Source organism: Pseudomonas sp. TMW 2.1634, assembly GCF_001703595.1.
GTDB classification, from domain to species: Bacteria; Pseudomonadota; Gammaproteobacteria; order Pseudomonadales; family Pseudomonadaceae; genus Aquipseudomonas; species Aquipseudomonas fragi.
The window spans coordinates 3,546,545-3,603,969 of sequence record NZ_CP016849.1 but is presented as its reverse complement, the minus strand read 5'-3'; the positions used below and the strand labels follow the sequence as shown (position 1 = coordinate 3,603,969).

The 57,425-nt window shown below is 60.3% G+C and carries 54 protein-coding genes (1 of these 54 cut by a window edge); 29 read left to right on the top strand and 25 right to left on the bottom strand.

Going from position 1 to position 57,425, the window contains the following annotated elements:
* From BFC21_RS16990 to BFC21_RS16980, 3 genes are all read left to right on the top strand, one after another.
* Positions 1-121: the 3' portion of a class 1 fructose-bisphosphatase gene (locus BFC21_RS16990; protein WP_088378453.1), read on the top strand. It extends 890 nt beyond the left edge of the window; only the last 121 of its 1,011 coding nucleotides appear in the window; the start codon falls outside the window, past its left edge; the stop codon is at positions 119-121.
* A 205-nt stretch (positions 122-326) separates the two neighbouring features.
* Positions 327-581, top strand: coding sequence for an outer membrane protein assembly factor BamE (gene bamE / locus BFC21_RS16985; protein WP_088378452.1), 255 nt, complete (start codon positions 327-329; stop codon positions 579-581).
* A 21-nt stretch (positions 582-602) separates the two neighbouring features.
* Entirely contained in the window at positions 603-1,172 is a 570-nt protein-coding gene (locus BFC21_RS16980; protein ID WP_088378451.1) for a lipocalin family protein, read from the top strand.
* A gap of 46 nt (positions 1,173-1,218) precedes the next feature.
* Here the strand turns inward: BFC21_RS16980 and BFC21_RS16975 are convergent, their stop codons facing one another.
* Positions 1,219-2,607: an inorganic triphosphatase gene (locus BFC21_RS16975; RefSeq protein WP_088378450.1), complete on the bottom strand. Its 1,389-nt coding sequence runs from the start codon at positions 2,605-2,607 to the stop codon at positions 1,219-1,221.
* A 156-nt stretch (positions 2,608-2,763) separates the two neighbouring features.
* On the opposite strand from BFC21_RS16975, the gene argE reads away from it, so the two are divergent.
* Together argE and argA are read left to right on the top strand one after the other, a co-directional pair.
* A complete protein-coding gene (argE, locus tag BFC21_RS16970) occupies positions 2,764-3,906 on the top strand; it encodes an acetylornithine deacetylase (protein WP_095004356.1) in 1,143 nt (380 codons plus the stop codon).
* 113 nt (positions 3,907-4,019) lie between these two features.
* Positions 4,020-5,318, top strand: a complete 1,299-nt coding sequence (argA, locus tag BFC21_RS16965; RefSeq protein WP_016783133.1) for an amino-acid N-acetyltransferase — start codon at positions 4,020-4,022, stop codon at positions 5,316-5,318.
* Positions 5,319-5,546: 228 nt separating this feature from the next.
* Here argA and BFC21_RS16960 read toward each other — a convergent pair whose 3' ends face one another.
* The 4 genes from BFC21_RS16960 to BFC21_RS16945 form a co-directional block, all read right to left on the bottom strand.
* Positions 5,547-5,810, bottom strand: coding sequence for a DUF3077 domain-containing protein (locus tag BFC21_RS16960; protein ID WP_120266735.1), 264 nt, complete (start codon positions 5,808-5,810; stop codon positions 5,547-5,549).
* A gap of 214 nt (positions 5,811-6,024) precedes the next feature.
* Positions 6,025-7,608: a glutamate--cysteine ligase gene (gene gshA, locus BFC21_RS16955; RefSeq protein WP_088378448.1), complete on the bottom strand. Its 1,584-nt coding sequence runs from the start codon at positions 7,606-7,608 to the stop codon at positions 6,025-6,027.
* A gap of 198 nt (positions 7,609-7,806) precedes the next feature.
* Positions 7,807-8,190, bottom strand: a complete 384-nt coding sequence (locus BFC21_RS16950; RefSeq protein WP_088378447.1) for a PaaI family thioesterase — start codon at positions 8,188-8,190, stop codon at positions 7,807-7,809.
* Positions 8,190-10,511, bottom strand: a complete 2,322-nt coding sequence (locus BFC21_RS16945; RefSeq protein ID WP_088378446.1) for a Tex family protein — start codon at positions 10,509-10,511, stop codon at positions 8,190-8,192. Before BFC21_RS16945 ends, BFC21_RS16950 begins: the two co-directional genes overlap by 1 nt.
* A gap of 359 nt (positions 10,512-10,870) precedes the next feature.
* On the opposite strand from BFC21_RS16945, the gene ompR reads away from it, so the two are divergent.
* Complete coding sequence (gene ompR, locus BFC21_RS16940) at positions 10,871-11,611, top strand: two-component system response regulator OmpR (protein ID WP_016783138.1); 741 nt, start codon at positions 10,871-10,873, stop codon at positions 11,609-11,611.
* Positions 11,612-11,706: 95 nt separating this feature from the next.
* Positions 11,707-13,020 carry an ATP-binding protein gene (locus BFC21_RS16935; protein WP_016783139.1) on the top strand — a complete coding sequence of 438 codons (1,314 nt, stop codon included), beginning with the start codon at positions 11,707-11,709 and terminating at the stop codon, positions 13,018-13,020.
* A gap of 131 nt (positions 13,021-13,151) precedes the next feature.
* Here BFC21_RS16935 and rimK read toward each other — a convergent pair whose 3' ends face one another.
* On the bottom strand, positions 13,152-14,057 hold the full coding sequence (rimK, locus tag BFC21_RS16930; RefSeq protein ID WP_016783140.1) for a 30S ribosomal protein S6--L-glutamate ligase: 906 nt from the start codon (positions 14,055-14,057) through the stop codon (positions 13,152-13,154).
* On the bottom strand, positions 14,054-14,503 hold the full coding sequence (locus BFC21_RS16925; protein ID WP_176464606.1) for an ATP-dependent zinc protease: 450 nt from the start codon (positions 14,501-14,503) through the stop codon (positions 14,054-14,056). The genes rimK and BFC21_RS16925 overlap by 4 nt, the downstream gene beginning before the upstream one ends.
* A gap of 268 nt (positions 14,504-14,771) precedes the next feature.
* On the opposite strand from BFC21_RS16925, the gene BFC21_RS16920 reads away from it, so the two are divergent.
* From BFC21_RS16920 to BFC21_RS16910, 3 genes are all read left to right on the top strand, one after another.
* A complete protein-coding gene (locus tag BFC21_RS16920; protein WP_016783142.1) occupies positions 14,772-15,179 on the top strand; it encodes an RNA-binding S4 domain-containing protein in 408 nt (135 codons plus the stop codon).
* Between the two features lie 145 nt (positions 15,180-15,324).
* On the top strand, positions 15,325-16,227 hold the full coding sequence (hslO, locus tag BFC21_RS16915; RefSeq protein WP_016783143.1) for an Hsp33 family molecular chaperone HslO: 903 nt from the start codon (positions 15,325-15,327) through the stop codon (positions 16,225-16,227).
* 179 nt (positions 16,228-16,406) lie between these two features.
* Positions 16,407-17,948 (top strand): phosphoenolpyruvate carboxykinase, encoded by a 1,542-nt coding sequence (locus BFC21_RS16910; protein WP_095004353.1) that lies wholly within the window; start codon positions 16,407-16,409, stop codon positions 17,946-17,948.
* Positions 17,949-18,148: 200 nt separating this feature from the next.
* Here BFC21_RS16910 and BFC21_RS16905 read toward each other — a convergent pair whose 3' ends face one another.
* Entirely contained in the window at positions 18,149-18,499 is a 351-nt protein-coding gene (locus BFC21_RS16905) for a DUF1493 family protein (RefSeq protein WP_088378443.1), read from the bottom strand.
* 153 nt (positions 18,500-18,652) lie between these two features.
* On the opposite strand from BFC21_RS16905, the gene BFC21_RS16900 reads away from it, so the two are divergent.
* The 3 genes from BFC21_RS16900 (at position 18,653) to BFC21_RS16890 (ending at position 21,293) form a co-directional block, all read left to right on the top strand.
* A complete protein-coding gene (locus BFC21_RS16900; protein ID WP_177342594.1) occupies positions 18,653-18,922 on the top strand; it encodes a type II toxin-antitoxin system Phd/YefM family antitoxin in 270 nt (89 codons plus the stop codon).
* Complete coding sequence (locus BFC21_RS16895) at positions 18,891-19,229, top strand: type II toxin-antitoxin system RelE/ParE family toxin (RefSeq protein WP_120266389.1); 339 nt, start codon at positions 18,891-18,893, stop codon at positions 19,227-19,229. Before BFC21_RS16900 ends, BFC21_RS16895 begins: the two co-directional genes overlap by 32 nt.
* 126 nt (positions 19,230-19,355) lie before the next feature.
* Positions 19,356-21,293, top strand: coding sequence for an ATP-dependent DNA helicase RecQ (locus BFC21_RS16890; protein WP_120266388.1), 1,938 nt, complete (start codon positions 19,356-19,358; stop codon positions 21,291-21,293).
* A 119-nt stretch (positions 21,294-21,412) separates the two neighbouring features.
* On the opposite strand, the gene BFC21_RS16885 is transcribed toward BFC21_RS16890, so the two are convergent.
* Positions 21,413-22,777 (bottom strand): formimidoylglutamate deiminase, encoded by a 1,365-nt coding sequence (locus BFC21_RS16885; RefSeq protein ID WP_120266387.1) that lies wholly within the window; start codon positions 22,775-22,777, stop codon positions 21,413-21,415.
* Between the two features lie 145 nt (positions 22,778-22,922).
* Here BFC21_RS16885 and hutC point away from each other — a divergent pair, with 145 nt between their 5' ends.
* The 14 genes from hutC (at position 22,923) to BFC21_RS16810 (ending at position 40,489) form a co-directional block, all read left to right on the top strand.
* Positions 22,923-23,633 carry a histidine utilization repressor gene (gene hutC, locus BFC21_RS16880; RefSeq protein WP_169846197.1) on the top strand — a complete coding sequence of 237 codons (711 nt, stop codon included), beginning with the start codon at positions 22,923-22,925 and terminating at the stop codon, positions 23,631-23,633.
* A complete protein-coding gene (locus BFC21_RS16875; protein WP_088378440.1) occupies positions 23,630-24,205 on the top strand; it encodes a HutD family protein in 576 nt (191 codons plus the stop codon). Before hutC ends, BFC21_RS16875 begins: the two co-directional genes overlap by 4 nt.
* A 358-nt stretch (positions 24,206-24,563) precedes the next feature.
* Entirely contained in the window at positions 24,564-26,261 is a 1,698-nt protein-coding gene (hutU, locus tag BFC21_RS16870) for a urocanate hydratase (protein ID WP_016783151.1), read from the top strand.
* Between the two features lie 157 nt (positions 26,262-26,418).
* Complete coding sequence (gene hutH, locus BFC21_RS16865) at positions 26,419-27,951, top strand: histidine ammonia-lyase (protein ID WP_088378439.1); 1,533 nt, start codon at positions 26,419-26,421, stop codon at positions 27,949-27,951.
* Positions 27,952-28,024: 73 nt separating this feature from the next.
* Entirely contained in the window at positions 28,025-29,428 is a 1,404-nt protein-coding gene (locus tag BFC21_RS16860; protein ID WP_095004348.1) for an amino acid permease, read from the top strand.
* A 27-nt stretch (positions 29,429-29,455) separates the two neighbouring features.
* The gene (hutI, locus tag BFC21_RS16855; RefSeq protein WP_088378438.1) at positions 29,456-30,661 is read left to right on the top strand and encodes an imidazolonepropionase; all 1,206 of its coding nucleotides are present in this window, start codon (positions 29,456-29,458) and stop codon (positions 30,659-30,661) included.
* Between the two features lie 10 nt (positions 30,662-30,671).
* On the top strand, positions 30,672-31,472 hold the full coding sequence (gene hutG, locus BFC21_RS16850; RefSeq protein WP_088378437.1) for an N-formylglutamate deformylase: 801 nt from the start codon (positions 30,672-30,674) through the stop codon (positions 31,470-31,472).
* Between the two features lie 220 nt (positions 31,473-31,692).
* The gene (gene pip, locus BFC21_RS16845) at positions 31,693-32,664 is read left to right on the top strand and encodes a prolyl aminopeptidase (protein WP_083369678.1); all 972 of its coding nucleotides are present in this window, start codon (positions 31,693-31,695) and stop codon (positions 32,662-32,664) included.
* Positions 32,661-33,098: a D-aminoacyl-tRNA deacylase gene (dtd, locus tag BFC21_RS16840; RefSeq protein ID WP_088378436.1), complete on the top strand. Its 438-nt coding sequence runs from the start codon at positions 32,661-32,663 to the stop codon at positions 33,096-33,098. The genes pip and dtd overlap by 4 nt, the downstream gene beginning before the upstream one ends.
* Positions 33,099-33,329: 231 nt before the next feature.
* Positions 33,330-35,060 carry a glucan biosynthesis protein G gene (locus BFC21_RS16835; RefSeq protein WP_120266734.1) on the top strand — a complete coding sequence of 577 codons (1,731 nt, stop codon included), beginning with the start codon at positions 33,330-33,332 and terminating at the stop codon, positions 35,058-35,060.
* Positions 35,053-37,605, top strand: a complete 2,553-nt coding sequence (mdoH, locus tag BFC21_RS16830) for a glucans biosynthesis glucosyltransferase MdoH (RefSeq protein ID WP_095004345.1) — start codon at positions 35,053-35,055, stop codon at positions 37,603-37,605. Before BFC21_RS16835 ends, mdoH begins: the two co-directional genes overlap by 8 nt.
* A gap of 292 nt (positions 37,606-37,897) precedes the next feature.
* The gene (locus BFC21_RS16820; protein WP_088379544.1) at positions 37,898-38,695 is read left to right on the top strand and encodes a transporter substrate-binding domain-containing protein; all 798 of its coding nucleotides are present in this window, start codon (positions 37,898-37,900) and stop codon (positions 38,693-38,695) included.
* Positions 38,696-38,802: 107 nt separating this feature from the next.
* A complete protein-coding gene (locus BFC21_RS16815) occupies positions 38,803-39,762 on the top strand; it encodes an amino acid ABC transporter permease (RefSeq protein WP_371914964.1) in 960 nt (319 codons plus the stop codon).
* Positions 39,755-40,489 carry an amino acid ABC transporter ATP-binding protein gene (locus BFC21_RS16810; protein WP_086799267.1) on the top strand — a complete coding sequence of 245 codons (735 nt, stop codon included), beginning with the start codon at positions 39,755-39,757 and terminating at the stop codon, positions 40,487-40,489. The genes BFC21_RS16815 and BFC21_RS16810 overlap by 8 nt, the downstream gene beginning before the upstream one ends.
* 118 nt (positions 40,490-40,607) lie before the next feature.
* On the opposite strand, the gene BFC21_RS16805 is transcribed toward BFC21_RS16810, so the two are convergent.
* From BFC21_RS16805 to ubiE, 10 genes are all read right to left on the bottom strand, one after another.
* A complete protein-coding gene (locus BFC21_RS16805; RefSeq protein ID WP_088378433.1) occupies positions 40,608-42,176 on the bottom strand; it encodes a methyl-accepting chemotaxis protein in 1,569 nt (522 codons plus the stop codon).
* A gap of 152 nt (positions 42,177-42,328) precedes the next feature.
* Positions 42,329-43,039 (bottom strand): 16S rRNA (uracil(1498)-N(3))-methyltransferase, encoded by a 711-nt coding sequence (locus BFC21_RS16800; RefSeq protein WP_088378432.1) that lies wholly within the window; start codon positions 43,037-43,039, stop codon positions 42,329-42,331.
* The gene (gene tatC / locus BFC21_RS16795) at positions 43,036-43,833 is read right to left on the bottom strand and encodes a twin-arginine translocase subunit TatC (RefSeq protein WP_088378431.1); all 798 of its coding nucleotides are present in this window, start codon (positions 43,831-43,833) and stop codon (positions 43,036-43,038) included. The genes BFC21_RS16800 and tatC overlap by 4 nt, the downstream gene beginning before the upstream one ends.
* Before the next feature lie 4 nt (positions 43,834-43,837).
* Entirely contained in the window at positions 43,838-44,236 is a 399-nt protein-coding gene (gene tatB / locus BFC21_RS16790; RefSeq protein WP_016783166.1) for a Sec-independent protein translocase protein TatB, read from the bottom strand.
* Between the two features lie 10 nt (positions 44,237-44,246).
* The gene (locus BFC21_RS16785) at positions 44,247-44,525 is read right to left on the bottom strand and encodes a twin-arginine translocase TatA/TatE family subunit (protein ID WP_019825245.1); all 279 of its coding nucleotides are present in this window, start codon (positions 44,523-44,525) and stop codon (positions 44,247-44,249) included.
* A 24-nt stretch (positions 44,526-44,549) separates the two neighbouring features.
* Positions 44,550-44,882 carry a phosphoribosyl-ATP diphosphatase gene (locus BFC21_RS16780; protein ID WP_016783168.1) on the bottom strand — a complete coding sequence of 111 codons (333 nt, stop codon included), beginning with the start codon at positions 44,880-44,882 and terminating at the stop codon, positions 44,550-44,552.
* On the bottom strand, positions 44,875-45,276 hold the full coding sequence (hisI, locus tag BFC21_RS16775; RefSeq protein ID WP_016783169.1) for a phosphoribosyl-AMP cyclohydrolase: 402 nt from the start codon (positions 45,274-45,276) through the stop codon (positions 44,875-44,877). Before hisI ends, BFC21_RS16780 begins: the two co-directional genes overlap by 8 nt.
* 79 nt (positions 45,277-45,355) lie before the next feature.
* Positions 45,356-46,960 carry a ubiquinone biosynthesis regulatory protein kinase UbiB gene (gene ubiB, locus BFC21_RS16770; protein WP_120266385.1) on the bottom strand — a complete coding sequence of 535 codons (1,605 nt, stop codon included), beginning with the start codon at positions 46,958-46,960 and terminating at the stop codon, positions 45,356-45,358.
* The gene (locus BFC21_RS16765; RefSeq protein WP_016783171.1) at positions 46,957-47,580 is read right to left on the bottom strand and encodes an SCP2 domain-containing protein; all 624 of its coding nucleotides are present in this window, start codon (positions 47,578-47,580) and stop codon (positions 46,957-46,959) included. Before BFC21_RS16765 ends, ubiB begins: the two co-directional genes overlap by 4 nt.
* Positions 47,580-48,350 (bottom strand): bifunctional demethylmenaquinone methyltransferase/2-methoxy-6-polyprenyl-1,4-benzoquinol methylase UbiE, encoded by a 771-nt coding sequence (gene ubiE / locus BFC21_RS16760; RefSeq protein WP_016783172.1) that lies wholly within the window; start codon positions 48,348-48,350, stop codon positions 47,580-47,582. The genes BFC21_RS16765 and ubiE overlap by 1 nt, the downstream gene beginning before the upstream one ends.
* Positions 48,351-48,456: 106 nt before the next feature.
* Between ubiE and BFC21_RS16755 the strand changes: the two genes are divergently transcribed.
* Together BFC21_RS16755 and BFC21_RS16750 are read left to right on the top strand one after the other, a co-directional pair.
* The gene (locus BFC21_RS16755; protein WP_088378430.1) at positions 48,457-48,732 is read left to right on the top strand and encodes a polyhydroxyalkanoic acid system family protein; all 276 of its coding nucleotides are present in this window, start codon (positions 48,457-48,459) and stop codon (positions 48,730-48,732) included.
* Between the two features lie 144 nt (positions 48,733-48,876).
* Positions 48,877-49,563 carry a phasin family protein gene (locus tag BFC21_RS16750; RefSeq protein WP_120266384.1) on the top strand — a complete coding sequence of 229 codons (687 nt, stop codon included), beginning with the start codon at positions 48,877-48,879 and terminating at the stop codon, positions 49,561-49,563.
* Between the two features lie 185 nt (positions 49,564-49,748).
* On the opposite strand, the gene BFC21_RS16745 is transcribed toward BFC21_RS16750, so the two are convergent.
* From BFC21_RS16745 to BFC21_RS16710, 6 genes are all read right to left on the bottom strand, one after another.
* Entirely contained in the window at positions 49,749-50,120 is a 372-nt protein-coding gene (locus tag BFC21_RS16745; RefSeq protein ID WP_169845140.1) for a gamma-butyrobetaine hydroxylase-like domain-containing protein, read from the bottom strand.
* Positions 50,121-50,185: 65 nt separating this feature from the next.
* Positions 50,186-51,520, bottom strand: coding sequence for an ATP-dependent protease ATPase subunit HslU (gene hslU / locus BFC21_RS16740; RefSeq protein WP_083369675.1), 1,335 nt, complete (start codon positions 51,518-51,520; stop codon positions 50,186-50,188).
* 68 nt (positions 51,521-51,588) lie between these two features.
* Positions 51,589-52,119, bottom strand: a complete 531-nt coding sequence (gene hslV / locus BFC21_RS16735) for an ATP-dependent protease subunit HslV (RefSeq protein WP_016783176.1) — start codon at positions 52,117-52,119, stop codon at positions 51,589-51,591.
* A gap of 244 nt (positions 52,120-52,363) precedes the next feature.
* Positions 52,364-53,056: an SPOR domain-containing protein gene (locus BFC21_RS16725; protein WP_016783177.1), complete on the bottom strand. Its 693-nt coding sequence runs from the start codon at positions 53,054-53,056 to the stop codon at positions 52,364-52,366.
* A gap of 1 nt (position 53,057) precedes the next feature.
* Positions 53,058-54,794 carry an arginine--tRNA ligase gene (gene argS, locus BFC21_RS16720; RefSeq protein WP_088378429.1) on the bottom strand — a complete coding sequence of 579 codons (1,737 nt, stop codon included), beginning with the start codon at positions 54,792-54,794 and terminating at the stop codon, positions 53,058-53,060.
* Between the two features lie 242 nt (positions 54,795-55,036).
* Positions 55,037-57,256 carry a primosomal protein N' gene (locus tag BFC21_RS16710; protein ID WP_120266382.1) on the bottom strand — a complete coding sequence of 740 codons (2,220 nt, stop codon included), beginning with the start codon at positions 57,254-57,256 and terminating at the stop codon, positions 55,037-55,039.
* Between the last annotated feature and the right edge of the window lie 169 nt (positions 57,257-57,425).

Sequence of the window (57,425 nt, the reverse complement as noted above, 5' to 3'; positions counted from 1 at the left end):
ATCCACTGATGGCCATCAGCGCATTCTCGACATCCAGCCAGAAGGCTTGCACCAGCGTGTAGCCGTGTACCTGGGCTCGAAAGAAGAAGTCGCGCGCATCACCGCTTACCACAAAGAGTAAGCCCCTGTGGGAGCGGGCTTGCTCGCGATAGCATCGACACGGTATGTCAGACATACCGGGTTGCCTGCATCGCGAGCAAGCCCGCTCCCACCGTTGTTTCCCCCTCCTGAGATAAATCCCTGCGTCCTGCGGGAACCAGCCTGCGCTTTTCTCTTCTAAGCTTGGATCAAGCGGCGCTGCCGACTTTCTTTTTCAGGAGCTTTCCATGAAGTTGCGTTCTCTGGCGTTGTTGTCGTTCTGTGTCTTGCTGGCCGCGTGCAGCAAAATCAATCAGCAAAACTACTCGAAACTGTCGACCGGCATGACCAAGGCTGAAGTCGAACAGCTGCTGGGCACCCCGACCGATTGCTCGGGCGCGCTGGGCATGTCGAGCTGCACATGGGGCGATAAGAAGAGCTTCATCAGCGTGCAGTACGCAGGCGACAAAGTGCTGATTTTCTCGGGCCAGGGTTTGAAGTAAGACCGATCAGGAGCGTTTGCGATGAAACGTCTTTTAGTCAGTCTCGGGGCCGCGCTGTTGTTGGGCGGGTGTGCAAGTTCCAGCAGCGATTCGCTGGCGCCCAACACCGTCTCCAGTGTCGACCTCAAGCGCTATCAGGGCACCTGGTATGAGTTGGCGCGTTTGCCGATGTTCTTCCAGCGCAATTGCGCGCAGTCCGAAGCCCATTACAGCCTAAAGCCTGACGGCAATGTGGCGGTGTTGAACCGTTGCCGCACCGCAGAGGGCAAGTGGGAAGAAGCCAAGGGCACGGCAACGCCGCAAGTGGAGGGCAAGACCGACAAGTTGTGGGTCGAGTTCGACAATTGGGTATCAACCCTGTTGCCGGGTGTGACCAAGGGCGATTATTGGGTGTTGTACCTGGGGGATAACTACAGCACGGCGCTGGTAGGCAACCCCGACCGTAAATACCTGTGGTTGCTGTCGCGTAAGCCGCACGTTGATCAGCAAACCCGTGACGAGCTGCTCAGCAAGGCTCAACAGCAAGGCTATGACACCACACGCTTGATCTGGCGCACGCCGGATGCGGACATGCCCAAGGGCACGAAGTAAGGCAACAATGCCCCTCAGCGGGCGCTGAGGGGCACAGGCCGGGCGCTTAAGCGCGCAGCAGGGTCTTCCAGGCGCGGTTCTGGTAAACGGCGATGGCTTGCTGCTTGCGGGCGTTGAGCAGTTCGTCGTTGCTCTCGGCATCTTCAGAAATAGGCATGTTGGCCAGTTCCTGCAGCTTGTTCATCTCGCCGTACAGACGGTCCAGCTCCGGGATTTCCAGCACGTTACGCGCCAGACGCAGCCAGGCCTGAATGCGCTCGATGCGCGGCAGTTGCTCGGCCAGGTCTTCGGGTTGCTGCTGGTAACGGTTCAGACGCAAGGCAATAGCCTCGTCCGACAGCAAGCGCGGCAACCAGCTTTGCAGTTGCGCAGCGCCCTGGCGATTGCCACGGGTGGTGCCGCGATCCACGGTCCAGCTGCGCTCCATCAACCAGCGCGAGGTGTTCAGGGAGAACTGGCCCCAGCGCGGGTCTTCCAGCTCTTCCAGGAACTGCTCGGGTGCGGCTTTGCGCACGTCTTCGTCGTCCTGGCCGATCTGTACCAGCGGGCGCCAGTCTTCGAGCAGGGCGTCCAGTGCAGCACGCAGGGCATTGGTGGATTGGCGTGGTGCGGCCTGGCCCAGGCTGCTGACCAGCGCGCGCAGGTCGATCAACTGCTGAACCCAGTCCTGCAGCAAACGCCAATGGCCATTGAAGCGATATTGCTCGGCCAGGCGCTGGCTGTTGCCCAGCAAGTGCCAGGCCAGTGCGGCGAAGGCGTCGTCCAGGGGTGTTTCGGGTGTCAGCACAGGGGCTGGCAGGGTGACGGCGTAGCTGTTGGCGTCGAACAGGCGATAGCCGCGCTCGGCCTTGCTGATGTCACATGGCATCAGGGCCAGCTTCTCGGCCAGCTCGGCGGCCAGTTCCAGCAGGGCTGCCGGCTCGCCTTCACGCAGTTCGAGTTCCAGCTCGCAGATTTCTTCTTTCTGCTTGCCGGCAATCACATGGCCCAGGTCCAGAGCGGCTTCGATCACCACCTTGGCCTTGCCGCGACCCCAGGAAATCTCGGCGCGTTCGCGCACGAAATCCGTGGTGAAGATCGGCTTGAGGGTTTTCTTGTCCAGCTCGGCCAGCTCTTGTGGCCAGCATTCGCCGTCGAGCTTCTTGATGTCGAGCTTGGCTTTGGGCAGGTTCCAGTCGTATTCGTTGCGTACCGACAGGCCGGCAACGCTTTCGCCGCGGGTCTTGAGGGTCTGGATCACGTCCTCGCCATCGCGGCGCAGGCGCAGGGCAACCTTGGCCTTGGCCAGGTCGCGCTCAGGCGTGTCGAAGTACTGGTTGAGCAACTCACGGCTTTCCCAGCCACTTTTGTTGCGCTTTTTCAGCAAGGGGTGCTCGCGCAGGGCGGCGAGGGTTTCGCGGCTGACACGGAGTTTAATTTCGGTTTCTTTCTGCATGGCCGGAAAATCCAGGATCGGTGCGCAGCCGGGAAAAGTGTGGCTGCCAAGGCCGTGCAGTGTACAGGACAAGGCGCCCCGGCGCGCCGAACGGGTTTATTCTGCGGCGCAGATGGCTCTATGATGGGCCTCGCCCCGCCAACAGGAAGTCAGCGCATGCCCCTACCTTCCATGAAAGAGCAGTTCGCTGCCTTGATCGCCGTACCGTCGGTCAGTTGCACCCAGCCTTCACTCGATCAGTCCAACCGTGGGGTGATCGATTTGCTGGCCACCTGGCTGGGCGACCTGGGTTTTAACTGCGATATCCAGCAGGTCAGCCCCGGCAAATTCAACCTGCTCGCCAGCTATGGCACAGGCCCTGGCGGGCTGGTGCTGGCCGGGCACAGCGATACCGTGCCTTACGATGAAGCGCTGTGGCAGACCGATCCGCTCAAGCTGACAGAAGTGGATAACCGCTGGGTCGGCCTGGGCAGTTGCGACATGAAGGGTTTTTTCGCGTTGGTGATCGAAGCGGTGCGTCCGTTGCTCGACCAACCGTTCAAGCAGCCGCTGCTGATCCTGGCCACATGCGACGAAGAAACCTCGATGGCCGGCGCCAGGGCCCTGGTTGAAGCGGGCCGGCCGCTGGGCCGTGCGGCGGTGATCGGCGAGCCGACCGGGCTCAAGCCGATCCGCATGCACAAGGGCGTGATGATGGAGCGCATAGAGATTCTGGGGCAAAGCGGTCATTCATCAGACCCAAGCCTGGGGCACAGCGCACTGGAGGCCATGCACGACGCGATCAGCGAGCTCAAGGGGCTGCGCCAGCAGTGGCTGCACGAATACCGCAACCCGCAGTTCAGCGTGCCGCAGCCGACCCTGAACTTTGGCTGCATACATGGCGGCGACAACCCCAACCGGATTTGTGGCCAATGCTCGCTGGAGTTCGACCTGCGGCCGCTGCCGGGCATGGACCCCAACGCGCTGCGGGCCATTATCCGTGGCAAGCTGCAGCCTTTGGCCGAGCGCCATCAGGTGAAGATTGATTTCGCCCCCATTGCCGCCGGTGTACCGCCTTTTGAACAGGCGGCCGATGCCGAGCTGGTGCGGGTGGCCGAGCGGCTGACCGGGCATGTTGCGCAGGCAGTAGCGTTTGGCACCGAAGCACCTTATCTTCAGCAGCTTGGCTGCGAAACGCTGGTATTGGGCCCGGGCGACATCGCCTGTGCGCATCAGCCGGGGGAATACCTGGAAATGTCACGTTTGCAGCCGACGGTGCGTCTACTGACACAACTGATAGAACACTATTGTCTTAAATAACGAAAAAGGAGAGTACGCGTGTTGCCAACAATGTTTCGACGATAACCATCAGCCCGTTGTGCGTTTGCTGTTCTAGCCCTTTTTAGGCGACTTATTTTCTACAGGCTCTGGTTATGCACGATTACGTTAACTGGTTGCGTCACGCGTCTCCCTACATCAATGCCCACCGCGATTGCACTTTTGTCGTCATGCTCCCTGGCGACGGTGTGGCCCATCCCAACTTTGGCAATATTGTCCACGACCTGGTGCTGTTGCACAGCCTGGGTGTCCGGCTGGTATTGGTTCACGGCTCGCGCCCGCAGATCGACAGCCGCCTTGAGGCGCGTGGCCTGGTGCCGCATTACCACAACGGCATGCGTGTTACCGATGCGACCACCCTGGAATGCGTGATCGACGCCGTAGGGCAGTTGCGCATTGCGATTGAAGCGCGTTTGTCGATGGACATGGCGTCCTCGCCGATGCAGGGCTCGCGCCTGCGGGTGGCCAGCGGCAACCTGGTGACGGCGCGGCCGATCGGCGTGCTTGATGGCGTGGACTTCCACCATACCGGCGAAGTGCGTCGGGTCGACCGCAAGGGCATCAACCGCCTGCTCGATGAGCGTTCGATAGTGCTGCTGTCGCCCCTGGGTTACTCGCCCACCGGTGAGATTTTCAACCTGGCCTGTGAAGACGTGGCCACCCGTGCTGCCATCGACCTGGCGGCGGACAAACTGCTGCTGTTCGGCGCTGAATCGGGGTTGCTCGATGCCGAAGGGCGTTTGGTGCGCGAGTTGCGCCCACAGCAGGTGCCGGCGCATATGAAACGCCTGGGCAGCGACTACCAGGCCGAATTGTTGGAAGCTGCCGCCGAAGCCTGCAGCGGGGGTGTGGCGCGAAGCCATATCGTCAGTTATGCCGAAGACGGTGCGTTGCTGACCGAGCTGTTCACCCGTAACGGTGGCGGCACGCTGGTGGCGCAGGAGCAATTTGAAGTCACGCGGGAAGCGGCGATTGAAGACGTCGGCGGCTTGCTTGAATTGATCAGCCCGCTGGAAGAGCAAGGCATTCTGGTGCGTCGTTCGCGTGAAGTGCTGGAGCGTGAGATCGAGCAGTTCAGCGTGGTTGAGCGCGAAGGCATGATCATCGCGTGTGCGGCGCTGTATCAGATTGCCGATTCGGATGCGGGGGAGCTGGCGTGTTTGGCGGTGAACCCGGAGTACCGTCATGGGCGCCGTGGCGATGAGCTCTTGGAACGCATCGAAAACCGCGCTCGGGCTCAGGGCCTGAAAACCTTGTTCGTGTTAACCACGCGCACTGCGCACTGGTTCCGTGAGCGCGGTTTTGAGCCGAGCGGTGTGGAACGCCTGCCGGCGGCGCGGGCGTCGCTGTACAACTACCAGCGTAATTCGAAGATCTTCGAAAAGACCTTGTAAGGCGTCTGCGGCGCCTTCACCGTGTGCCGCCTCCCGCACCTTGTAGTCGCTGACGAGCGGAGCGAGGCTGCGATCGGCTGCGCAGCGGCCGTAAATCCATTCGCTGCGGTGTGTCAGACACACCACGCTCACCGGGTTTACGACCGCTTCGCGCTCGATCGCAGCCTCGCTCCGCTCGTCAGCGACTACAGTAAAGGCGTTGAGGTGCTTCTGGCAGCGTGACGCCAGTCAAAACTCCCGCAAACACAAGTCATCAATTACCGCCTTGCCCATGTCGCACAAGTAATGCGAAGCCCAGGCATGGCGCTCGCAGTTCTTGTCCAGCGCGGCATCCAGCGCCAGTTTTTTTGCGCAATAGAGCAACGCCGACACCTGCTCCAGCGCCTGGCGCAACGGTATGTCGGGGTTGACGCGGAACAGTTCGTGGTTGTCCTGGCCGCAGGGGCCGAAGGTGACGGTGCCGAGTGTTTTGATTGGGGTATGGGTAGTCATGAAGCGCGCTCCGATGGCGTTCAGTTTGAAATTGTTCATCGGATTCTCATGCCCGGTCACTGTTTTTTTCAGTGACGGTGCACAGTACGCTTCGCTTCAAAACGCGGAAGCCGTCCCTTGCCTCAGTTGGCGTAGGAACTGACCGCCCGCGCTCGCAAGAACACCACCGATCAGTCCCCTCTCCCTACGGGAGAGGGCTAGGGTGAGGGGCTTTTTAGTTACTGATCGCCAAAATGCTCGCCTGGTACGAGGCCACAAACAGGTCAAAGTCGCCTTCTTCCGTTTGTTCGGTCTCGGCCTGTTCGAGCAGTGACTTACGCGCTTTTTCTTCAAACGCTGCCTGGTCTTCAACACTCAACGGTTCGCTGCGGAAAAACTCGGCATGGGCCAGGCTCTGGCGCATCGAGAACTGGGCGAAGCTCTCCTTGTGCTCGGCCATGCTGGCCAGCACTTTGGCCGACGGCGTGAGCGACACGTCCTTGATCTTCGCCAGTTGTTCGTCGACCGCCTTGCTGTGGTTGTCGCCACCGTGGCTCTGGTCGAGCAGGGCGGCCAGCGGGGCGATTTTTTCCAGCAGCTCGGCTGCCCATTCCTTCATGTCGACGGCGGCGCCATCACGCTGCAATTGCAGGCCGGGACGGCGACCTTCCTTGACCACGCTCAAGAAGTTGGAGGAACAGCTGCCGCATTCCGTGTTGTCAAACTGCGGGCTGTCCTGCAGCGCGCAATACAGCAGGAAGGCGTCGAGAAAACGCGCTTCAGGCAGGTCGATACCCACCGGCAGGAACGGGTTGATATCCAGCAGGCGCACTTCAACGTATTGCACGCCACGGGACACCAGGGCCTGGATCGGCCGTTCGCCGGTGTAGGTCACACGTTTGGGGCGAATGTTGGAGTAGTACTCGTTTTCGATCTGCAGGATGTTGGTGTTCAGCTGCACCCACTCGCCATCCTTGTGCGTGCCGATTTCGACATACGGCGGGTAGGGCGTGGCCACGGCCTTGCGCAGGCTGTCGGTGTAGCTGTCGAGGTTGTTGTAGCACGGCGTCAGGCCCGCCTGGGCGTTGCTCTGGTAGCCCAGGTCGCTCATGCGCAGGCTGGTGGCATACGGCAGGTAGAGGGTGTCTGCATCCAGTTGTTCCAACTGGTGCGAACGACCGCGCAAAAAGCCTGCATCCAGCGCCGGCGAGGCACCGAACAGGTACATCAGCAGCCAGCTGTAGCGACGGAAGTTGCGAATCAGGGCGATGTAGGCATTGGACTGATAGTCGCGCTCGGTGCCGACAAAGCCTTCAGCCTGCATCAGCACAGGCCACAGGGCCTCTGGCAGAGAGAAGTTGTAGTGGATACCGGCAATGCACTGCATGGTCTTGCCGTAGCGCAGGGCAAGACCTTTACGGTAAACGTACTTGAGCTGTCCGATATTGGACGTGCCGTAGTAGGCAATAGGGATGTCTTCTTCGGCCGGCAACGGGCACGGCATCGAAGGGCTCCACAGGAACTCGTTGCCGAGCTTGCTATAGGCAAAGCGGTGGATCTTGTCGAGGCTGGCCAGCGTCTGCGCAGGGTCAGGCAGGGCCGGGGTGATGAACTCCAGCAGCGACTCGGAATAGTCGGTGGTGATTTGATCGTTGGTCAGGGCCGAGCCCAGTTCTTCCGGGTGCGGGGTCTGCGCCAGGCGAGCATCGGCCGTGACGCGCAGGCATTCGCGCTCGATGCCGTGCAGGCACTGCTCCAGCAGAGAGAGGTTGGCGCGCTCGCTGAGCAGAGCCAGGCGGCGGTTGAGAAGTTGGCTCAAGTTGGATTCCTTCACGCGTCAGTCGCCCCAATATGGGGGTGGTCAGGACGGTCTACAAGGGTGAAGTTGAAACTGGCGTGGTCGCCTGGTTGTGTTGGCATCGCTCAGTCCCGTCCCTGATTTGGCGCCGCGGCGCTCCAAGCGCATTTCGGCACTGCATTGGCAGTGCCGAAATTAACTCAAATCAGCGGTTGGCCGCTACAGGACCGCGAACGTGCCTTGTGCTTTTGCGACAAGCTTGTCGCCCTGCAATACATCCGCTTCGACGACCAGCGTGCGTCGCCCGGGGTGGATGACCTTGGCAATACATAACACTTCGCCTTCGGCCACCGCGCGGATGTAGTTGATTTTGCACTCGATGGTCGCGCTCTGCTGATCGAAGCCATGGGAGCTGGAACAGGCCAGGCCCATGCTGATATCCACCAGGCTGAACAACACGCCACCGTGCAGCTTGCCGGCGCGGTTGCGCAGTTGCGGCTCCAGGCTCAGTGCAACGTGCGCCACGCCGTCTTCCAGCGTTTGCACGCGGCAGCCAAGCAACTGGCTGAAGGCGCTCTGGGTCAGACCGTCCGGGAGGGCCATTAGCGTTTCTTCAACTGTTTGGCGTTGGCGAACAACGAGGCCATTGCGTTATTGCTCGGTGCTGCGGCCACGCTTTCCTTGCGCGGTGCGGTACTTTGCTGACGCGGTGCCGAGCCCGGGCGTGCGCCGCGGGCGCCGTCGATTTTCTCGCCCGGCGTGTCGCTCATGCGCATCGACAAGCCTACGCGTTTGCGCGGGATGTCGACTTCCATGACCTTGACCTTGACCACATCACCCGCTTTCACGGCTTCACGCGGGTCCTTGATGAATTTTTCGGACAGCGCCGAAATATGCACCAGACCATCCTGATGCACGCCGATATCGACGAAAGCACCGAAGTTGGTCACGTTGGTCACCACACCTTCCAGGATCATCCCCAGTTGCAGGTCCTTGAGGTCTTCGACGCCTTCCTGGAACTCGGCAGTCTTGAACTCCGGGCGCGGGTCACGGCCCGGTTTCTCCAGTTCCTGGAGAATGTCGGTCACGGTCGGCAGGCCGAAGGTCTCGTCGGTGAATTTCTTCGGATCAAGACGTTTCAGGAAGCTGGCGTCGCCGATCAGCGAGCGGATGTCACGCTCGGTGTCCGAAGCGATGCGCTTGACCAGCGGGTAGGCTTCGGGGTGAACCGCCGAGCTGTCCAGCGGGTTGTCACCATTCATCACGCGCAAGAAACCTGCCGCCTGCTCGAAGGTTTTTTCGCCTAAACGGCTGACTTTTTTCAGCGCCGCACGGGTTTTGAAGGCGCCATGTTCGTCGCGGTGCGCCACGATGTTTTGCGCCAGTGTGGCATTGAGGCCCGAAATTCGCGCCAGCAGCGCTACCGATGCGGTATTCACGTCCACGCCCACGGCGTTTACGCAATCTTCAACCACCGCGTCCAGGCCGCGTGCCAGTTTGAGCTGGGACACGTCGTGCTGGTACTGGCCGACACCGATGGATTTAGGGTCGATTTTTACCAGTTCGGCCAGCGGGTCTTGCAGGCGGCGGGCGATCGATACGGCGCCACGGATCGAAACGTCCAGGTCCGGAAATTCCTTGGCTGCCAGTTCCGATGCCGAGTACACCGAAGCACCGGCTTCGGACACCATCACTTTGGTGACTTTCAGGGCCGGGTATTTTTTCATCAGATCGATCACCAGCTTGTCGCTTTCACGGCTGGCGGTACCGTTGCCGATGGCAATCAGGTCGACCGAATGCTTGGCACACAGGGCGGCCATGACCGAGATGGTCTGGTCCCACTTGTTGTGCGGTACATGCGGGTACACGGTGGCGTACTCCAGCAGCTTGCCGGTGGCATCGACCACGGCAATCTTGCAGCCGGTGCGCAGGCCCGGATCCAGGCCCAGGGTGGCGCGTGGGCCGGCTGGTGCGGCCAGCAGCAGGTCATGCAGGTTGTGGGCAAAAACGTTGATCGCTTCGGTTTCGGCAGCGTCGCGCAATTCGCCCAGCAAGTCGGTTTCAAGGTGGGTGTAGAGCTTGACCTTCCAGGTCCAGCGCACCACTTCGCCCAGCCATTTGTCAGCCGGGCGGTTTTGATTTTCCAGGCCGAAGCGCTGGGCAATCATCATTTCGCCGGGGTGCATCGTGCCGGGCAATTCTTCACCAACCTTGAGCGAAGAGCTGAGAATGCCTTCGTTGCGCCCGCGGAAAATCGCCAGGGCACGGTGCGACGGCATGCTTTTAAGCGGTTCGTCGTGCTCGAAGTAGTCGCGGAACTTGGCGCCTTCCTCTTCCTTGCCGGCAATCACGCGGGCGCTGAGGATGGCTTCCTGCTTGAGGAAGCTGCGCAGCTTGTCCAGCAGGCTGGCGTCTTCGGCGAAGCGCTCCATGAGGATGTACTTGGCGCCATCAAGGGCTGCCTTGATGTCTGCCACGCCTTTTTCGGCGTCGACGAAACGGGCGGCTTCGGTATCGGGCGTGAGTGTCGGGTCGTTGAACAGGCCGTCTGCCAGCTCGCCGAGGCCGGCTTCGAGGGCGATCTGACCCTTGGTGCGGCGCTTTTGCTTGTACGGCAGGTACAAGTCTTCGAGGCGGGTCTTGGTGTCGGCGAGCTTGATGTCGCGGGCCAGTTCTGGCGTCAACTTGCCTTGTTCCTCGATGCTGGCGAGGATGCTTGCGCGCCGTTCGTCGAGTTCGCGCAGGTAGCGCAGGCGCTCTTCGAGGTGACGCAACTGGGTGTCATCCAGGCTGCCGGTCACTTCCTTACGGTAGCGGGAGATGAAGGGTACGGTGGAGCCCTCATCGAGAAGAGCGACGGCCGCTTCGACCTGCTGCGGGCGCACGCCAAGTTCTTCGGCGATGCGGCTGTTGATGCTGTCCATAAAACCACCTGACAAATTGTGATGCAGGCTCGCAGGCCCGGGCTTGAAGGCTTGCGAGGCTGGTTGAGCAGCCCGGAAGGGGCCGCTACCTGGGCCAAAAGGGCAGCCTGTTGACCCGTGAAGTCAGCGGATTACGCCTGGCGCCGGAAAAAATAAAGCCTGGCGCAACCCTTGAAAATTCGCGTTTGCCTGACACAAAAGGCGCAGCATTATAACCAGCGTTCCCGGTTTCAGGGCACTGCACGCTGTTGCCTCATGGGTTGGGCTACTGTTTAAGGAGGAAAAATCTGCTAACAATGCACACCATACGTATTACAGCGGCTAAGCCATAATGCGCGCCGAGATCACAGGAGCATCTAATGAGCAGCATTGCACAAACGGCTGAAGGCGAAAAAATTCTTATCGTGGATGACGATCCGGGGCTGAGCAGCCTGCTGGAGCGCTTCTTCGTCAGCAAGGGCTATCGCGCCCGGGCTGTGCCGAACGTCGAGCAAATGGATCGTTTGCTGGCTCGCGAGGTATTCAACCTGGTGGTACTGGACCTGATGCTGCCCGGCGAAGACGGCTTGTCTGCCTGCCGCCGTTTGCGTGCGGCGGGCAACCGGGTGCCGATCATCATGCTGACCGCCAAGGGCGACGAGCTGAGTCGTATCAAGGGCCTGGAGCTGGGCGCCGACGATTATCTGGCCAAGCCGTTCAACCCCGACGAACTGATGGCACGGGTGCGCGCGGTACTGCGCCGCCAGGCACCGCCAGTGCCGGGCGCACCGGGCAGTGAAGACGAAAGCGTGACATTCGGCGATTACGAGCTGTCCCTGGCAACCCGCGAACTCAAGCGTGGCGACGAAGTTCACATGCTCACCACCGGCGAATTTGCGGTGCTCAAGGCCCTGGTCATGCATGCCCGCGAGCCGTTGACCCGCGACAAGCTGATGAACCTGGCGCGTGGTCGCGAATGGGATGCGCTGGAGCGTTCGATCGATGTGCAGATTTCCCGTCTGCGCCGCATGATCGAGCCGGACCCGTCCAAGCCTCGCTATATCCAGACTGTCTGGGGCGTGGGTTATGTGTTCGTGCCGGATGGCAATGCAACCAAGTGACAGATCATTTGTAGGAGCGAGTCGCCCGGCGGCTCGCGATTCATTTTTTTGCGGGCCTGCGGGCTCGCTCCTGCAAAGTCTAAAAGCGGCTGTCTATGAAAACCCCTGTCTGGTTCCCCCAAAGTTTCTTTTCGCGCACGCTCTGGCTTGTCCTGATTGTCGTGCTGTTTTCCAAGGCGTTGACGCTGGTTTACCTGCTCATGAACGAGGACGTGCTGGTCGATCGCCAGTACAGCCACGGCGTGGCACTGACCCTGCGCGCTTATTGGGCCGCCGATGAGGAAAACCGCAACAAGATCATCGATGCTGTTGATCTGGTGCGCGTTGTGGGCGGCGGTGTGCCCGAGGGTGAGCAGCACTGGCCCTATAGCGAAATTTATCAGCGCCAGATGCAGGCCGAACTTGGCCCTGATACTGAAGTGCGTTTGCGCATGCACACCTCTCCGGCGTTGTGGGTGCGTGCCCCTAGCCTGGGTGACGGCTGGTTGAAAGTGCCGCTGTATCCACACCCGCTGCGTGGGCAGAAAATCTGGAACGTACTGGGCTGGTTCCTGGCCATTGGCCTGTTATCCACCGCATCGGCCTGGATTTTCGTCAGTCAGCTCAACCAGCCGCTCAAGCGTCTGGTGTATGCGGCCCGCCAGCTGGGGCAGGGGCGCAGTGTGCGCTTGCCGGTTGGTGATACGCCCAGCGAAATGACCGAGGTGTACAGTGCCTTCAACCAGATGGCTGAAGACGTCGAGCAGGCGGGCCGTGAGCGCGAGCTGATGCTGGCCGGTGTGTCCCATGACCTGCGCACCCCGCTGACCCGCTTGCGCCTGTCCCTGGAGCTGATGGGCAACCACAATGACCTGACCGACGATATGGTGCGTGATATCGAGGACATGGACGCGATCCTCGATCAGTTCCTGGCCTTTATTCGCGATGGCCGTGACGAGCCGGTCGAAGAAGTTGACCTGTGTGAATTGATCCGCGAAGTCGTGGCGCCCTATAACCAGAACGGCGAGCAAGTACGCCTGCGTCTGCAGCCGATTCAGCCGTTTGCGTTGCGACGGGTATCGATGAAGCGTTTGCTCAACAACTTGATTGGCAATGCCTTGCACCATGCTGGCGAAGACGTCGAGGTTGCGGCTTATGTGTCGGGAGACGTCAGCGCGCCGTATGTGGTGCTGAGCGTGATGGACCGGGGGGCGGGGATTGATCCGGCGGAGCTGGAGGACATCTTCAACCCGTTTATCCGTGGCGACCGTGCCCGTGGCGGTAAAGGTACGGGCCTGGGCCTGGCGATCGTCAAGCGGATTGCCTCCATGCATGGCGGCAATGTCGAGCTGCGCAACCGCAGCGGCGGTGGGCTGGAAGCCCGTGTACGTTTGCCGCTGGGGCTAATGCTGCCAAGAGGGGCGGTATAGCGTTTATGACCCTGTAGGAGCGGGCTTGCCCGCGATGATATCGCGGCAGTGTGTCAGGCACACCGCGGCGCCAGTTTCGCGAGCAAGCCCGCTCCCACAACAAGTCTGCTCGCCAAAGGGTTGGTGTGCAGTCAGCCTTTGCCCTTGGTCCGCGTCATATGTGGGCTGCTGTTTTTTTCCAGATGCTGGATGATGATCCCGGCCACATCTTTGCCGGTGGTGGTCTCAATGCCTTCCAGGCCTGGCGATGAGTTGACCTCAAGCACCAGCGGGCCGTGGTTGGAACGCAGGATATCAACCCCCGCCACACTCAAGCCCATGACCTTGGCCGCACGAATGGCGGTCATGCGCTCTTCGGGGGTGATCTTGATCAGGCTGGCGCTGCCGCCACGGTGCAGGTTGGAGCGGAACTCACCCGGTTTTGCCTGACGCTTCATGGCTGCAATCACCTTGTCGCCGACCACGAAACAACGGATATCGGCACCGCCGGCTTCCTTGATGTACTCCTGCACCATGATGTTTTGCTTGAGGCCCATAAAGGCTTCAATCACCGACTCGGCGGCGGTGGCGGTTTCACACAGCACCACGCCGATACCCTGGGTGCCTTCCAGCACCTTGATCACCAGTGGCGCGCCGTTGACCATTTCGATCAGGTCGGGAATGTCATCCGGGGAGTGGGCAAAACCGGTCACCGGCAACCCCAGGCCACGGCGCGACAGCAGTTGCAACGAGCGCAGCTTGTCCCGCGAGCGGGCAATGGCCACCGATTCGTTGAGCGGGAAAACCCCCATCATTTCGAATTGACGCAGCACCGCGCAGCCGTAGAACGTGACCGAGGCACCAATGCGCGGGATCACGGCATCGAAGCCTTCCAGCGGCTTGCCGCGATAGTGGATCTGCGGCTTATGACTGGCGATGTTCATATAGGCGCGCAGGGTATCGATCACTACCATTTCATGGCCTCGTTCGGTACCGGCTTCAACCAGACGACGAGTGGAATACAGACGCGGGTTACGCGACAGCACAGCGATCTTCATGCAACACCTGTGGCAGAGGTAGTAGTGACCGGGAATTCCGGCTTGTCTTGTATATATTTTAGTGCCGGATTGACGACCAACTGGCCGTCAATGAGTGCTTTTGAGCCCAGCAACAAGCGATAACGCATCGATTTGCGACAGGCGAGCGTGAACTCGACCGGCCAGACCCGATCACCCAGCGCCAGGCCGGTGCGGATCACATAGCGAACCTGGGTGTGGCCATTGGAGCTTTTAATGGTTTTAATCGCCACCAAAGGGGCTTCACAGTGACGGTGACGCAGTTGTACCAGGGTGCCCAGATGGGCATTGAAACGTACCCACTCGACACCATCGCGCACAAAAGGCTCGATTTCGGTGGCGTGCAGGCTGGAGGTACTGGCACCGGTGTCGATTTTCGCGCGCAGGCCCGCGACTCCCAAATCGGGAAGCGCCACCCACTCGCGCAGACCGACAACGGTCAAGTGATCAAAAGTCTTCAATATAAGTAACCAGCGATTAACGTATTCAGGCCGCAGGAGGAACCCTGCAGGTAAAACAATCGGCGATGCCGATTTGGCAGCGTACAAAGCGCATTCACGCAGAATATCGGGCAAATGGCGACAGTTATCTGCGTGTAGGCTGCTCGGCAAGCAGGCATTCTATCGGGCCGAATGCTTCAGTTGTTCATTGCAAGCAGTAGTACAGTTCTGACTATTTAAGTGAAGAGGAATTCCAGTGGCGCAAAAGCAGGAAGAGGACGACAAGGTTCGCCTGGACAAGTGGCTCTGGGCTGCGCGTTTTTACAAGACCCGCGCATTGGCCAAGGCCGCGATTGAAAGCGGCAAGGTGCACTGCCGGGGTGAGCGCTGCAAGCCCAGCAAAGAGCCTCGCCTGGGCGATGAACTGCAAATTCGCGTGGGCCTTGAAGAACGCACTGTCGAAGTCAAGGCGCTGTCCGTGGTTCGCCGTGGCGCCCCTGAAGCCCAATTGCTCTATGCCGAAACCGAACACAGTATCGCCAAGCGTGAAAACGCCGCCGCCCTGCGCAAATCCGGGGCTATGGGGATCAGTACCGATGGCAAGCCGACCAAGAAGCAGCGGCGCCAACTGCATCAGTTTCATGACGCCAGTGGGGCCGAGTGAGCCGGCCCAAGCCTGTAAACCGTACGTCGAGTCTGTGGCTGCATAACTTGTAATCACGCAGGTATGGCGCCATATAGGGTCATCAGACCTGCACGACATTCAACGACTCGTACACATTTTGTCACCAATTCAGAACTCTATTCTTATGTCCGATTTACTCAAAACCGATGCCACACAACGCTTTATGTTCGACACCAGCGACGCCCGTGGCGAGCTGGCCTCGCTGGAGCACAGCTACGCTGACGTGTTGGCCAAGCACGCTTATCCACAGCCGGTCCAGCAATTGCTGGGCGAGCTGATGGCTGCGGCCGCGCTGTTGGTGGGCAACCAGAAGATCGATGGTTTGCTGAGCCTGCAGGCCCGTTCCGAAGGCCCGGTGCCGCTGCTGATGATCGAATGCACCAGCGATCGAGAAATCCGTGGCCTGGCCCGTTTTGATGCGGCCAGCATTGCCCCGGACGCCACGCTGGCCGACCTGCTGCCCAATGGCGTACTGGCCATTACCATCGATCCTACCGTTGGCAAGCGCTACCAGGGCATCGTGGACCTGAACGGCGAGACCCTGGCGGACTGCTTCACCAACTATTTCGTCATGTCCGAGCAAGTGCCGACCCGTTTCTGGCTGGTTGCCGATGGCCAGCGTGCGCGCGGCATGTTCCTGCAGCAGTTGCCTGCCGACGTGGTCAAGGATGAAGACGAGCGCGTCGACAGCTGGGACCGCCTGCTGATGCTGGGCGATACGCTCAAGTCTGAAGAGCTGCTGGGGCTGGACAACGAGACCATCCTGCACCGCTTGTATCACGAAGAAACCGTGCGCCTGTTTGATCATCAGGCCATTGAATTCAAGTGCAGCTGCTCCCGTGAGCGTTCGGGTAACGCCCTGACCAGCCTGGGCCACGCCGATGCGCTCAATCTGGTGACCGAGCATGGCGGTCATATCGAAATCGACTGCCAGTTCTGCAACGAGCGCTATCTGTTTGATGCCGCTGACGTCGATCAATTGTTCGCTGGCGCAGGTGTTGAATCCCCGTCGGGCACTCATCACTAAAACGTTTCAGCCTAGGTAAAACACCTGTCAAAGCCCGTTCTTGCGCGGTTCTGACAGGTGGGGCCTACTCTTTTTGGGGTTTTCTGGCATAATCCGGCCCACTTTTTTCGCGGTAGTAGTGCAAATTTTTCTACTACAAAACGTTTGGCGCACTCGGCCAATGGCCGACGGGGAACCTCATGACGCAAGCTAATAACGCCGTGTACACCGATCTGAGCATCGACGATCTGGTCAAAGAAGCCCTGAACCGTGGTGAAGGCGTGCTTGCCGACAATGGCGCACTGGTTGTCGAAACTGGCCACCGTACAGGCCGTTCGCCGGCTGACCGCTTCATTGTTGAAGAACCGTCCACTCAGGCTGCCATTGCCTGGGGCCCGATCAACCGCAAGTTCCCGGCCGACAAGTTTGATGCCCTGTGGGACCGCGTCGAGGCGTTCAACAACGCGCAAGAGCATTTCGTTTCCCATGTGCATGTAGGTGCTTCGCAAGATCACTACCTGGCCGTGAAAATGACCACCCAGACTGCCTGGCAGAACCTGTTCGGTCGTTGCCTGTTCATCAACCCGGCCCAGTACAACCCGGCCGGTCGTGATGAGTGGCAAGTGCTTAACGTGGCCAACTTCGAGTGCGTGCCCGAGCGTGATGGCACCAACTCTGACGGTTGCGTGATCATCAATTTCGCCCAGAAAAAAGTGCTGATCGCCGGCATGCGTTACGCCGGTGAAATGAAAAAAGCGATGTTCTCGGTACAGAACTTCCTGCTGCCTGCTGCTGACGTACTGCCGATGCACTGCGCTGCCAACATCGGCGAAGAAGGCGACGTGACCCTGTTCTTCGGTCTGTCCGGCACCGGTAAAACCACCCTGTCCGCCGACGAAAGCCGTTACCTGATCGGTGACGACGAACACGGCTGGGGCGAGGGTGTGGTGTTCAACATCGAAGGCGGTTGCTATGCCAAGTGCATCGACCTGTCCGAGAAGAACGAGCCGGTTATCTGGAAAGCCATCAAGCACGGTGCGGTGCTGGAAAACGTTGTGCTTGACGCTGCCGGTCACCCTGACTATGCCGATGTCAGCCTGACCCAGAACAGCCGTGCGGCTTACCCGCTGGAACACGTTGCCAAGCGTTCCGAGAAAAACCTGGGCGGCGAGCCAAACGCCGTGATCTTCCTGACCTGCGACCTGACTGGCGTACTGCCACCGGTGTCGATCCTCAGCGAAGAGCAGGCGGCCTACCACTTCCTGTCTGGCTACACCGCACTGGTGGGCTCGACTGAAATGGGTTCGGGCAGCGGCATCAAGTCGACCTTCTCCACCTGCTTCGGCGCACCGTTCTTCCCGCGTCCGGCTGGCGAATACGCAGAGCTGCTGATCAAGCGTATCCGCGGCTTCGGCTCCAAGGTGTACCTGGTCAACACCGGCTGGACCGGCGGTGGCTACGGCGTTGGCAAGCGTTTCAACATCCCGACTACCCGTGCGGTGATTGCTGCGATCCAGAGCGGTGCTCTGATCGGCGCTGAAACCGAGCACCTGGACATCATCAACCTGGACGTGCCTAAAGCCGTACCTGGCGTTGAAACTGTTCTGCTCAACCCGCGCAACACCTGGGCTGACAAAGCGGCCTACGACGAAGCTGCCAAGGCATTGGCCGGCCTGTTCGTCGAGAACTTCAAGAAGTTCGACGTCAGCGACGCAATCAAGGCTGCTGGCCCGAAGGCGTAAGCCATCGATCAGTGTTTTGATTCACAAAAAAGCCGCCTGAGAGGGCGGCTTTTTTGTGCCTGGAATTTTCTGTGGGTAGGCATCCTGTGGGAGCGGGCTTGTTGTGGGAGCGGGCTTGCTCGCGATGCAGACGCTGCGGTTTGTCTGATTCACCACAGCGATGCCATCGCGAGCAAGCCCGCTCCCACAGACAGCCTCGCTTAGGCTTCCAGTTCTTGCGTATCCCAATGACCGCTGCTGATCGCCGCGTAGAGCATGCCGATGGTCAACGCTACTTTGCTCTCCCGACCCTTGGCCTTGCGCTTGAGGTGCGGGTCATTGCCGGCGGGCTGGAAATAGCGATAAGCATCGTAGTCGGCCAACTCCAGGCCAAAACGCTCTTCCAGCGCCTCCATCAAGTGCTGGGCATCTGCGCCATTGCAGCCCAGGTCAGCATTGATCGCGGTCTTGAGGCTGATGGTTTTGTGTTCCGGCAAGCCGATCTCTTCGTGCAGCAACTGCAGCAGTTCACGCAGGGTGGGGGTGTCGGGGAGGTTGGCGGCGAGTTTCATGGTCCAGTGTCCAGAGTTTTGGTGCGAGTGTTCGCTAAGGTGTCTTTTAGGGTGCTGTTAGCAGTGCTATTATTGGTGCATGATGGTTCTGGCTCAGCGGCTTACAGATTTAGCGGATGAGTCTTTCCTTACACATAGGCATGAGGCCATATCATGACATTCGCCATGCTCGCTAAAGTCGCTGCGTCAGTAACAGATCTGAAAAAAGACCCGATGGGTACTTATCGTGAAAGCGGTGGTGATCCAATGGTCATTCTCAACCGTAACGAACCTGCGTTTTATATTCTTTCCCCTGAGCGCTACGAGCTATTGCTGGAGATGATCGACGACGCTGAATTGGCCAGGTTGGTCAAAGAGCGGCGCGCAAATCCTACAGTCAAGGTCGATATTGATGAGCTCATCGCAACTGCCGAGAAAGATTGAGTCGCAGGCAGATGCAATCAAGGCTTATACCCTTGAGTTCGAAATTGAAGCAAAAAAGGAGCTGGTAAAGCTGGATAAGGTGCTCCAGATCCAGCTGCTAAAGAAGCTCAAGTGCCGTTTGTTGTTCCCAAAGGTTCCGGCCGCCAGGCTCAGGAATATGCCGAACTGTTACAAAATCAAGCTGCGTGCCAGCGGGGTGAGGCTGGTGTATGAAGTGATTGATAACCGTCTGATAGTTCTGGTGCTTGGTGTAGGTCGTCGTGATGACAATGCTGTCTACATCGCCGCACAGAAGCGTGTGCATTAGTGATTTCCGGTGATTTCAAATCGCACCTGTATCATCCCCTCTCAATTTGCCCCCGGCCTTTTCTCGATCGGCTGCAGACCTCGCGCTAGAGTCTTGCGCTTTGCAGCGGTCAATGGAGTGACAGTGATGCACAACACCCTGGAACAGGTTTTCGGTTATCCACAGTTTCGTGCCGGGCAAGAGGCGGTGGTCAGTGCCGTTTTGGCCGGGCGTTCGGCGGCAGCGATTTTTCCCACGGGCTCGGGCAAGTCGTTGTGTTATCAACTCCCGGCTTTGTTGCTGCCTCACCTGACGCTGGTGGTGTCGCCGCTATTGGCCCTGATGCAGGACCAACTGACGTTTTTGCAGCGCCACGGTATTGCCGCGGCCAGCATCGATTCGGCGCAAAGCCGTGAGGACGCCAGCGACGTCATGGCCCGGGCCAAAGCGGGCGAATTGAAGATCCTGATGATCTCGGTCGAGCGCCTGAAAAACGAGCGCTTCCGTAACTTTTTGCAGCAGGTACCGATTTCCCTGCTGGTGGTGGACGAAGCGCACTGTATTTCCGAGTGGGGGCATAACTTCCGCCCGGATTATCTGAAGCTCCCCGACTACCAGCGCCAATTCAATATCCCGCAAGCCTTGCTGCTGACGGCGACTGCCACGCCCAATGTCATTGCGGATATGCAGGCCAAATTCGCCATTGCCGAGGCGGATGTCATCACCACCGGTTTCTATCGCGCCAATCTCAACCTGTGGGTCGAGCCGGTTAGCGGTACAGCCAAGCGCCAGCGCCTGGTGCAGTGGATGGGGGCGCGCATCGGCCAGCCGAGCATTGTTTATGTCACGCTGCAACGGACCGCCGAGCAGATTGCCGAGCACCTCAACCAGCACGGCATCAGCGCCAACGCCTATCACGCCGGCTTGCCCCATGAGCAGCGCGAGGGCATCCAGCGTCAGTTCATGGGCGGGCAGTTGAACTGCATCGTTGCCACCATCGCCTTCGGGATGGGCATTGATAAAAGCGATATCCGCAATGTGGTGCATTTCGACTTGCCCAAGTCGATTGAAAACTACAGCCAGGAAATCGGCCGCGCCGGGCGTGATGGCCAGCCCTCGGACTGCCTGGTGCTGGCCAACCGCGACAGCCTCAATGTGCTGGAAAACTTTGTGTACGGCGACACGCCGGAGCTGCAAGGTATTCGCTGTGTTCTCGATGAATTGCGTGAGGCGATTCCTGAAGGGCAGTGGGAATTCATGCTGTTGCCATTATCCGATCAGAGCAATATCCGTCAGCTGCCGCTTAAAACCTTGCTGGTGCAGCTGGAATTGCGCGGTTTGATAGCGCCGCGCTATGCCTACTTTGCCGAATACCGTTTCAAGTTTCTGATCGAGCCCGAAGTGCTGCTGGCCAAGTTCGAGGGTGAGCGCCAACAGTTTGTCTCGGCCATCATCCAGACTTCCAGCCGCGCCAGAACCTGGGCCACGGTGAATTTCGACACCCTGTACAGCCAGCATCAGGCCGACCGCAATCGGGTGGTCAAGGCGCTGGATTACTTTCAGGAGAAGGGCTGGATCGAGCTTGAAAGCAAGCAGATGACCGAGGTTTACAGCCTGTTGGTGGCGGATTTTGATGCTGCGGCGTTAAGTCAGGAACTGCACGCTTACTTCACGGCCCACGAGCGTGGCGAAATCGAACGGATTCACGCCATGCTGGCGCTGTTTGCCAGCGAAACCTGTTTGAGCTACCGGCTGGCGCAGTATTTTGGTGATGAGCAGGCACCCCGGCAGTGCGGCCATTGTTCGGTGTGTGCAGGACAGGTGGCTTACTTGCCGGATCCGCCCGCGCTGGCGCCGCTTGTGGATAAAAACTTTGAAACCCTTTGTGGCGCTTTTATCCACAAGCATCAGGACTACACGGGAAGTTATCCCCCGGCAGAACGCCTGACCCGGTTTCTGTGCGGCATCAGCGTGCCGATGTTCACCAAAATGAAAGCGCGAGCCATTCCGGGGTTTGCGGCATTGGAGAATTACCCCTATGCCGAAGTCCGGGATTGGGCTGCGAAGCATCTGAACGAGCTGTAATTCAACGACCTGTGGGAGTTGTGGGAGCGGGCTTGCTCGCGATTGCAACGACGCGGTCTATCTGTCACACCGCGGCGATCCAATCGCGAGCAAGCCCGCTCCCACAAAGGGTTATGCACCTACCCCAGCAACTCGCGCAGCACACGGGTGAAGTCGCGGCTACTGACCTGCTCATCGGCATGGCGGCCGTCGCGCACCACCCATTGGCCATTGACCATTACGTCGCGCACCTGGCGGTCGCCGCCGGCAAACAACCAGCGGTTGAGAATGGCGTCGTCCTGCGCGATAGCCAGGTACGGGTCGTTGCCGTCGAGCACCAGCCAGTCGGCGCGCTGGCCCACGGCCAACCCGGCGACCGGTTGCCCCATCGCCTGGGCGCCACCCAGCAACGCTGCGTCGTACAGCGTGCGGCCGACCATCGGCTGGTCGCTGCGGTACATCCGGTTGCGGCGTTGGTCACGCAAACGTTGGCCGTACTCCAGCCAGCGCAGTTCCTCGACCACGCTCAGTGATACATGGCTGTCCGAGCCGATACCCATGCGCCCGCCCTGAGCGAGGTAATCCACTGCCGGGAAAATACCGTCGCCCAGGTTGGCTTCGGTGGTCAGGCACAACCCGGCGACGGCCTTGCTCTGCGCCATCCGTTGAACTTCGTGCGCATTGGCGTGGGTTGCATGCACCAGGCACCAGCGCTGATCGACCTCGACGTTGTCATACAGCCACTGGATCGGGCGCTTGCCGCTCCAGCTCAGGCAGTCGTCGACTTCCTTTTGCTGCTCGGCGATATGGATATGCACCGGGCAAGCCGTGTCGCTGGCCTGCAGCACTTCTTGGATCTGCTCGGGCGTGACGGCGCGCAACGAGTGGAAGCACAGCCCCAAGGCCTGCGCCGGCTGTTGCGAGAGCAGCGGCTTGAGCTGTTGCTGCATTTTCAGGTACTGCTCGGTGCTGTTGATAAAACGCCGCTGGCCCTCATTGGGCGCCTGGCCGCCAAAGCCCGAGTGGCTGTACAGCACTGGCAGCAGGGTCAGGCCGATACCGGCCGAACGCGCCGCTTCACTAATGCGCAGCGCCAGCTCTGCCGGATTGGCATAGGGCTGGCCCGACAGGTCGTGGTGTACATAGTGGAATTCGGCCACAGACGTGTAACCGGCCTTGAGCATTTCGATGTACAACTGGCGGGCAATAACGCCGAGCTGTTCGGGGCTGATTTTTCCGACGAGCCGGTACATCAGATCGCGCCACGTCCAGAAACTGTCATTGGGGTTGCCTGCCACTTCGGCCAAGCCCGCCATCGCCCGCTGGAAGGCATGGGAGTGCAAGTTCGGCATGCCCGGCAGCAGAGGGCCTGACAGGTATTCGGCGCCTTGTGCGTCGGAATTGGCTGTGATTTGTGTCAGGCAACCATCGGCACCCACCTCGATTCGGACATTGGCAGACCAGCCAGTCGGTAGCAGGGCGCGCTCGGCAAAGAAGACGGACATCGGTTCGGTACCCCAAAGCTTGTTATTTGTATATACATATACAGACGTTTGCCTGCCCGGTAAACTCCGGCAAGCTACGCCCTTTACTCATGAACAAGGATTGCCTGTGTCGACTCCGCCTGTCGTGTCCCCGCTGGCCGCCCACATGGGCGACAGCCCGGCCCCGCTTTACGCCCGCGTGAAGCAAATGATCACTCAACAAATCCAGAGTGGAAACTGGCCGCCGCATTACCGCGTGCCATCCGAAAGCGAACTGGTGACCCAGCTGGGTTTCAGCCGCATGACCATCAACCGTGCGCTGCGTGAAATGACCGCCGACGGCTTGCTGGTACGCATGCAGGGTGTCGGCACGTTTGTGGCCGAGCCCAAGACGCAATCCGCGCTGTTTGAAGTCAACAACATCGCCGATGAAATCGCCGCCCGTGGGCATACGCACACGTGCAAGGTGATCAGCCTGGGTGAGGAAATGGCCGGCTCGGAACGCGCCGCCGTGCTCGATATGCGTGAAGGGCAAAAGGTCTTTCATTCATTGATCGTGCATTACGAAAACGGAATTGCCGTGCAAATCGAGGACCGTTTCGTCAACGCCCAGGTGGCGCCGGACTACCTCAAGCAGGATTTCACCCTGCAAACGCCTTACGCTTATTTGTCCCAGGTCGCACCGCTGACCGAAGGCGAGCACGTGGTGGAAGCGATCCTGGCTGACCCCCAAGAGTGCAAATTACTGCAAATCGAGCCCGGCGAACCGTGCCTGTTGATTCGCCGCCGCACCTGGTCGGGCCGTCAACCGGTTACCGCTGCCCGTCTGATCCACCCCGGTTCCCGTCATCGCCTCGAAGGACGCTTCAATAAATGAGCCAGCCCGTTGTTTTGCGCGCCGCCGATTACCCACGCATGCCCTGGAAGAATGGCGGCGGCAGCACTGAAGAAATCACCCGTGACGCTGGCGAGGGCCTTGAAGGCTTTGGCTGGCGCCTGTCGATTGCCGATATTGGCGAGTCCGGCGGCTTTTCCCGTTTTGAGGGTTATCAGCGGATCATCAGCGTGCTGCAGGGCGCGGGCATGCACCTGCAGGTTGATGGGCTGAGCACGCGGGCATTGCGACCGTTCGATGCCTTTGCGTTCAAGGGCGAAAGTGCCGTCAGTTGCAGCCTGATTGACGGGCCGATCCGCGACTTCAACCTGATCTACGCCCCGCAGCGCTACACGGCCCGCCTGCAATGGCTGGACGCAACCACCCCGCAGCGTCTGTTCAGTTCGGCGCATACCGTGCTGGTGTTCAGTGCGGGCGAAGTTCATGTGGGCTTGGGTAACACCTGCCATGAACACCTGGGCCTCTATGACTGCCTGCAACTGAGCGGCAATCGCCAGTTACAGGAAATCACCCTGACAGGCCTGTGCTGCGTGATTGAGTTAAGCGCGGTCTGAGCTACTGAATGTGGGAGCGGGCTTGCTCGCGATGGTATCACCGCGGCCTTCCTGCAAGACCGCATCGCCTGCATCGCGAGCAAGCCCACCCCCACAGGTCTAAAAGCCACAACGTGTTACCAAACGCCCCAAAATGTTGCATTGGTCATCCTCCGTAACATCCTCGCGCTTCACACAACTCCCGCCCTGAAAATTCTCTACGCTCCAAGGCCCTTTGTTTCCGGGCATTTCAGCGTTTTTACAGGTTGAATTCAAAAGCTGGCCGCTAACTTGCATATGCTTGTATGTACAAGTACATAAGTGTGCGTCGATCCTCTTCTCACACCCGACGCATCCGACCATCGCTGAGGAGTTACCCGTGACTTCAACTACCCCAAAATCGCCTGCCGAGTTCACCCGCCACCGTGATGGTGAGATCCGCGCCGCCCGCGGCACCCAGCTCACTGCCAAAAGCTGGATGACCGAAGCGCCCCTGCGGATGCTGATGAACAACCTCGACCCGCAAGTGGCCGAGAACCCGACCGAGCTGGTGGTGTATGGCGGTATTGGCCGGGCTGCGCGTAACTGGGAGTGCTACGACAAAATCGTCGAAAGCCTGACCAACCTCAACGATGACGAAACCCTGCTGGTGCAATCGGGCAAACCGGTTGGCGTATTCAAAACCCACAGCAATGCACCGCGGGTACTGATCGCCAACTCCAACCTGGTACCGCACTGGGCCACTTGGGAGCATTTCAACGAACTGGATGCCAAGGGCCTGGCCATGTACGGCCAGATGACCGCCGGCAGCTGGATCTATATCGGCAGCCAGGGCATCGTCCAGGGCACCTACGAAACCTTCGTCGAGGCCGGTCGTCAGCACTATAACGGCAGCCTGGTCGGCAAGTGGGTACTGACCGCAGGCCTGGGCGGCATGGGCGGCGCCCAACCGCTGGCGGCAACCCTGGCCGGTGCCTGCTCGCTGAACATCGAATGCCAGCAAAGCCGTATCGATTTCCGCCTGGCCACTCGTTATGTCGACGAGCAAGCTGCGGACCTGGATGACGCGCTGGCCCGTATCGCCAAATACACCGCTGAAGGCAAGGCGATTTCCATCGCGCTTTGTGGGAACGCCGCTGAATTGCTGCCAGAAATGGTTCGTCGTGGCGTACGCCCGGACATGGTCACCGACCAGACCAGCGCCCACGACCCATTGAACGGCTACCTGCCAAAAGGCTGGACCTGGGAGCAATACCGCGACCGCGCCGTGACCGATCCGGCTGCCGTGGTCAAAGCCGCCAAAGCATCGATGGGCGAGCACGTTGAAGCGATGCTGGCCTTCCAGAAGGCTGGCATTCCAACCTTCGACTACGGCAACAACATCCGTCAGATGGCTAAGGAAGTTGGCGTAGAAAACGCCTTCGACTTCCCGGGTTTTGTCCCTGCTTATATTCGTCCACTGTTCTGCCGTGGTGTAGGGCCGTTCCGCTGGGTCGCGCTGTCGGGCGATGCCGAAGATATCTACAAGACCGATGCCAAGGTCAAGGAGCTGATCGCCGACGACGCCCACCTGCACAACTGGCTGGACATGGCCCGCGAGCGCATCAGCTTCCAGGGCCTGCCGGCACGTATCTGCTGGGTCGGTCTGGGTCAGCGCGCCAAGCTGGGCCTGGCATTCAACGAAATGGTGCGCAGCGGTGAGCTCAAAGCACCGATCGTGATCGGCCGCGACCACCTGGACTCCGGCTCGGTGTCCAGCCCGAACCGCGAAACCGAAGCCATGCAGGACGGTTCGGATGCGGTATCCGACTGGCCACTGCTCAATGCCCTGCTCAACACCGCCAGCGGCGCGACCTGGGTGTCGCTGCACCACGGCGGCGGCGTGGGCATGGGCTTCTCCCAGCATTCGGGGATGGTGATCGTGTGTGACGGTACCGACGAAGCGGCCGAGCGCATCGCCCGCGTTCTGCACAACGACCCGGCCACCGGCGTGATGCGCCATGCCGATGCCGGTTACGACATCGCCATCGACTGCGCCAACGAGCAGGGCTTGAACCTGCCGATGATCAACGGCTGACCTGCGGGCACGAATCCTGTGGGAGCGGGCTTGCTCGCGATGCAGACGCCTCGGTGCTTCAGGCAGTCCGAGATGATGCCGTCGCGGGCAAGCCCGGCTCCCACAAGGTTACGAACAATTTCTATAATTTCGGTAACACGCGTGAAGGAGTATTAACGTGCTTGAGTTAAACCTGATCCCCGGCCAACTGAGCCTTGCCCAACTGCGTGACATTTATCAGCAGCCGGTCACCCTCAGCCTGGACGAAAGCGCCTCGGCGCAGATCGATGCCAGTGTGGCGTGCGTTGAGCAGATCCTCGCCGAAAACCGCACCACCTATGGCATCAACACAGGTTTTGGCTTGTTGGCTTCGACCAAAATCGCCAGCGAAGACCTGGAAAACCTCCAGCGTTCCCTAGTGCTTTCCCACGCCGCCGGTATCGGCGAGCCAATCAGCGATGATCTGGTGCGCCTGATCATGGTGCTCAAGGTCAACAGCCTGAGCCGTGGTTTCTCCGGGATCCGTCGCGTGGTTATCGATGCATTGATCGCCCTGATCAATGCCGAGGTTTACCCGCATATCCCGCTCAAAGGCTCGGTGGGTGCATCGGGCGACTTGGCGCCGTTGGCGCATATGTCGCTGGTGCTGCTGGGCGAAGGCAAGGCCCGTTATAAAGGTGAGTGGCTGGATGCTGTCAGCGCCCTGAAGCAGGCAGGTCTTGAGCCGCTGACCCTGGCTGCCAAGGAAGGCCTGGCCCTGCTTAACGGCACTCAAGTGTCGACGGCCTACGCTCTGCGCGGTCTGTTTGAAGGCGAAGACCTGTTTGCCGCCGCGATGGCCTGTGGCGGCCTGACCGTTGAAGCCGTTCTGGGTTCGCGCTCGCCGTTCGACCCGCGCATTCATGCGGCCCGCGGCCAACGCGGCCAGATCGACGCCGCCGCGATTTATCGCGACCTGCTGGGCACCAGCAGCGCAGTGTCCGAGTCGCACAAAAACTGCGACAAGGTACAAGACCCGTACTCCCTGCGCTGCCAGCCACAAGTGATGGGTGCCTGCCTGACCCAGTTCCGCCAGGCCGCCGAGGTGCTGGGCATTGAAGCCAACGCAGTGTCGGATAACCCGCTGGTGTTCGCCGAGCAGGGCGACGTGATCTCCGGCGGTAACTTCCACGCCGAACCGGTGGCGATGGCAGCTGACAACATGGCCCTGGCGATTGCTGAAATCGGTTCGCTGAGCGAGCGTCGCATCTCGTTGATGATGGATAAGCACATGTCGCAACTGCCGCCGTTCCTGGTGGCCAATGGCGGTGTGAACTCCGGTTTCATGATCGCCCAGGTCACGGCGGCGGCCTTGGCCAGCGAGAACAAGGCACTGGCGCACCCGCACAGCGTCGACAGCATTCCGACCTCGGCCAACCAGGAAGACCACGTTTCGATGGCACCTTCTGCTGGCAAGCGTCTGTGGGAAATGGCTGAAAACGTTCGCGGTGTCCTGGCCATCGAATGGCTGGCCGCGTGCCAGGGCCTGGATCTGCGCGATGGCCTGAAAACCTCCGCCAAACTGGAAATCGCCCGTACCACCCTGCGCAGCAAGGTCGCGCACTATGAGAAAGACCGCTTCTTCGCCCCGGACATCGAAATCGCCATGCAACTGCTGGCGTCCCGTTGCCTGAACGCTCTGCTGCCTGCACACGCTCTGCCAAGCCTGTAATCCAAAAAACGCAGAGGGCCTACGGGCTCTCTGCGTCTCTGTTTTCGCTGACAAAAATAATCAAGGACGCGAAATGCAAAACCACACTCAAGGTTTGAAGCGCGGGCTATCCGCTCGCCACATCCGTTTCATGGCGCTGGGTTCAGCGATCGGGACGGGTCTATTTTATGGTTCAGCCGCTGCTATTCAGATGGCTGGGCCTGCTGTCTTGCTGGCTTACCTGATTGGTGGCGCGGCGGTTTTCATGGTCATGCGTGCGCTGGGCGAAATGGCCGTGCACAACCCGGTGTCCGGCTCGTTCGGGCACTACGCCAGCACCTACCTGGGGCCCATGTCGGGGTTTATCCTCGGCTGGACCTATGCCTTCGAAATGATCATCGTGTGTCTGGCCGATGTCACCGCGTTCGGCATTTACATGGGGTTCTGGTTCCCGGAAGTGGCGCGTTGGATCTGGGTGCTGGGCATCGTGCTGCTGATTGGCGGCCTGAACCTGTGCAGCGTCAAGGTCTTCGGTGAAATGGAATTCTGGCTGTCACTGCTCAAGGTCGCCGCCATCGTCGCGATGATCCTGGCCGGTTTCGGCATCATGCTGTTTGGCATCGGCACCTCGGGCAGCTCCGATGCGGTGGCGACCGGCATCAGTAATCTTTGGTCCTTCGGCGGCTTTATGCCCAATGGCGTGGGCGGTCTGATTGCCTCGTTTGCCGTGGTGATGTTTGCCTTTGGCGGTATTGAAATCATCGGCATCACCGCCGGCGAAGCCAAGGATCCGCAGCGTGTGATCCCCAAGGCGATCAACGCGGTGCCGCTGCGCATTCTGCTGTTTTACGTGCTGACCCTGTTTGTGTTGATGGCCATTTACCCGTGGACCCAGATCGGCAGCCAGGGCAGTCCCTTTGTGCAGATTTTTGACAGCCTGGGCATCAGTTCGGCGGCCACCATCCTCAATATCGTGGTGATCTCGGCCGCAGTGTCGGCGATCAACAGCGACATTTTCGGCGCGGGCCGCATGATGTACGGCCTGGCCCAGCAAGGGCAGGCACCCAAGGGCTTTGCCAAGATCTCCAGGCACGGCGTGCCGTGGATGACCGTGCTGGTCATGGGCGCCACCTTGCTGGTGGGTGTGGTGCTGAACTACCTGATCCCGGAAAACATCTTTTTGGTGATCGCCTCGATTGCCACCTTTGCCACAGTATGGGTGTGGCTGATGATTCTGGTCACCCAGGTGGCCATGCGCCGTTCCATGACCCGCGAGCAAGTGGCCGAACTCAAGTTCCCGGTACCGTTCTGGCCCTATGCGCCGATTGCCGCCATTGTGTTCATGGTGTTTATCTTCGGCGTGCTGGGCTATTTCCCTGAGACTCAGGCGGCGCTGATGGTAGGCGTGGTCTGGATCGTGATGCTGGTTGTGGCTTATCTGTTGTGGGTAAAGCCGGCAGCAGGGCGGGCGATTGAAGTGGCGCCCGAGCTTTCCTGAGTGATTGACCTTTGACGGAGTGACCCGATGAAAACCCTTTGGCAACACTGCAATGTCGCAACAATGGCCAATGGCATGTACTCGATCATCGAGGATGCCGCCATCGTCACCCGTGACGGCTACATTGAGTGGCTTGGTCCGCGTCAGCAGTTGCCGGCGGGTGAATATGGGCAAACCCACGGCCTTGAAGGCGCGTGGGTCACGCCGGGGCTGATCGATTGCCATACGCACACGGTGTTTGGCGGTAACCGCAGCGGTGAGTTCGAGCAACGCCTGCAAGGTGTGAGCTATGCCGAAATCGCCGCCGCCGGTGGCGGTATTGCCAGCACCGTGCGTGCGACCCGCGCGGCAAGTGAAGACGAGTTGTTCGACAGCGCCCGTCAGCGCTTGCTGTGTTTGCTGCGCGATGGCGTGACCAGTGTCGAGATCAAATCCGGTTACGGTCTGAGCCTTGAGAGTGAGCGCAAGATTTTGCGGGTGATCCGCCGCCTGGGTGAAGAATTGCCGGTCACGGTGCGCAGCACCTGCCTGGCCGCCCATGCCTTGCCGCCGGAATACAAGGATCGCGCCGACGACTATATCGAGCATATCTGCAACCAGATGCTGCCCGCGCTGGCGGCCGAGGGGCTGGTGGACGCCGTGGATGCCTTCTGCGAATACCTGGCATTTTCGCCTGAGCAGGTGGAGCGGGTATTCAAGGTGGCGCAGCAACTGGGCCTGCCGGTCAAATTGCACGCCGAGCAGCTGTCTTCATTGCATGGCTCCAGCTTGGCGGCGCGCTATCAGGCGTTGTCGGCCGATCATCTGGAATTCATGACCGAAGAAGACGCCATTGCCATGGCCGAATCCGGCACCGTGGCCGTACTCTTGCCGGGCGCGTTCTACTTTTTGCGTGAAACGCAATTGCCGCCGATGGAAGCCCTGCGCAAGCACGGGGTAAAAATCGCCATCGCCAGCGACCTCAACCCGGGCACCTCGCCGGGCTTGTCGCTGCGCCTGATGCTGAATATGGCCTGCACCCTGTTTCGCATGACCCCCGAAGAAGCCCTGGCGGGGGTCACCCTGCACGCGGCAATGGCATTGGGCATGGGCGAGACCCACGGCTCGCTTGAGCCTGGCAAGGTGGCCGACTTTGTCGCCTGGAACATTGATCGCCCGGCAGACCTGGCCTACTGGCTGGGCGGCGATCTGGACAAACGCGTTGTGCGCAGCGGCGTTGACGTAACGCTTTAGGAGAAAGCTTGTGGACAAGGTTCTGACATTTAAACAAGGCCGCGTGCCATTGCTGATCAGCATGCCCCATGCCGGTCTGAAACTGACGCCAGCGGTCAAGGCCGGGCTGATCCCCGAGGCGCAAAGCCTGCCGGACACCGACTGGCATATCCCGCAGCTTTACGACTTTGCCGGTGAGCTGGGGGCCAGCACCCTGGCGGCCGAGTATTCGCGGTTTGTGATTGACCTCAATCGCCCGCAGGACGATGCGCCGATGTATGTGGGCGCGACCACAGGCTTGTTCCCGGCCACGCTGTTTGAGGGCGTGCCATTGTTTCGTGAAGGGCAGGTGCCTACGAAAGAGGAGCGTGCTACGTACCTGGAGCAGATCTGGAAGCCTTATCACCAGACCCTGCAACAGGAACTCCAGCGTATGAAAGACGAGTTTGGCTATGCGCTGCTGTTCGATGCGCACTCCATTCGCTCGCAAATCCCTCATCTGTTTGACGGCCGCCTGCCGGACTTCAACCTGGGCACCTTCAATGGCGCCAGTTGTGACCCTGCGCTGGCCCGTGACCTGGAAGCCATTTGTGCCGGGCATCCGGCCTATAGCCATGTACTGAACGGGCGCTTCAAGGGTGGCCATATCACCCGTCATTACGGCAGCCCTGTGGATAACATCCATGCTGTGCAGCTGGAACTGGCGCAGTGCACTTATATGGAAGAGGTCGAGCCGTTTAACTACCGCGAAGACCTCGCCGCACCGACCCGGGTGGTGCTCAGGCAATTGCTGGCGCGGGTGATCGAGTGGGGGCGTGAACGCTACGCCTGATGGCTCGGGAGAAGAAGGCCCAGTACTTGTGGGAGCGGGCTTGCTCGCGATTGGATCGCTGCGCAGCTACAGATACACCGTGTCGCGACTATCGCGGGCAAGCCCGCTCCCACAGGTTCAGTGGTCTTGCCCCCAGGACTTATAAGGGCATGCTCAATGCCTCCAATCGGGTTTATGATGCCTGACGGCAATCTCTTTCGACCCCTCCCTGGAGTGCGTAATGCAGACCTTGTTCCCGCAGATCAAACCCTACGCCCGGCATGAACTGGCGGTCGATGGCCCGCATGTGCTTTACGTTGACGAGAGCGGTTCGCCAGACGGCCTGCCGGTGGTGTTTGTGCATGGCGGGCCGGGCTCGGGCTGCGATGCCAACAGCCGCTGCTATTTTGATCCGGGCCTGTATCGCATCATCACTTTCGATCAGCGCGGTTGCGGGCGCTCGACACCGCACGCCAGCCTGGACAGCAATACTACCTGGGACCTGGTCGCCGACATGGAGCGGATCCGTCTGTTTCTGGGCATCGAAAAATGGGTGCTGTTTGGCGGCTCGTGGGGCTCGACCCTGTCTCTGGCCTACGCGCAAAGCCATCCAGAGCAAGTGCATGGCCTGATTCTGCGTGGGATCTTTCTGGCGCGGCCGCAGGAAATCGAATGGTTCTATCAGGCAGGGGCCAGCCGGATTTTCCCCGACTACTGGCAGGAATATATCGCGCCGATCCCTGAGGAAGAGCGTGACGACCTGATGAGTGCCTTTCACAAGCGCCTCACGGGCAACGACCAGATTGCCCAGATGCATGTGGCCAAGGCATGGTCGACCTGGGAAGGCCGCGCCGCCACCCTGCGGCCCAACCCGCAGGTGGTCGAGCGCTTCTGCGACCCGCACCGGGCATTGTCCATTGCCCGTATCGAATGCCACTACTTCATGAACAACGCGTTCCTGGAACCTAACCAGTTGCTGCGCGACATGCACAAGATTGCCCACCTGCCGGCCGTGATCGTGCATGGCCGCTACGACATGATCTGCCCGCTGGATAACGCCTGGGAGCTGCACCAGGCCTGGCCGGGCAGTGAGTTGCAAATCATCCGCGAAGCCGGTCATGTGGCCACCGAGCCCGGGATTACCGACGCCCTGGTGCGCGCCACCGAGCAAATGGCCCGGCGCCTGCTCAACTTGCAGCCCGACGAAGCATGAGGGGCCTGTTGCAGCGCGTCAGTGGCGCACGGGTAGAGGTAGCGGGGGAGATTGTCGGTTCGATCGATCAGGGCTTGCTGGTGCTGGTCGCCGTCGAGCCCGGCGATACCGAGGCCAGCGCGGCCAAGATGCTGCACAAGCTGCTCAACTATCGGGTGTTCAGCGATGCCGAGGGCAAAATGAACTTGTCCCTGGCCGATATCGGCGGTGGGTTGCTGCTGGTTTCGCAATTTACCCTGGCGGCAGACACCAAAAACGGCCTGCGCCCCAGCTTCTCCACAGCAGCGCCCCCGGCCTTGGCCCAGGCGTTGTTCGATCACCTGCTGGGCGAGGCAAAACGGTTGCACCCAACCGTGGCATCGGGGCGTTTTGGCGCCGATATGCAGGTGCATTTGACCAATGATGGCCCTGTGACATTTCTGTTACAAACCTAAAACCCTGAAAAACCGTGTTTTCGTCTGAAAACAGGGGTTTTTAACGAGAAATACTTGCTGACAGTAGATGCGTTGTAACGCGGGCTACTAGATAATCCTGCGCTACACAGAGACTAATCCGACACGTCTGGGGAATCATTCTATCCTTTGACGGTCGGAACAGTGCTCGCCAACCTGGCATTTAGATCGCTGGCCGTTGGTTTCATCATCTGTTTTCGGCGAGGTTTGCTCGTGATTGTTAGTCCATTAAATGCACCAAAAATGTCTGCCAAGCGGTTGCGTAACGCACTGGTGACGGGCTCTGCGCTCTTTTGCTTGTTCGGTGCGGGTCAACTGTGGGCATTCAGTCTGGATGACGTGGCGGCTGAGGCTAAAACCCTCGCCGAGCAGAAGTACCAAGCGCCGCGCAGCAATTTGCCAAAAGAGTTCCGCGACATGAAGTTCGCGGACTACCAGAAAATCCAGTTCAACCGCGACAAGGCCCAGTGGGCGGGCGATAAAACCCCGTTCAAACTGTCCTTCTATCACCAGGGCATGCATTTCGACACCCCGGTGAAAATCAACGAAGTGACCGCCACCACGGTTGAAGAGATCAAGTACGACCCGAGCCGTTTCGATTTCGGCGACGTCCAGTTTGACCCTAAAGCCACCGAAAACCTCGGTTGGGCGGGTTTCCGCGTGCTGTATCCGATCAACAAGGCGGACAAGCAGGACGAGATCATGACCATGCTCGGCGCGAGTTACTTCCGCGTTGTGGGCAAGGGCCAGATCTACGGCCTGTCGGCGCGTGGTATGGCGATCGACACCGCATTGCCGTCGGGCGAAGAGTTCCCGCGCTTCACCGAATTCTGGATCGAAAAACCCAAGCCAAACGACAAGCATCTGGTGATCTTCGCCCTGCTGGATTCGCCACGGGCGACCGGTGCTTACCGCTTTACCCTGCGCCCGGGCGTGGACACGGTGGTGGACGTCAAGGCGCAGATGTTCCTGCGTGACAAAGTGGGCAAGCTGGGCATCGCTCCGCTGACCAGCATGTACCTGTTCGGCGCCAACCAGCCGTCCAAGGTCCTCAACTACCGTCGCGAGCTGCACGATAGCTCGGGCCTGGCCATCCATGCCGGTAACGGCGAGTGGATCTGGCGTCCGCTGAACAACCCGAAACACTTGTCGGTGAGCAATTTCGCCGTTGAAAACCCGCGTGGTTTCGGCTTGCTGCAACGTGGTCGCGACTTCAGCCACTACGAAGACCTGGACGACAACTACCATAAGCGCCCAAGCGCCTGGATTGAACCGCAGGGCGACTGGGGCAAAGGCTCTGTTGACCTGGTAGAAATCCCGACCGCTGATGAAACCAACGACAACATCGTTGCCTTCTGGAGCCCGGACACCCTGCCAGAGCCGCTCAAGCCATTCGATTTTGCCTACCGCCTGCACTGGACCATGGACGAAGCGGCCCTGCACCCGGCCGATAGCGCCTGGGCACAGCAGACCCTGCGTTCGACCGGTGACGTCAAGCAATCCAACCTGATCCGCCAGCCAGACGGCAGTGTGGCGTATCTGGTGGACTTCGAAGGCCCGTCCCTCAAGGCTCTGCCGGAAAATGCCGCTGTACGCAGCCAGGTCAGTGTGGGTGACAACGCCGAACTGGTTGAAAACAACGTGCGTTACAACCCTGAAACCAAGGGCTGGCGCTTGACCCTGCGGTTGAAAATCAAAGACCCGAGCAAGGCCACGGAAATGCGTGCCGCGCTGGTTCAGGACGTCGAGCAGGCTGCGCCGGCCAAAGCTGAAAAGGCAGCTGAGACCAAAGCCGAGAAAGCTGCGGCCAAGGCTCATGAGAAGAAAGACCACGCTGCCAAGGACGCCAAGGCGCCTGAAGCGACCCCAGCCACTCCGGAGCCGGTCAAGACTGAAAAAGTGCTGACCGAGACCTGGAGCTACCAGTTGCCAGCCGATGAGTAATGCTCAGCCCCATGAGGTCTCGCTTGGCGAGTACCTGGCGCATTTGCCACTGAGCGATGAGCAGCGCGCTGAACTGGCGAGCTGCACCTCGTTCGCCGAGTTGCATGCGCGCTTGTCGGCGCAGAGCGACGTGGATGCTGCCGAGGCCGCTCAGGCCTCGGTGGGCACGCGTCTGAACCTGACCTCGGCGGCTGAACTTGAGGAAGCAGAAATGCTCGCCCTCGATGCCAGCGGCCGGGTGATGCTCAAGGCCACGCCGCCGATTCGCCGCACCAAGGTGGTGCCCGAGCCGTGGCGCACCAATATTCTGGTGCGGGGCTGGCGGCGCCTGACCGGGCGCAGCAACCCGCCCAAGCCGGAAATCGACGAACGCGTCCTGCCCAAGGCCCGCTGGCGTACGGTGGGCTCCATCCGCCGTTACATCCTGCTGGTCTTGATGCTCGGCCAGACCATCGTGGCTGGCTGGTACATGAAAGGCATCATGCCGTACCAGGGCTGGTCGTTCGTTGACCTTGAAGAAATCCTGCATCAGCCGTTGATGCAAACGGCCCAGCAAGTGCTGCCCTATGCCCTGCAAACCAGCATCCTGATCCTGTTCGGGATTTTGTTCTGCTGGGTATCGGCAGGTTTCTGGACGGCCCTGATGGGCTTTCTGGAGTTGCTGACCGGGCATGACAAATACCGCATTTCCGGCGCCAGCGCCGGTGATGAGCCGATCCCGGAGCAGGCGCGTACTGCGCTGGTGATGCCGATCTGCAACGAAGACGTTACCCGTGTATTCGCGGGTTTGCGTGCGACCTACGAGTCGGTGGCCGCCACCGGCGACCTGGATCGCTTCGACTTCTTCGTTCTCAGTGACAGCAACGACCCCGATATCTGCGTGGCCGAGCAACAGGCCTGGCTGGATGTGTGCCGCGAAACCGAAGGCTTCGGGCGCATTTTCTACCGCCGTCGCCGCCGCCGTGTGAAGCGTAAAAGCGGTAACCTCGACGACTTCTGCCGTCGCTGGGGCGGTGACTACAAGTACATGGTGGTGCTCGACGCTGACAGCGTGATGAGCGGTGAATGCCTGACCAGCCTGGTGCGCTTGATGGAAGCCACGCCAGACGCCGGCATTATCCAGACTGCACCGCGTGCCTCGGGCATGGACACGCTGTATGCACGCATGCAGCAGTTCGCCACCCGTGTGTACGGCCCGTTGTTTACCGCCGGCCTGCACTTCTGGCAGTTGGGTGAATCCCACTACTGGGGGCACAACGCAATCATCCGCATGAAGCCCTTTATCGAGCACTGCGCCCTGGCGCCGCTGCCGGGCAAAGGTGCGTTTGCGGGCGCGATCCTGTCCCACGACTTCGTTGAAGCCGCGTTGATGCGTCGTGCCGGTTGGGGCGTGTGGATTGCCTACGACTTGCCGGGCAGCTATGAAGAACTGCCGCCTAACCTGCTGGATGAGCTCAAGCGTGACCGTCGCTGGTGCCACGGTAACCTGATGAACTTCCGCCTGTTCCTGGTCAAGGGCATGCACCCGGTACACCGTGCTGTGTTCCTCACGGGGGTGATGTCATACCTGTCGGCGCCGCTGTGGTTCTTCTTCCTGCTGCTGTCGACGGCCTTGCTGGCGGTCAACACGCTGATGGAACCGCAGTACTTCATGGAACCGCGTCAGCTGTATCCGCTGTGGCCACAATGGCACCCGGACAAAGCCGTCGCCCTGTTCTCGACCACGATCGTGCTGTTGTTCCTGCCTAAACTGCTGAGCATCATCCTGATCTGGGCCAAGGGTGCCAAAGAGTTCGGTGGCAAGTTCAAGGTGACGTTGTCGATGCTGCTGGAGATGTTGTTCTCCATGCTGCTGGCGCCGGTGCGCATGATCTTCCACACCCGCTTTGTACTGGCTGCGTTTCTGGGCTGGGCTGCAACCTGGAACTCGCCACAGCGTGACGACGACTCCACGCCGTGGAGCGAAGCGGTGCGCCGTCATGGCCCGCAAACCCTGCTGGGTGCGGCCTGGGCAGCGCTGGTGTTGTGGTTGAACCCGAGCTTCTTGTGGTGGTTGGTGCCGATTGTCGGTTCGCTGATGCTGTCGATCCCGGTATCGGTGATTTCCAGCCGGGTGAAACTGGGCCTCAAGACCCGCGACGAAAGCCTGTTCCTGATTCCTGAGGAGTACGCACCGCCGCGTGAATTGTCGGCCACCGCCGAATACACCCATGAAAACCGCTACCACGCGCTGCATGACGGTTTTGTCCGGGCCGTGGTTGACCCACAGCAGAACGCACTGGCCTGTGCCCTGGCGACGTCCCGTCACCGTGAAGCCGAGCCGATTGAATGGCTGCGTACCGAGCGTGTGCGTCATGCCCTCAAAGTCGGGCCTGAAGGGGTGACCAACAATGAGCGCATGCAGTTGCTCAGCGACCCGGTTGCTCTGGCGCGCCTGCATGCGCTGGTGTGGAGCGAAGGTCATGAAGGCTGGCTCAACGCCTGGCGTAAGTCGGTTGCCGCTGACCCTCACGCACCGTTGTTGCCGTTGCAGCCTGCTGCCTGATTGATCGCGGGCAACCCGCTTCCCCTTTGTGGGAGCGGGCTTGCTCGCGATGGCTTCACCGCGTCCTACCTGCTGCAACGCGTTGCCTGCATCGCGAGCAAGCCCGCTCCCACAGGATCTCCTCAGTCCTGCATCCCACGGCCATCGCGCTTTTCTCTCGCAAAACTCGTGTCACAACCCTCAGTGAGTTAGCATCCGTTTTCGAATGGGTGAGTGCCCGGCTTTATTGGCTTTATGCATCAAGCCAGCCGCAGGCCAACACCTTAATTGAGTAGGTGAGGGGGAGTTGATGATGAAGAAGTTTGTCTCGAAACTGCTGTGCGGTGTCACGGCACTGCTGGCGATCAGCGCAGCCCATGCAGGCGCTATTGATGACGCGGTCAAGCGCGGCACGTTGAAGGTGGGCATGGACCCGACCTACATGCCCTTTGAAATGACCAACAAGCGTGGCCAGATCATTGGTTTCGAAGTTGACCTGCTCAAGGCAATGGCCAAATCCATGGGCGTCAAGCTGGAACTGGTGTCTACCGGTTATGACGGCATCATCCCGGCCCTGATGACCAACAAGTTCGACATGATCGGCAGCGGCATGACCCTGACCCAGGAACGCAACCTGCGCCTGAACTTCAGCGAACCCTTCATTGTTGTGGGCCAAACCTTGCTGGTACGCAAGGAACTGGCTGACAAGATCAAGTCCTACAAAGACCTCAATGACCCGCAATATCGCCTGACCTCGAAAATCGGCACCACCGGCGAAATGATCGCCCGCAAGCTGATGTCCAAAGCCCAGTACCACGGCTACGACAACGAGCCTGAAGGCGTACTGGACGTGGTTAACGGCAAGGCTGATGCCTTTGTATACGACGCGCCTTACAACGTGGTGGCAGTCAACAATTTCGGCAACGGCAAACTGGTGTTCCTTGACCAGCCGTTCACCTACGAGCCACTGGCCTTCGGTCTGAAGAAAGGTGACTACGACAGCATCAACTTCATCAACAACTTCCTGCACCAGATCCACGAAGACGGCACTTACGATCGCATCCATGACAAGTGGTTCAAAGACACCGCCTGGCTCAAAGACATGGAATAAGGCCGATTAATCAATCGCGAGCAAGCCCGCTCCCACCCCGGTTGTGGGAGCGGGCTTGCTCGCGATGATGGCCTCCCTAGCGACACAAAACGTGGAACCTGAAAGTGATCAAACAAAAAAAAGTCCAGTGGCCCTGGCACGTATTGACCGTGCTGGTGCTCATCGGCCTGGCGGGTGCGTTGTATTACGCCACCTCGCTGATGTCTTACGAATGGCGCTGGAACCGTGTCCCGCAGTACTTCGCCTATCAGGCCGAAGAAGCCCAGCGGGCGGCTGAACACTCGACCATCATCGAACTGGTACGCAAGGGCGACAGCGCCGAAGTGGTACTGCGTGGCGAAGATGGCAATGAACAACGGGTGACCGTTACCGGTAACAGCCTGCAACTGGCCGAAGGCGACGAAGTCGACGAAGGCGATGTAATTGGCGTCAACCGCCACTGGGCTGCCGGGCCGCTGCTGTGGGGCTTGTGGACCACGGTCTGGCTGTCGCTGGTGTCTGGCGTACTGGGTTTGATCATTGGCCTGGCCACCGGCCTGTGCCGGCTGTCGAACAACCCGACCCTGCGTGACCTCTCGACGCTCTATGTAGAACTGGTGCGCGGCACGCCGTTGCTGGTGCAGATCTTTATCTTCTACTTCTTTATCGGCACCGTACTCAACCTGTCCCGCGAATTTGCCGGTATTGCCGCGCTGTCGCTGTTCACCGGTGCGTACGTGGCTGAAATCATCCGCTCGGGCGTGCAGTCCATCGCGCGCGGGCAAAACGAAGCGGCCCGCTCGTTGGGCCTCAACGGCAGCCAGTCGATGCGCTATGTGGTGTTGCCGCAGGCGTTCAAACGCGTGCTGCCGCCATTGGCCGGGCAATTTATCAGCCTGGTCAAGGACACCTCGTTGGTGTCCGTGATCGCCATTACCGAGCTGCTCAAGAGCGGCCGTGAAGTCATCACCACCTCGTTCTCGCCGTTCGAAATCCTGTTCTGCGTAGCGGGCCTGTACCTGTTGATCAACCTGCCGCTGTCGCACTTCGCCAGCCGGCTTGAGCGGAGGCTCGCGCAAAGTGATTGAAGTTCGCGAACTGGTAAAAGTCTTCGACACCCGTGGCCATATCGTGCGCGCCGTGGACAACGTCAGCACCACCGTCGCCCAGGGCGAAGTGCTGGTGGTGATCGGCCCGTCGGGCTCTGGCAAATCGACCTTCCTGCGATGCCTCAATGGCCTGGAAGACTTCGATTCGGGCTCCGTCAGCATCGACGGCCTGGACCTGGCCAACCCCAAGACCGACGTCAATGCTTACCGGCGTGAAGTCGGCATGGTGTTCCAGCATTTCAACCTGTTCCCGCACATGACCGTGCTGGAGAACCTGTGCCTGGCGCAGAAGGTGGTGCGCAAGCGCGGCAAGGCCGAGCGCGAGGCCAAGGCCCGGGCGTTGCTGGACAAGGTCGGGATCGGGCAAAAGGCCAATGAGTACCCGTCGCGCCTTTCGGGCGGCCAGCAACAGCGTGTGGCGATTGCCCGGGCGTTGGCGATGGAACCCAAGGTGATGCTGTTTGACGAGCCTACCTCGGCGCTTGACCCGGAAATGGTCGGTGAAGTGCTGGACGTGATGAAGACCCTGGCCCGCGAAGGCATGACGATGGTCTGCGTCACTCACGAAATGGGTTTTGCGCGTGAAGTGGCGAACCGCGTGCTGTTTTTCGACCACGGCAAGCTGCTGGAAGACTCCGCCCCGGAAGACTTCTTTACCTCGCCTAAAGACCTGCGCGCCCAGGCGTTTTTGCGTCAGGTGCTTTAAAAGCAGGGCCTACCTGCTTTTGTGGGAACGGGCTTGCTCGCGATGCAGGCGCCGCGGTTTGTCAGGATAACCGCGTCGATCCAATCGCGAGCAAGCCCGCTCCCACAGGGGCAGGGGGCTAGACCTTGAACCGCCCCACCAATGTCTGCAAATGCGTGCCCAACCGCGCCAGCTCCGTGCTGGACGCCGCCGTCTCTTCGCTGGCGGCGGCGGTCTGGTCCGATATATCCCTCACGTTCAATACGCTACGGTTGATCTCTTCAGCCACCGCACTCTGTTGCTCGGCGGCGGCGGCAATCTGCTGGTTCATGCCCTGAATCGTCGACACCGTGCGGGCGATGGTGCCCAGTGACTCGCCTGCACGACGGGTCAGCTCAACGCTGTTGTCGGTCAGGGCGCGGCTGCTGTCCATGCTGCTGGACACCTGCTGGGTACCGCTTTGCAGGCCGGCAATCAGCTCTTCGATTTCTTCGGTGGATTTTTGCGTGCGCTGCGCCAGGCTGCGCACCTCATCGGCCACCACGGCAAAACCACGCCCGGCTTCACCGGCCCGCGCTGCTTCAATTGCCGCGTTCAGAGCCAGCAGGTTGGTTTGCTGGGCCACGGACTTGATCACGTCCAGCACGCTGCCGATCTTGTCACTTTCGCGCTTGAGATGGCTCATGGCCTCGGTGGAGTGGCCCACCTCAACCGCCAGCTTCTCGATCTGGGCAATGGCCTGCGCCACTACCGCATCCCCTTCGCGGGTCTGCTGGTCTGCGGCCACTGCGGCTTCAGAGGCTTCTTCGGCGTTGCGCGCGACTTCCTGCACGGTGGCGGCCATTTCGTTCATGGCGGTGGCCACTTGATCCGTCTCGACCTTCTGGTTGTTGACCCCGGCACTGGTTTGCTCGGTCACGGCAGATAGCTCTTCGGCAGCACTGGCGATTTGCGTCACCCCATCGCTGATTCCGCCAATCAGTTCGCGCAGGCCCTGGGTCATCCGTTGAATGGCTTGTTGTAGCTGCCCCAGTTCGTCGCGACGGTCGGTGGGGTGGTCGTGGGTCAGGTCACCTGCTGCAATGCGCTCAACGGTCTTGAGCGTGCGTTGCAGCGGGATCACGATCTGGCGGGTGATGACCCAGGCAGCAATGATGCCCAGTACCAGTGCCAGCAGCGTGCAGCCGATCAGCAGGTGTGTGGCCTGGCGGCTTTCGTTGTTGCGTTTGGTTGCCTGCAAGGCCGAGAGTTTCTGGCTTTGCTCGATCAACACATTGCCCTGCTGGTGCATGCGCTCAACGGCTTGATCGCTGGCCTGGGAGCCCTGGATCAGGTCGGCGAAGGCGCGTTTGTACTCGGCCACGGCGTTGAGTTGCTGCTCAACCAGGGCCAGGTCGTCGGGCGCGGTCAGTTGTGAGCGCGTCAGCTCCAGGGCGTTGTCCAGTTCGTTCAGTTGGGTAGTCACGCCGGCAAGTGCGCTTTCACCGGGCTGGCGTTCATATTCGAGGCGGGCAATGCGCAGGTCTTTGGTCAGGCTGATGATTTTCGAAATATTGGCCAGCTTGTCGCCGCGGTCGATCACTGAGACCAGCCCCTTCCAGCCTGTGCCGGCAATCAGCAGGGTCAGCACCAGTACCAGGCCGAAACCCAGGCTGAGTTTGCGATTGACGCTTATATTGCCGAGCAGTGTGGCCAGCCAACGGTACATGGTGATACTCCTTTACTAACCGAGACTCGTGACGGTCTTTGATGGGTTATCAGGGCATCGGCGCGCAGGAGTAGAACTGAAGGGGGGTGGTCGAATGTGTGATGCAGATCAACAACCCGTAGCCGCTGCTGCAGCGACCACGGGTTGTAGGGTCAGAACAACCGGGCCAGCAGGGCGGTGACAGCGGTTTCAACCCGCAGGATGCGTGCGCCCAGTTGCACCGGCTGCAAGCCGGCCTTGGCCAGCAGGTCGATCTCGTAAGGGATCCAGCCACCTTCCGGGCCAATGGCCAAGGTCACGGCCTCGTCCAGCCCGCGCGGGCAGGCCGGATGATCCCCCGGGTGGCCCACCAGGCCCAGGGTGCCTTCGACCAGCGCCGGCAAACGGTCTTCGACAAACGGCTTGAAGCGTTTTTCGATGATGACCTCGGGCAATACGCTGTCCCGGGACTGCTCCAGCCCCAGGATCAACTGCTCGCGAATGGCTTCGGCCTCCAGGAACGGGGTCTGCCAGAAGCTTTTCTCCACCCGGTAGCTGTTGACCAGAATCACCTTGGGCACACCCATCGAGGCCACGGTTTGCAGTACCCGGCGCAGCATTTTCGGGCGTGGCAGGGCCAATAGCAGGGTCAACGGCAGCTTGGCGGGTGGCGGCTGGTCGAGGCTATGGATCACCAGCTCGGCTTCTTTGGCCTCCAGGCGCACCAGCTCGGCGCTGCCCATCAACCCGCCGATGCGGCCCACGCGCAGGCTGTCGCCGACAGCAGCACGGTGGACTTCCTGCATATGCGTCAGACGCCGGTCACGCAGGATCACGCGATCGGCGGCAATGAAATCAGCCTCTTCGAGGAGCAGCAGGTTCACGGTTGTGCTGCTGGCGGTTGGGCGTCGTTGTCAGCCGATGGCTCGTCTGCGTCATCACCGCGCTTGTTCTTGCTGACCAGGCTGCCGAACAGGATGCCGATTTCAAACAGCATCCACATCGGGATCGCCAGCAGGGTTTGCGAGAAGATGTCGGGTGGCGTCAGGATCATGCCGACCACGAAGCAGCCGATGATCACGTAGGGGCGGATCTTGCGCAGGTACTTCACCTCGACAATGCCGATCCATACCAGCAGCACCACGGCCACCGGGATTTCAAAGGCCACGCCGAAGGCAAAGAACAGGGTCATGACGAAATCGAGGTAGCTGCTGATATCGGTCATCATCGCCACGCCTTCCGGGGTGGCGGCGGCGAAAAACTTGAACACCAGCGGGAACACCAGGAAGTAGGCGAAGGCCATGCCGGCATAGAACAGGAAGATGCTCGACACCAGCAGCGGCACGGCGATGCGTTTTTCATGCTTGTACAGGCCGGGCGCGATAAAACCCCAGATCTGATGCAGGATCACCGGGATGGCGATAAACAGCGAGACCATCATGGTCAGCTTGAGCGGCGTCAGGAACGGCGAGGCCACGTCGGTGGCAATCATCGTTGCGCCCACCGGCAGGTATTCGCGCAGCGGCGTGGAGACCAGGGTGTAGATCTGCTGGGTAAAGGCAAACAGCCCGGCAAAAATGATGAAAATCGCCGCGATGCAGCGCAACAGGCGGGTACGCAACTCGGTCAGGTGCGAAACCAGCGGCATTGGCTGGTCGTGTTCAGGCTTATCGCTCATGCGCTTAAGGGGCTCGCGGTGGCAGGGTGGGGTCGTGTGGCGCTGCCGGTTGAGGCGCAGGGTCGGATGCGGGCTTGCTCAGGCTTACGGGCGCAGGGCTCGCAGGCTCTGTTGGCGCTGCTGGCTCGGCGGGTGTTAACGGCTTCACAGCGTCCTGCAGCGGAGCCAGAATTTTCTTGGCTTCCTCTTCCATCGACAGGATATGTTCGTTGTGCAGCTGCCGACGAATTTCGTCTGCGCCGATTTCCCGTTCAACTTCCTGTTTGATCGCATTGAAGCTGCGTTTCAGGCGCCCGATCCACAGGCCCGCCGTGCGCGCGGCACCCGGCAGGCGCTCGGGGCCGAGCACCAGCAGGGCCACCAGGCCGACGAGCAGCAGTTCACTGAAGCTGATACCGAACATTAGTTTTGGCTCACACGTCTTTGCGGGTCGGCTCTTCGACTTTTTGCGCCTGCACGTCGATGGTGTGCGGCTCGTTCAGGGTCGAAGTGGTGTGTGGCTGCGGCGCGGCTGTTGGCTGCGCAGGCGGAACCACAGGCTCGGCGGGTTTCTCGTCGTCGTTCATGGCCTTGCGAAAGCCCTTGATCGATTCGCCGACATCCGTGCCCAGGTTTTTCAGTTTTTTGGTGCCGAACACGAGGACGACGACTACCAGAATGACGATCCAGTGTTTCCAGTCAAAAATGCCCATGATCTGTTCCTTTGCAAATAAGGGTTAGGCGGACGGCCGCGAGGCTTTTTCCACATGGCCGGAGGTGCCGATACGACGTTCCAGTTCATCCAGAACGGCCTGAGGATGCTGCCCCAGTTGGGCCAGCATGATCATGCTGTGGAACCACAGGTCGGCTGTTTCGTAGATCACATCGCTGCAATCACCGCTAATGGCGGCGTCTTTGGCGGCAATGATGGTTTCGATCGACTCTTCGCCGACCTTTTCCAGAATCTTGTTCAGGCCCTTGTGGTACAGGCTGGCCACATAGGAGCTGTCGGGTGTCGCGCCTTTGCGCGCTTCAAGCACTTGGGCTACGCGGCTCAGGGTGTCAGTCATGGGAGTGTCCTGCTTGATAAATGGCGTGCGGATCTTTAAGTACCGGGTCGACGGTCTTCCACTCGGCGTTTTCGTACACGCGGTAGAAGCAGCTCTGACGACCGGTATGGCAGGCGATATCACCGATTTGTTCGACCATCAGGATGATCACATCGGCGTCGCAGTCCAGGCGCATTTCATGCAGCTTTTGCACATGGCCGGACTCTTCGCCCTTGCGCCACAGCTTGCCACGGGAACGTGACCAGTAGATGGCACGGTTCTCGGCCGCGGTCAGGCTCAGCGCCTCGCGGTTCATCCAGGCCATCATCAGTACGCGCCCGGTTTTGTGGTCCTGGGCAATCGCCGGCACCAGGCCGTCGTTGTCCCATTTGATCTCGTCCAGCCAGTCTTTCATGTTCGACTCCGACAACCTGCCTCAGCCCTGTGGCTGAGGCCTGGTGAATTCACAGTTTGCCAGCCTGGCCCCGAGCTGGCTATCGGCGCACGATCAGATACAAGCCCACGGCCAGCATTATGCCGGCAGGCCAGTAACCGGCAGTGTGCAACGGCCCGAGGCTGGCCAGCAAGGCACCGGCAGCCAGATGCCCGGCCCCGATCAGGCGCAGGAACCAGCTGTCACGGGGTTCACGCACGATCAACTGCTTGTTGTGGGCGTGGGGCTGCGACATGCGCTCGAGCAAGTCGCGGGTCATGCCGGCCAGGTGCGGGATCTGTTCGACCTGGCTGTGCAGGTTGCGCAGCAGGGTCTTGGGGCTGACGCGCTCACGCATCCAGCGCTCCAGGAACGGCTGGGCCGTGCTCCACAGGTCCAGGTCGGGGTACAGCTGGCGGCCCAGGCCTTCGATATTGAGCAGGGTTTTTTGCAGCAGTACCAACTGCGGCTGGACTTCCATATTGAAGCGTCGAGCGGTCTGGAACAGGCGCATCAGCACCTGGCCAAAGGAAATTTCCTTCAATGGCTTTTCAAAGATCGGCTCGCACACGGTACGGATCGCCGCTTCAAACTCGTTGAGCTTGGTGTGCGCCGGTACCCAGCCAGAGTCAATGTGCAACTGCGCCACACGGCGGTAGTCGCGCTTGAAAAAGGCAAACAGGTTGCGCGCCAGATAGTCCTGGTCCTCGGGAGTCAGGCTGCCGACGATGCCGCAGTCGATGGCGATGTATTGCGGGGCCCACGGGTTCACGGTGCTGACAAAGATATTGCCGGGGTGCATGTCGGCGTGGAAGAAACTGTCGCGGAACACCTGGGTGAAGAAAATCTCCACGCCACGTTCGGCCAGCATCTTCATGTCGGTGCGCTGGTCGGCCAGGGCCTCAAGGTCGGTGACCTGGATCCCGTAGATACGCTCCATCACCAGCACTTTGGGGCGGCACCAGTCCCAGTAGACCTGAGGCACATACATCAGTGGCGAGCCTTCGAAGTTGCGGCGCAGCTGGCTGGCGTTGGCCGCCTCGCGCAACAGGTCGAGTTCGTCGTAAATGGTTTTTTCGTAGTCGCTGACCACATCCAACGGGTGCAGCAGGCGGGCGTCGGCGCTCAGGCGCTCGGCGGTACGGGCTAGGATAAAGAGCCAGGCCAGATCGGAGCCGATGATCGGCTTGAGGCCCGGGCGCACCACCTTGACCACCACTTCTTCGCCGGTCTTGAGCTTGGCCGAATGAACCTGGGCCACGGAGGCCGAGGCCAGCGGCTCGATGTCGAAACGGCTGAACACCTCGCTGATTTTGGCGCCGAGCTGTTCTTCGATCAGCTTGACCGCCAACTGCGGGTCAAACGGTGGCACGCGGTCTTGCAGCAGCATCAGCTCGTCGGCGATATCGGCGGGCAGCAGGTCGCGGCGGGTCGAGAGGATCTGCCCGAACTTGATAAAGATCGGCCCCAGGTCCTGCAAGGCCAGGCGCAGGGCCGCGCCACGGCTCAGCTCCAGCTTTTTGCGCGGGAACCAGCGCCACGGCAGGGCATAGCGCAGGGACAGCATCCACCACGGCAAGGGCAGGGCGAACAGCAGGTCATCGAGCCGGTAGCGAATGACGACGCGCTGGATGCGGAACAAACGGCGTATGGCAAGCAGCTTCATGCGTTATCGCTGGAATTGAGGGATCGGGCCAGGCGCTCGAAGCGCGCCTCAAGGCGATCCAGGTCGAGTTTGAGTTGGTCCAGCTCGTCAAAGCGCGCTTGCGCTTCACGTTCGCCGACCAGCGTGCGGGCTTCTTCGCTCAGGTATTCGGCCAGGTTCTGATTGAGGCTGGCGAACCCTTGCTGATACCAGTTGGCGCGGCTGCGGACATGGCCACCGATCAAGGCGCTAGCCACCGGCCCGATCCAGTTCGAGAGTTCGTACTCCCAATCCAGCTCCAGGTCTTGCAGCACCGCTGCCAGTTCCATGAGCACCGCGCTGTCGCCTTCGAGTTCGACTTCAGGGCTGTGCAGGATGGCGCTCTTGTCCTTGCTCAGGGCAAGGCGCAACAGGCTGCTGGCGGGGGCACGCAGAGTGCAGTCAGGCTCGGCCGCCCACTGGCTGGCCAGCATCAGGCCTTCATCGCTGGGCAGAATGAACAGCTGCAGCGAGGGGCTCGCGCAATCGACGGCAATCAATTTGCCGGTCAAGGGGCGCAAGCGCGCCAGGGCCGTGCTGTCGAGCCGCAATACGCGGTTGACGCCGTGTTCGACGCTGGCGAGAAGGCCGCGCAGCAACATCAGGGCTTGATGCCGCGGTGCAGGGCGACGATACCGGAAGTCATGTTGTGGTACGTCACGCGGTCAAAACCGGCCTCGACCATCATCGACTTCAAGGTTTCCTGGTCAGGGTGCATGCGGATCGATTCGGCCAGGTAGCGATAGCTGTCCGGGTCGTTAAGGATCAGCTTGCCCACCATCGGCATGAAGGCGAACGAGTAAGTGTCGTAGACCTTGGACATCAGCGCGTTGGTCGGCTTGGAGAACTCCAGCACCAACAGGCGGCCACCGGGCTTGAGCACGCGCAGCATGGAGCGCAGGGCGTCTTCCTTGTGGGTCACGTTGCGCAGGCCAAAGGCGATGGTCACGCAATCGAAGTAGTTGTCCGGGAACGGCAGCTTTTCAGCGTCGGCCTGAACGAACTCGATATTGCCGGCCACGCCCTTGTCGAGCAGGCGGTCACGGCCAACCTTGAGCATGGAGGCGTTGATATCGGCCAGCACGACCTGGCCGGTAGGGCCTACCAGGTGGGAAAACTTGCGAGCCAGGTCGCCCGTGCCGCCAGCGATGTCCAGCACCTTGTTGCCAGGGCGAACACCGGACAACTCGATGGTAAAACGCTTCCACAGACGGTGCATGCCGCCCGACAGAACGTCGTTCATCAGGTCATATTTGCCGGCTACAGAGTGGAAAACCTCGGCGACTTTCTCGGCCTTCTGGCTTTCCGGTACGTTTTTGAAACCGAAGTGAGTGGTGGGTTCGGCATCGCTGCCTTTGCGCTGATCAGTCATATCGCTGTCACCAAAAGAGAATGCTGGCCATTCTAATCCCGGTGGCCGGCTTTGTCTTGGCGAGGGTGAATGTATAGTGGCGGCTTTATTTATCAGGAGCGACGCCATGGCGCGTATCAGCGTTGAACGTACCCATAAACTGGGCCTTGAGGCCGCGCGTGAAAAAGCCCGGCCTCTGGTCGAGAAACTGGCCGGCCAGTACGGCCTGACCCCGACCTGGGAGGGCGACACGGTAAAACTCAAGCGCTCCGGGGTGAATGGCACCCTGCAAATCAGCGAGAACAACGTCAAGGTCGATGTTGAACTGGGCCTGCTGATGTCGGCGATGAGCGGCATGATCCAGTCGGAAATCGAACGTTCGCTGGATAAGGCGCTGTCGTAGTCGCCCTGCCGGTCTATTAGCGGCCGCGCCCTTGATACAAGGCGGTTTAACGTCTAAACCTGATGCAGGTGAGCACCTTTGTTCATCTTGATGATTCGACGATCCTGCTCACCGGCGTCGCGACATGACATTGAGGGGAACACGATGGCTGCGAAGAAACCGACTGCTAAAGACAGCAACACCTGGGTAGGCAAGGTTGAAGAGTACTCACGCAAAATCTGGCTCGCAGGTTTGGGTGTGTACTCGAAGATTGATACTGACGGCAGCAAGCTGTTCGATACGCTGGTCAAGGACGGTGAAAAGGCGGAAAAGCTGGCCAAGGAGGCCGGGCATAAAGTGGCCGAGGGGGTTAAATCATCGACCTCGTCCGCCCGTTCCCGGGTTGAAGATGTGAAGGATCTGGCCCTGGAAAAGTGGGGCGAGCTCGAAGAGGCTTTCGACAAGCGCCTAAACAGCGCTATTACCCGTTTGGGTGTACCCAGCCGTGAAGAGGTCAAGGCGCTGCATGCCAAGGTCGAGACCCTGACCAAGCATATCGAGAAGCTGACAGCGGCGGCTGCCAAGGTTGCGGCCAGCAAGGCGCCTGTTGCGAGCAAGGCGGCACCTGCCAAGGCTGCGGCAAAACCTGCGGTTGCCAAGCCGGCAGTTAAAGCGGCTACCAAGCCCGTCGCCAAGCCTGCGGTGAAAGCAGCGGCTAAACCGGCTGCCAAAGCGCCTGCAGCGAGCAAGCCCGCACCGGCCGCCAAAAAACCTGCGGCGAAGAAGTCAGCCGCCGCGCCTAAGGCTCCAGTGGTCGAGGCAACTGCGCCCGCACCTACTGCATCCGTTTAATCGCAGGTACGCATGCCTCTGTAGCAGCTGCCGCAGGAACGAGGCTGCGTTCGGCTGCGAAGCAGTCGTAAAGCCAAGATGTCCCGGTGCTTCCGATACACCGCGATGACTGGATTTGCGAGCGCTTCGCACTCGGACGCAGCCTCGTTCCTGCGGCAGCTGCTACAGGGATGTATGAATCTGGCTCAAAGCATCAATTTGACCACTGAAACCGAAGGGTCGCGGGACTTGCCGGCCTTTTTCAGTTCCTGCAGGTAATCCGCCCAGAGTTCTTCCTGGCGTACGCCCAGCTGGTAAAGGTAGTCCCAGGTAAACAGCCCGCTGTCGTGACCGTCATCAAAGGTCAGTTTCAGCGCGTATTGCCCTGCGGGCTCGATCTTGCTCAAGCCGACATTAATCTTGCCAAATTGCAGGATCGGATTGCCGTGGCCCTGGACCTCGGCAGAGGGGGAGTGCACGCGCAAAAACTCGGCCGGCAGGTGGTGCTCTTCGCCGGAGGGGTATTTGAGGGTGAGGGTTTTTGAGGCTTTATGCAGGTTGATGGCGCTGGGAATCATGGTCATGACCTTTGGTCATTGCACAAGCGCTGTAGCCGCGGGGAGCGGCTACAGGTGCAAAGGGCTTACAAGATGTAGCGCGAGAGGTCTTCGTTCTCGGCCAGCTCGCCCAGGTGGCTGTTGACGTATTCGGCGTCGATGCGAATCGGCTCTTCATTCTGCGCGCTGGCGATATCACCGGCACTGAAGGACACCTCTTCCAGCAAACGCTCAAGCAGCGTGTGCAGGCGACGGGCACCGATGTTCTCGGTTTTTTCGTTCACTTGCCAGGCGATTTCCGCCAGGCGCTTGATGCCTTCAGGCATGAACTCGATGTTCAGGCCTTCGGTTTTCAGCAGCTCGCGGTATTGCTCGGTCAACGAAGCGTGCGGCTCGCTGAGGATGCGTTCGAAATCCTGTGGCGACAGTGCCTTGAGCTCGACGCGGATCGGCAGACGGCCTTGCAGCTCAGGCACCAGATCGCTCGGCTTGCTCAGGTGGAATGCACCAGACGCAATAAACAGGATGTGGTCGGTCTTGACCATGCCCAGCTTGGTATTGACGGTGCAACCTTCGATCAGCGGCAGCAGGTCGCGCTGCACGCCTTCACGGGACACATCGGCACCGCCGACATTGCCGCGCTTGGCCACCTTGTCGATTTCGTCGATAAACACGATGCCGTGCTGCTCGACGGCTTCCAGGGCCTTGGCCTTGAGTTCTTCGTCGTTGACCAGACGGCCGGCTTCTTCGTCACGCACCATTTTCAGGGCTTCTTTGACTTTCAGCTTGCGGCTCTTGCGCTTGCCTTTGCCCATGTTGGCAAACAGGCTTTGCAGCTGGTTGGTCATTTCTTCCATGCCGGGCGGCGCGGAGATGTCGACGCCCACGGCATCGGCCACTTCGATTTCAATTTCCTTGTCGTCCAGCTGGCCTTCGCGCAGACGCTTGCGGAACAGCTGGCGAGTGTTGGAGTCCTGCGGTACGGCCGCTTCTTCGCCGAACGTGCGGGCAGGTGGCAGCAGGGCGTCGAGGATGCGCTCTTCAGCGGCGTCTTCGGCGCGGTGGCGAACCTTGACGATTTCCTGCTCACGCAACAGCTTGATGGCAGCGTCAGCCAGATCACGGATGATCGATTCAACGTCGCGGCCTACATAGCCAACTTCGGTGAACTTGGTCGCTTCAACCTTGATGAACGGCGCGTTGGCCAGCTTGGCCAGGCGACGGGCGATTTCGGTTTTACCGACACCGGTCGGGCCGATCATCAGGATGTTTTTTGGCGTGACTTCAACGCGCAGTTCTTCCGGCAGTTGCATCCGGCGCCAGCGGTTACGCAGCGCGATGGCAACGGCGCGCTTGGCGTCGTCCTGGCCGATGATGTGGCGATTGAGTTCGTGGACAATTTCGCGGGGAGTCATGGACATGATAATTGGCGTTCCTCTAGCTAAAGTAAGGTTCACATACGGGCTGGCAGGCCAGCCCGGCAGACGTCTTATTCAGCGAGGTCCTGCTCCTCAATAGTGATGTTGTGGTTGGTGAACACGCAGATGTCGCCAGCGATACCCAGGGCGGTTTCGGCGATTTCGCGGGCCGACAGTTCGGTTTTCATCAGCAGGGCGCGGGCCGCTGCCTGGGCGAATGCACCGCCCGAACCCATTGCGATCAAGCCGTCTTCTGGCTCAACCACGTCACCGTTACCGGTGATGATCAAGGATGCGTCCTTGTTGGCTACGGCCAGCATGGCCTCCAGGCGGCTCAGCGAGCGGTCGGTACGCCATTCTTTGGCCAACTCGACAGCGGCGCGAACCAGATGGCCCTGGTGCTTTTCAAGCTGGCCTTCAAAACGTTCGAACAGGGTGAATGCATCAGCGGTGGCACCGGCGAAACCGGCGATGACCTGGCCGTGGTAGAGGCGACGGACTTTTTTCGCGTTGCCTTTCATTACGGTATTGCCCAGGGAAACCTGGCCGTCGCCAGCCATGACGACTTTGCCGTGGCGGCGTACTGAAACGATGGTGGTCAAGGGAGAGTCTCCACGCAGCGGGGCGAAAATGCCTGATGGGAATACATATGGGGGTTGTCGCGGATTTTTCAACAGCGGGGAGGGAATGGGGATGAACGGGGAGGCAGGATTTGGCGAGGGTGTTGTGGGAGCGGGCTTGCCCGCGATGCCGGCGCCCCGCAGTGTCAGGCTGATCGCGGTGATGCCATCGCGAGCAAGCCTGCTCCCACAGGGGGGTAGTGGAACCCCGTGGGAGCGGCTGGTATCAGCGGCGCTGTTGCAATAACAAGTTGTTGAAGCCGCCGCCCGCCAATTGCTTTTGGGCCACGGTCAACTGGTCGCGATTGCTGAACGGGCCGACCAGCACCCGGTACCAGGTTTCGTCCTTCACTGTGCCAGCTTCAACCGTAGCGGTCTGGCCCAGCAGGATGATTTGTGCCCGTACTTTTTCCGCATCCGCCTGTTTGCGGAACGAGCCCGCCTGCAGGAAGAACTTGGTCACCGGCGCTGCTTTGACAACCGGCGGCGCAGGTGGAGGGGTCAGGCCGTTCAACGCGGCCTGGGCACGCACGGTATCGATTTTCGCTGCTTCGGCCGGCGTTACCGGTGTTAGCGGCGCAGTTTGCGGTGTAGGCGGGGTCTTCTCAGGCACGGCTTCCGGCGGCACGATCACTTCAGACTCGGGCAACAAGGTATAGAAGTCGTACTTGGGCTTGGCCGGCTGGGTCGGGCTGGGCGCGGTCTTGTTGGCTTCGGCCACTTTCGTGGCTTTCTGCTGCTCCTGCTTGACCCGTTTGACGTCATCGCCCTGGCCGGGTTCGAGCTTCATCAGAAACACGATAAAGGCGCCCACGGTCAGGCCGATGGCCATCCATAGCCAGCCCGGGATCGGCTTTTTGGCGGGCGCCTGATACCGGCTGGCGCCGCGCTTGGGGGCTGGTTTTTTCTTGGCGGCCAACTTACATGCGCTCCAGGGTTTCCAGGCCCAGCAGTTCCAGGCCTTGCTTGAGGGTACGGCCTGCCAGTGCCGCCAGACGCAAGCGGCTTTGTTTCTGTGCTTCGTCCTCGGCGCTGAGGATCGGGCAGTTCTCGTAGAAGCTGGAGAACAGGCCGGCCACTTCGTACAGGTAGGTGCAGAGGGTGTGCGGCGTGCCTTTTTCGGCCACGTTGTTCAGCACTTCGCTGAACTGCGCCAGTTTGGCGGCCAGTTCCTGCTCTTGCGGGGCTTCAAGCACGATCTGGCCCTGAACTTCTTCAAAACCCTTGCCCAGTTTGCGGAACACGCCTGCAACGCGGGTGTAGGCGTACAGCAGGTAAGGCGCGGTATTGCCTTCGAAGTTGAGCATCAGGTCGAAGTTGAAGCTGTAGTCGCTGGTACGGTGCTTGGACAGGTCGGCGTATTTCACCGCGCCAATCCCGACAACTTTGGCAATGGCACGCAGCTCGTCTTCAGGCAGTTCCGGGTTTTTCTCTTTAACCAGCGTGTAGGCACGCTCTTTGGCTTCGTTGAGCAGGTCGATCAGTTTGACCGTACCGCCATCACGGGTCTTGAATGGACGGCCATCGGCGCCGTTCATGGTGCCGAAGCCCATGTGTTCCATTTCCATCGGATGGGTGATGAAGCCGGCCTTGCGAGCAACTGCGAATACTTGCTGGAAGTGCAGAGCCTGACGCTGGTCGACAAAGTACAGGGCGCGATCGGCTTTCAATACACCGCTGCGATAGCGGATGGCCGCCAGGTCAGTGGTGGCGTACAGATAGCCGCCGTCAGCCTTGACGATAATGACCGGCAGCGGCTCGCCTTCGGCGTTCTTGAATTCGTCGAGGAACACGCACTGGGCGCCGTTGCTCTCGACCAGCATACCTTTGGCCTTGAGATCGTTGACCACGTTGATCAGGTCGTCGTTGTAGGCGCTTTCGCCCATTACGTCGGCCATAGTCAGTTTTACGTTTAACTGCTCGTAGATTTTCTGGCAGTGCGACAGCGAGATGTCCTTGAACTTGGTCCACAGCGCCAGGCAGTCCGGGTCGCCAGCTTGCAGCTTGACCACCAGGCTACGGGCGCGATCGGCAAATTCAGGTGACTCGTCAAAACGTTTCTTGGCCGCGCGGTAGAAGTTTTCGAGGTCACTCAGCTCGTCGCTGGTGATCGGGTTCTCTTCCAGGTAGGCCATCAGCATGCCGAACTGGGTGCCCCAGTCGCCAACGTGGTTTTGGCGGATCACTTCGTCGCCCAAAAATTCCAGGACGCGAGCCACGCCGTCGCCAATGATGGTGGAGCGCAGGTGGCCCACATGCATCTCTTTGGCCAGGTTGGGCGCGGACATGTCGATCACGGTACGCATGGCCGGGGTGGCCTTGCGCACGCCGATTTTCGGGTCGGCCAGTGCGGTATCAAGACGCGAGGCCAGGGCCTGGGTGTTCTGGAAAAAGTTCAGGAAGCCCGGGCCGGCGATTTCGGTCTTGCTGATCTGCTCATCGGCCGGCAGGGCGGCGATGATTTTTTCAGCCAGGTCACGGGGCTTCATGCCGGCAGGCTTGGCCAGCATCATGGCGATGTTGCTGGCGAAGTCGCCGTGGGTCTTGTCACGGGCGTTTTCCACCTGAATCGCTGGCGTCAGGCCTTCAGGCAACACACCTTCTGTGACGAGTTGAGCTAGGGCTTGTTGAATAAGCTGGCGAATGGTGTCTTTCATGGTCTTCTCTTTCGACCGCAAGCGCGGTAGCGCTTCAGTGCGCAGGTGGAAAAACTGGGTATTATCCGTTGCCGGGTCGGCCTTGCCAACCTTAGCAGGCGGGTTATGGATCTGCGGTGTTCGGTTATTACTTCAAAACGCTGGGAGCGGGCTTGCTTGCGATGGCATCGCTGCGGTTTTCCAGTTGCTTCGCGTCGTCTGTATCGCGAGCAAGCCCGCTCCCACGGGTGTCATGAGGTGACTCAATAAAGGTCAACCGGGTCCACGTCCAGCGACCAGCGCACCTGGCGACCGCTGGGCATTTGCTCAAGGGCCAGCAGCCATTGGCTGAGCAAGCGGTGCAGCGGTGCGCGGGCGTTGGCTTGTAATAGTAGTTGAGCACGATAGCGTCCGGCCCTGCGCTCCATTGGCGCAGGCACGGGGCCGAGCAGCTCGATGCCGCCCAGGCTCAGCTCGCCCAGCAGGCGTTCGGCCTCGCTGCAGGCTTCATCCAGAAAACCCTCGGCTTGCCCGGGTTTGTGGGCTTCGGCACGCAGCAGCGCCAGGTGGGCGAAAGGCGGCAGCCCCGCTGCCCGGCGCTCGCTCAGGGCTTGTTCGGCGAAGGCAAAGTAACCCTGCTCGGTCAGTTGGATCAGCAGCGGGTGGTCGGCCAGATGGGTCTGGATAATTACCTTGCCCGGCTCTTCGGCACGCCCGGCACGGCCCGCGACCTGCACGATCAACTGGGCCATGCGCTCGCTGGCGCGAAAGTCGCCGGAGAACAGGCCGCCATCGGCATCCAGAATCGACACCAGCGTCACCCGGGGGAAGTGATGGCCCTTGGCGAGCATTTGCGTGCCGATAAGAATGCACGGCTGGCCTTTTTGAATTGTGGCAAACAGCTGGTTCATCGCGTCCTTGCGCGAGGTACTGTCGCGGTCGACCCGCAGCACCGGGTAGTCGGGGAAGAGAATCCCCAACCGCTCTTCGGCGCGCTCAGTCCCGGCACCTACTGGCCGCAGGTCGACTTTGCCGCACTGCGGGCAGTTGCGCGGTACGCGCTCGACATAGCCGCAGTGATGGCAGCGCAGTTCGCCGGAGCGCTGATGAACGGTCATGCGTGCATCGCAGCGCTGGCATTCCGACATCCAGCCGCAGTCATGGCACAGCAGGGTGGGCGCGAAGCCCCGACGGTTGAGGAACACCAGTACTTGCTGGCCTGCTGCGAGGGTCTGGCCGATGGCTTGCTGCATCGGCCCGGAAATCCCGCTGTCCAGTGGCCGGCTTTTTACATCCAGGCGCAGGAAACGTGGCTGTTTGGCTCCGCCCGCGCGCTCATTCAGGCGCAGCAAACCGTAGCGACCGGTGTAGGCGTTATGCAGGCTTTCCAGTGATGGCGTCGCGGAGCCGAGCACAATGGGGATGTTTTCCTGTCGGGCGCGCACCAGCGCCAGGTCGCGAGCGTGGTAGCGCAAACCTTCCTGCTGTTTATAGGAACCGTCGTGTTCTTCGTCGATGATGATCAGGCCCGGGTTTTTCATCGGGGTGAACAACGCCGAGCGGGTACCAATAATAATGTCGGCTTCGCCATCCCGTGCCGCCAGCCAGCTTTCCAGGCGCTCGCGATCGTTGACCGCCGAATGCACCAGGGCGATACGGGCATTGAAGCGCTGTTCGAAGCGGGCCAGGGTTTGCGGGCCAAGGTTGATCTCGGGGATCAGCACCAGCGCCTGCTTGCCGGCCTGCAAGGTTTCGCGGATCAACTGCAAATACACTTCGGTCTTGCCGCTGCCGGTGACCCCGGCCAGCAGGAAGGCATGGAAGTGGTCGAAGCCTGCGCGAATGGCTTCATAGGCTGCCTGCTGCTCGCTGTTGAGCGGCAGTTCGGGCTGGGCCAGCCAGTGTTCGTGGCGCTCGCTGGGCGCATGGCGGCGAATCTCGACCGTGACCAGCTCTTTGGCCAGCAGCAGGTCGAGGCTGTCCTTGCTCAGCATCAACTTGCTTAACAGTTGATGCGCCACGCCGTGGGGGTGCTGGGCCAGGGTGGCCAGGGCTTCACGCTGGCGCGGGGCGCGGGCCACGCGGGGGTCGTCCAGGCGGGCGCCGGGGGCAATCTGCCAGAACCGTTCCTGGCGGGTTTCGGCCAGTTCGCCCTGGCGCAGCAACACCGGCAGTGCCCAGCTCAAGGTATCGCCCAGGCTGTGCTGGTAATACTGCGAGGTCCACAGGCACAGCTTGAACAAGGACGCGGGCAGCGGAGGCACGGCGTCGAGCAGGGCAATAGCAGGTTTGAGCTTGTCAGCCGGCACTTCGCTGTGATCGACCACCTCGACCAGAATGCCGATCATCTCCCTTCGCCCGAACGGCACCCGCAGGCGCATGCCGGGCTGTAATTGACTGCGCAGCACGCCGGCAGGCGCCCGGTAATCAAACAGGCGGCGCAGGGGGGAAGGCAGGGCAAGGCGCAAAATGGCGTCGGGCACGCGGGGCTCTCAAGTGATGAACGGCAAAGATGGCCCGGAGCCTAGCAGACAAAGCCCTTAGGGACTAAAAGGTCGGGCGCTGAAAGATGAATGATTTGAGGTGGAGCATGCTTGGCCGCTTGCGTCAATGCAAAGGTCTGGTATTATCGGCGCCCTAATTTTACGTGCG

Coding starts and splice junctions, on each gene's coding strand:
- bamE (WP_088378452.1), top strand. CDS start 327: ATGAAGTTGCGTTCTCTGGCGTTGTTGTCGTTCTGTGTCTTGCTGGCC.
- BFC21_RS16980 (WP_088378451.1), top strand. CDS start 603: ATGAAACGTCTTTTAGTCAGTCTCGGGGCCGCGCTGTTGTTGGGCGGG.
- BFC21_RS16975 (WP_088378450.1), bottom strand. CDS start 2,607: ATGCAGAAAGAAACCGAAATTAAACTCCGTGTCAGCCGCGAAACCCTC.
- argE (WP_095004356.1), top strand. CDS start 2,764: ATGCCCCTACCTTCCATGAAAGAGCAGTTCGCTGCCTTGATCGCCGTA.
- argA (WP_016783133.1), top strand. CDS start 4,020: ATGCACGATTACGTTAACTGGTTGCGTCACGCGTCTCCCTACATCAAT.
- BFC21_RS16960 (WP_120266735.1), bottom strand. CDS start 5,810: ATGACTACCCATACCCCAATCAAAACACTCGGCACCGTCACCTTCGGC.
- BFC21_RS16950 (WP_088378447.1), bottom strand. CDS start 8,190: ATGGCCCTCCCGGACGGTCTGACCCAGAGCGCCTTCAGCCAGTTGCTT.
- BFC21_RS16945 (WP_088378446.1), bottom strand. CDS start 10,511: ATGGACAGCATCAACAGCCGCATCGCCGAAGAACTTGGCGTGCGCCCG.
- ompR (WP_016783138.1), top strand. CDS start 10,871: ATGAGCAGCATTGCACAAACGGCTGAAGGCGAAAAAATTCTTATCGTG.
- BFC21_RS16935 (WP_016783139.1), top strand. CDS start 11,707: ATGAAAACCCCTGTCTGGTTCCCCCAAAGTTTCTTTTCGCGCACGCTC.
- rimK (WP_016783140.1), bottom strand. CDS start 14,057: ATGAAGATCGCTGTGCTGTCGCGTAACCCGCGTCTGTATTCCACTCGT.
- hslO (WP_016783143.1), top strand. CDS start 15,325: ATGTCCGATTTACTCAAAACCGATGCCACACAACGCTTTATGTTCGAC.
- BFC21_RS16910 (WP_095004353.1), top strand. CDS start 16,407: ATGACGCAAGCTAATAACGCCGTGTACACCGATCTGAGCATCGACGAT.
- BFC21_RS16905 (WP_088378443.1), bottom strand. CDS start 18,499: ATGAAACTCGCCGCCAACCTCCCCGACACCCCCACCCTGCGTGAACTG.
- BFC21_RS16900 (WP_177342594.1), top strand. CDS start 18,653: ATGACATTCGCCATGCTCGCTAAAGTCGCTGCGTCAGTAACAGATCTG.
- BFC21_RS16895 (WP_120266389.1), top strand. CDS start 18,891: ATGAGCTCATCGCAACTGCCGAGAAAGATTGAGTCGCAGGCAGATGCA.
- BFC21_RS16890 (WP_120266388.1), top strand. CDS start 19,356: ATGCACAACACCCTGGAACAGGTTTTCGGTTATCCACAGTTTCGTGCC.
- BFC21_RS16885 (WP_120266387.1), bottom strand. CDS start 22,777: ATGTCCGTCTTCTTTGCCGAGCGCGCCCTGCTACCGACTGGCTGGTCT.
- hutC (WP_169846197.1), top strand. CDS start 22,923: ATGGGCGACAGCCCGGCCCCGCTTTACGCCCGCGTGAAGCAAATGATC.
- BFC21_RS16875 (WP_088378440.1), top strand. CDS start 23,630: ATGAGCCAGCCCGTTGTTTTGCGCGCCGCCGATTACCCACGCATGCCC.
- BFC21_RS16860 (WP_095004348.1), top strand. CDS start 28,025: ATGCAAAACCACACTCAAGGTTTGAAGCGCGGGCTATCCGCTCGCCAC.
- hutI (WP_088378438.1), top strand. CDS start 29,456: ATGAAAACCCTTTGGCAACACTGCAATGTCGCAACAATGGCCAATGGC.
- pip (WP_083369678.1), top strand. CDS start 31,693: ATGCAGACCTTGTTCCCGCAGATCAAACCCTACGCCCGGCATGAACTG.
- dtd (WP_088378436.1), top strand. CDS start 32,661: ATGAGGGGCCTGTTGCAGCGCGTCAGTGGCGCACGGGTAGAGGTAGCG.
- mdoH (WP_095004345.1), top strand. CDS start 35,053: ATGAGTAATGCTCAGCCCCATGAGGTCTCGCTTGGCGAGTACCTGGCG.
- BFC21_RS16820 (WP_088379544.1), top strand. CDS start 37,898: ATGAAGAAGTTTGTCTCGAAACTGCTGTGCGGTGTCACGGCACTGCTG.
- BFC21_RS16805 (WP_088378433.1), bottom strand. CDS start 42,176: ATGTACCGTTGGCTGGCCACACTGCTCGGCAATATAAGCGTCAATCGC.
- tatC (WP_088378431.1), bottom strand. CDS start 43,833: ATGAGCGATAAGCCTGAACACGACCAGCCAATGCCGCTGGTTTCGCAC.
- tatB (WP_016783166.1), bottom strand. CDS start 44,236: ATGTTCGGTATCAGCTTCAGTGAACTGCTGCTCGTCGGCCTGGTGGCC.
- BFC21_RS16785 (WP_019825245.1), bottom strand. CDS start 44,525: ATGGGCATTTTTGACTGGAAACACTGGATCGTCATTCTGGTAGTCGTC.
- BFC21_RS16780 (WP_016783168.1), bottom strand. CDS start 44,882: ATGACTGACACCCTGAGCCGCGTAGCCCAAGTGCTTGAAGCGCGCAAA.
- hisI (WP_016783169.1), bottom strand. CDS start 45,276: ATGAAAGACTGGCTGGACGAGATCAAATGGGACAACGACGGCCTGGTG.
- ubiB (WP_120266385.1), bottom strand. CDS start 46,960: ATGAAGCTGCTTGCCATACGCCGTTTGTTCCGCATCCAGCGCGTCGTC.
- BFC21_RS16765 (WP_016783171.1), bottom strand. CDS start 47,580: ATGTTGCTGCGCGGCCTTCTCGCCAGCGTCGAACACGGCGTCAACCGC.
- ubiE (WP_016783172.1), bottom strand. CDS start 48,350: ATGACTGATCAGCGCAAAGGCAGCGATGCCGAACCCACCACTCACTTC.
- BFC21_RS16755 (WP_088378430.1), top strand. CDS start 48,457: ATGGCGCGTATCAGCGTTGAACGTACCCATAAACTGGGCCTTGAGGCC.
- BFC21_RS16750 (WP_120266384.1), top strand. CDS start 48,877: ATGGCTGCGAAGAAACCGACTGCTAAAGACAGCAACACCTGGGTAGGC.
- BFC21_RS16745 (WP_169845140.1), bottom strand. CDS start 50,120: ATGATTCCCAGCGCCATCAACCTGCATAAAGCCTCAAAAACCCTCACC.
- hslU (WP_083369675.1), bottom strand. CDS start 51,520: ATGTCCATGACTCCCCGCGAAATTGTCCACGAACTCAATCGCCACATC.
- argS (WP_088378429.1), bottom strand. CDS start 54,794: ATGAAAGACACCATTCGCCAGCTTATTCAACAAGCCCTAGCTCAACTC.